At 75.1% G+C, this 55202-nt stretch carries 54 protein-coding genes and 1 riboswitch (2 of these 55 running past the window's edge); of the genes, 25 read left to right on the plus strand and 29 right to left on the minus strand.

The window, feature by feature from the left end; genetic code table 11:
- The 4 genes from ABZW10_RS16840 to ABZW10_RS16855 all read left to right on the plus strand — a co-directional run.
- On the plus strand, positions 1-171 hold the 3' end of the coding sequence (locus ABZW10_RS16840) for an EI24 domain-containing protein (protein WP_355365488.1). It extends 717 nt beyond the left edge of the window; the window shows 171 of its 888 coding nt (coding positions 718-888); the start codon falls outside the window, past its left edge; the stop codon is at positions 169-171.
- Positions 172-781: 610 nt separating this feature from the next.
- The gene (locus ABZW10_RS16845; protein WP_355365491.1) at positions 782-1474 is read left to right on the plus strand and encodes a transglycosylase SLT domain-containing protein; all 693 of its coding nucleotides are present in this window, start codon (positions 782-784) and stop codon (positions 1472-1474) included.
- Between the two features lie 110 nt (positions 1475-1584).
- Positions 1585-2142, plus strand: coding sequence for a GNAT family N-acetyltransferase (locus tag ABZW10_RS16850; RefSeq protein WP_355365494.1), 558 nt, complete (start codon positions 1585-1587; stop codon positions 2140-2142).
- A gap of 253 nt (positions 2143-2395) precedes the next feature.
- Positions 2396-3409, plus strand: coding sequence for a glycosyltransferase (locus tag ABZW10_RS16855; protein ID WP_355365497.1), 1014 nt, complete (start codon positions 2396-2398; stop codon positions 3407-3409).
- A 13-nt stretch (positions 3410-3422) separates the two neighbouring features.
- Here ABZW10_RS16855 and ABZW10_RS16860 read toward each other — a convergent pair whose 3' ends face one another.
- Together ABZW10_RS16860 and ABZW10_RS16865 are read right to left on the minus strand one after the other, a co-directional pair.
- On the minus strand, positions 3423-3992 hold the full coding sequence (locus ABZW10_RS16860; RefSeq protein ID WP_355365500.1) for a hypothetical protein: 570 nt from the start codon (positions 3990-3992) through the stop codon (positions 3423-3425).
- A gap of 49 nt (positions 3993-4041) precedes the next feature.
- Positions 4042-4668 carry a hypothetical protein gene (locus tag ABZW10_RS16865; protein WP_355365503.1) on the minus strand — a complete coding sequence of 209 codons (627 nt, stop codon included), beginning with the start codon at positions 4666-4668 and terminating at the stop codon, positions 4042-4044.
- Positions 4669-4839: 171 nt separating this feature from the next.
- On the opposite strand from ABZW10_RS16865, the gene ABZW10_RS16870 reads away from it, so the two are divergent.
- On the plus strand, positions 4840-7782 hold the full coding sequence (locus ABZW10_RS16870) for an FAD-binding and (Fe-S)-binding domain-containing protein (protein WP_355365506.1): 2943 nt from the start codon (positions 4840-4842) through the stop codon (positions 7780-7782).
- A 178-nt stretch (positions 7783-7960) separates the two neighbouring features.
- Here the strand turns inward: ABZW10_RS16870 and ABZW10_RS16875 are convergent, their stop codons facing one another.
- Together ABZW10_RS16875 and ABZW10_RS16880 are read right to left on the minus strand one after the other, a co-directional pair.
- On the minus strand, positions 7961-8428 hold the full coding sequence (locus ABZW10_RS16875) for a CBS domain-containing protein (protein WP_355365509.1): 468 nt from the start codon (positions 8426-8428) through the stop codon (positions 7961-7963).
- A gap of 76 nt (positions 8429-8504) precedes the next feature.
- On the minus strand, positions 8505-9491 hold the full coding sequence (locus tag ABZW10_RS16880) for a slipin family protein (RefSeq protein ID WP_355365512.1): 987 nt from the start codon (positions 9489-9491) through the stop codon (positions 8505-8507).
- A gap of 139 nt (positions 9492-9630) precedes the next feature.
- Here ABZW10_RS16880 and ABZW10_RS16885 point away from each other — a divergent pair, with 139 nt between their 5' ends.
- Positions 9631-10482 (plus strand): uracil-DNA glycosylase, encoded by an 852-nt coding sequence (locus ABZW10_RS16885; RefSeq protein ID WP_355365515.1) that lies wholly within the window; start codon positions 9631-9633, stop codon positions 10480-10482.
- 9 nt (positions 10483-10491) lie between these two features.
- Here the strand turns inward: ABZW10_RS16885 and ABZW10_RS16890 are convergent, their stop codons facing one another.
- The 3 genes from ABZW10_RS16890 to ABZW10_RS16900 all read right to left on the minus strand — a co-directional run bounded on the left by ABZW10_RS16890 (position 10492) and on the right by ABZW10_RS16900 (position 12582).
- Positions 10492-11367: a CHAD domain-containing protein gene (locus ABZW10_RS16890; protein ID WP_355365518.1), complete on the minus strand. Its 876-nt coding sequence runs from the start codon at positions 11365-11367 to the stop codon at positions 10492-10494.
- A 553-nt stretch (positions 11368-11920) separates the two neighbouring features.
- The gene (locus tag ABZW10_RS16895) at positions 11921-12307 is read right to left on the minus strand and encodes a hypothetical protein (protein WP_355365521.1); all 387 of its coding nucleotides are present in this window, start codon (positions 12305-12307) and stop codon (positions 11921-11923) included.
- Positions 12304-12582, minus strand: a complete 279-nt coding sequence (locus ABZW10_RS16900) for a hypothetical protein (RefSeq protein WP_355365524.1) — start codon at positions 12580-12582, stop codon at positions 12304-12306. The genes ABZW10_RS16895 and ABZW10_RS16900 overlap by 4 nt, the downstream gene beginning before the upstream one ends.
- Positions 12583-12718: 136 nt before the next feature.
- On the opposite strand from ABZW10_RS16900, the gene ABZW10_RS16905 reads away from it, so the two are divergent.
- The 6 genes from ABZW10_RS16905 (at position 12719) to ABZW10_RS16930 (ending at position 19685) form a co-directional block, all read left to right on the plus strand.
- Positions 12719-12925, plus strand: coding sequence for a hypothetical protein (locus ABZW10_RS16905; RefSeq protein WP_355365526.1), 207 nt, complete (start codon positions 12719-12721; stop codon positions 12923-12925).
- A 216-nt stretch (positions 12926-13141) separates the two neighbouring features.
- Positions 13142-13819 (plus strand): hypothetical protein, encoded by a 678-nt coding sequence (locus ABZW10_RS16910; RefSeq protein WP_355365529.1) that lies wholly within the window; start codon positions 13142-13144, stop codon positions 13817-13819.
- 208 nt (positions 13820-14027) lie between these two features.
- Entirely contained in the window at positions 14028-14861 is an 834-nt protein-coding gene (locus ABZW10_RS16915; protein ID WP_355365532.1) for a thioredoxin domain-containing protein, read from the plus strand.
- Positions 14862-14925: 64 nt separating this feature from the next.
- Positions 14926-15597: a vitamin K epoxide reductase family protein gene (locus ABZW10_RS16920; RefSeq protein ID WP_355365535.1), complete on the plus strand. Its 672-nt coding sequence runs from the start codon at positions 14926-14928 to the stop codon at positions 15595-15597.
- Positions 15598-16111: 514 nt separating this feature from the next.
- Positions 16112-17392, plus strand: coding sequence for a hypothetical protein (locus ABZW10_RS16925; protein ID WP_355365538.1), 1281 nt, complete (start codon positions 16112-16114; stop codon positions 17390-17392).
- A 97-nt stretch (positions 17393-17489) separates the two neighbouring features.
- On the plus strand, positions 17490-19685 hold the full coding sequence (locus ABZW10_RS16930) for a tetratricopeptide repeat protein (RefSeq protein ID WP_355365541.1): 2196 nt from the start codon (positions 17490-17492) through the stop codon (positions 19683-19685).
- A 20-nt stretch (positions 19686-19705) separates the two neighbouring features.
- Here the strand turns inward: ABZW10_RS16930 and ABZW10_RS16935 are convergent, their stop codons facing one another.
- The 4 genes from ABZW10_RS16935 to ABZW10_RS16950 form a co-directional block, all read right to left on the minus strand.
- Positions 19706-20194 carry a helix-turn-helix domain-containing protein gene (locus ABZW10_RS16935; RefSeq protein ID WP_355365544.1) on the minus strand — a complete coding sequence of 163 codons (489 nt, stop codon included), beginning with the start codon at positions 20192-20194 and terminating at the stop codon, positions 19706-19708.
- Between the two features lie 420 nt (positions 20195-20614).
- Complete coding sequence (locus tag ABZW10_RS16940; RefSeq protein WP_355365547.1) at positions 20615-21691, minus strand: serine hydrolase domain-containing protein; 1077 nt, start codon at positions 21689-21691, stop codon at positions 20615-20617.
- Between the two features lie 79 nt (positions 21692-21770).
- Positions 21771-22313: a GNAT family N-acetyltransferase gene (locus ABZW10_RS16945; RefSeq protein WP_355365550.1), complete on the minus strand. Its 543-nt coding sequence runs from the start codon at positions 22311-22313 to the stop codon at positions 21771-21773.
- Positions 22314-22337: 24 nt separating this feature from the next.
- Entirely contained in the window at positions 22338-22742 is a 405-nt protein-coding gene (locus ABZW10_RS16950) for an ankyrin repeat domain-containing protein (RefSeq protein ID WP_355365553.1), read from the minus strand.
- 248 nt (positions 22743-22990) lie between these two features.
- Here ABZW10_RS16950 and ABZW10_RS16955 point away from each other — a divergent pair, with 248 nt between their 5' ends.
- The 3 genes from ABZW10_RS16955 to ABZW10_RS16965 all read left to right on the plus strand — a co-directional run bounded on the left by ABZW10_RS16955 (position 22991) and on the right by ABZW10_RS16965 (position 25542).
- Complete coding sequence (locus ABZW10_RS16955) at positions 22991-23185, plus strand: hypothetical protein (protein WP_355365556.1); 195 nt, start codon at positions 22991-22993, stop codon at positions 23183-23185.
- 109 nt (positions 23186-23294) lie between these two features.
- Complete coding sequence (locus ABZW10_RS16960) at positions 23295-24878, plus strand: hypothetical protein (protein WP_355365559.1); 1584 nt, start codon at positions 23295-23297, stop codon at positions 24876-24878.
- A 289-nt stretch (positions 24879-25167) separates the two neighbouring features.
- The gene (locus ABZW10_RS16965) at positions 25168-25542 is read left to right on the plus strand and encodes an RNA polymerase-binding protein RbpA (RefSeq protein ID WP_355365562.1); all 375 of its coding nucleotides are present in this window, start codon (positions 25168-25170) and stop codon (positions 25540-25542) included.
- A 107-nt stretch (positions 25543-25649) separates the two neighbouring features.
- Here the strand turns inward: ABZW10_RS16965 and fxsA are convergent, their stop codons facing one another.
- The 4 genes from fxsA to ABZW10_RS16985 all read right to left on the minus strand — a co-directional run bounded on the left by fxsA (position 25650) and on the right by ABZW10_RS16985 (position 30219).
- Positions 25650-26231: an FxsA family membrane protein gene (fxsA, locus tag ABZW10_RS16970; protein ID WP_355365565.1), complete on the minus strand. Its 582-nt coding sequence runs from the start codon at positions 26229-26231 to the stop codon at positions 25650-25652.
- A 79-nt stretch (positions 26232-26310) separates the two neighbouring features.
- Positions 26311-27948, minus strand: a complete 1638-nt coding sequence (gene lnt, locus ABZW10_RS16975) for an apolipoprotein N-acyltransferase (RefSeq protein ID WP_355365569.1) — start codon at positions 27946-27948, stop codon at positions 26311-26313.
- Positions 27949-28121: 173 nt separating this feature from the next.
- Complete coding sequence (locus ABZW10_RS16980; RefSeq protein WP_355365572.1) at positions 28122-29747, minus strand: amidohydrolase family protein; 1626 nt, start codon at positions 29745-29747, stop codon at positions 28122-28124.
- A gap of 31 nt (positions 29748-29778) precedes the next feature.
- Positions 29779-30219 (minus strand): Lrp/AsnC family transcriptional regulator, encoded by a 441-nt coding sequence (locus ABZW10_RS16985; protein ID WP_355365574.1) that lies wholly within the window; start codon positions 30217-30219, stop codon positions 29779-29781.
- A gap of 275 nt (positions 30220-30494) precedes the next feature.
- Between ABZW10_RS16985 and ABZW10_RS16990 the strand changes: the two genes are divergently transcribed.
- Positions 30495-30947 carry a hypothetical protein gene (locus tag ABZW10_RS16990; RefSeq protein ID WP_355365577.1) on the plus strand — a complete coding sequence of 151 codons (453 nt, stop codon included), beginning with the start codon at positions 30495-30497 and terminating at the stop codon, positions 30945-30947.
- A 153-nt stretch (positions 30948-31100) separates the two neighbouring features.
- Here the strand turns inward: ABZW10_RS16990 and ABZW10_RS16995 are convergent, their stop codons facing one another.
- Complete coding sequence (locus ABZW10_RS16995) at positions 31101-32261, minus strand: acyl-CoA dehydrogenase family protein (RefSeq protein WP_355365580.1); 1161 nt, start codon at positions 32259-32261, stop codon at positions 31101-31103.
- A gap of 247 nt (positions 32262-32508) precedes the next feature.
- On the opposite strand from ABZW10_RS16995, the gene ABZW10_RS17000 reads away from it, so the two are divergent.
- A complete protein-coding gene (locus tag ABZW10_RS17000) occupies positions 32509-33162 on the plus strand; it encodes a hypothetical protein (RefSeq protein ID WP_355365658.1) in 654 nt (217 codons plus the stop codon).
- Between the two features lie 371 nt (positions 33163-33533).
- Positions 33534-35603, plus strand: a complete 2070-nt coding sequence (locus ABZW10_RS17005; RefSeq protein ID WP_355365661.1) for an AAA family ATPase — start codon at positions 33534-33536, stop codon at positions 35601-35603.
- 37 nt (positions 35604-35640) lie between these two features.
- Here ABZW10_RS17005 and ABZW10_RS17010 read toward each other — a convergent pair whose 3' ends face one another.
- From ABZW10_RS17010 to ABZW10_RS17055, 10 genes are all read right to left on the minus strand, one after another.
- A complete protein-coding gene (locus ABZW10_RS17010) occupies positions 35641-36624 on the minus strand; it encodes an NAD-dependent epimerase/dehydratase family protein (RefSeq protein WP_355365583.1) in 984 nt (327 codons plus the stop codon).
- A gap of 100 nt (positions 36625-36724) precedes the next feature.
- The gene (locus tag ABZW10_RS17015; protein WP_355365586.1) at positions 36725-37771 is read right to left on the minus strand and encodes a hemolysin family protein; all 1047 of its coding nucleotides are present in this window, start codon (positions 37769-37771) and stop codon (positions 36725-36727) included.
- Positions 37768-39111, minus strand: a complete 1344-nt coding sequence (locus tag ABZW10_RS17020; protein WP_355365589.1) for a hemolysin family protein — start codon at positions 39109-39111, stop codon at positions 37768-37770. The genes ABZW10_RS17015 and ABZW10_RS17020 overlap by 4 nt, the downstream gene beginning before the upstream one ends.
- A gap of 197 nt (positions 39112-39308) precedes the next feature.
- A complete protein-coding gene (locus tag ABZW10_RS17025) occupies positions 39309-39743 on the minus strand; it encodes a PH domain-containing protein (protein ID WP_355365592.1) in 435 nt (144 codons plus the stop codon).
- Positions 39744-39856: 113 nt separating this feature from the next.
- A complete protein-coding gene (hisG, locus tag ABZW10_RS17030; protein ID WP_355365595.1) occupies positions 39857-40705 on the minus strand; it encodes an ATP phosphoribosyltransferase in 849 nt (282 codons plus the stop codon).
- An 85-nt stretch (positions 40706-40790) separates the two neighbouring features.
- Positions 40791-41063, minus strand: coding sequence for a phosphoribosyl-ATP diphosphatase (locus tag ABZW10_RS17035; RefSeq protein WP_030306151.1), 273 nt, complete (start codon positions 41061-41063; stop codon positions 40791-40793).
- Positions 41064-41169: 106 nt separating this feature from the next.
- Positions 41170-41640, minus strand: a complete 471-nt coding sequence (gene ribH / locus ABZW10_RS17040; protein ID WP_355365599.1) for a 6,7-dimethyl-8-ribityllumazine synthase — start codon at positions 41638-41640, stop codon at positions 41170-41172.
- Positions 41641-41718: 78 nt separating this feature from the next.
- Positions 41719-42972 carry a bifunctional 3,4-dihydroxy-2-butanone-4-phosphate synthase/GTP cyclohydrolase II gene (locus ABZW10_RS17045; protein WP_355365602.1) on the minus strand — a complete coding sequence of 418 codons (1254 nt, stop codon included), beginning with the start codon at positions 42970-42972 and terminating at the stop codon, positions 41719-41721.
- Positions 42969-43619: a nicotinamide mononucleotide transporter family protein gene (locus ABZW10_RS17050; protein WP_355365605.1), complete on the minus strand. Its 651-nt coding sequence runs from the start codon at positions 43617-43619 to the stop codon at positions 42969-42971. Before ABZW10_RS17050 ends, ABZW10_RS17045 begins: the two co-directional genes overlap by 4 nt.
- Entirely contained in the window at positions 43616-44368 is a 753-nt protein-coding gene (locus tag ABZW10_RS17055; RefSeq protein WP_355365608.1) for a riboflavin synthase, read from the minus strand. Before ABZW10_RS17055 ends, ABZW10_RS17050 begins: the two co-directional genes overlap by 4 nt.
- A 212-nt stretch (positions 44369-44580) precedes the next feature.
- A riboswitch (FMN riboswitch) is annotated at positions 44581-44708 on the minus strand.
- Between the two features lie 182 nt (positions 44709-44890).
- Here ABZW10_RS17055 and ABZW10_RS17060 point away from each other — a divergent pair.
- Positions 44891-45139 carry an SCO4226 family nickel-binding protein gene (locus ABZW10_RS17060; RefSeq protein ID WP_355365611.1) on the plus strand — a complete coding sequence of 83 codons (249 nt, stop codon included), beginning with the start codon at positions 44891-44893 and terminating at the stop codon, positions 45137-45139.
- Positions 45140-45162: 23 nt separating this feature from the next.
- Positions 45163-45849 (plus strand): MSMEG_1061 family FMN-dependent PPOX-type flavoprotein, encoded by a 687-nt coding sequence (locus tag ABZW10_RS17065; RefSeq protein WP_355365614.1) that lies wholly within the window; start codon positions 45163-45165, stop codon positions 45847-45849.
- Positions 45850-45915: 66 nt separating this feature from the next.
- On the opposite strand, the gene ABZW10_RS17070 is transcribed toward ABZW10_RS17065, so the two are convergent.
- The gene (locus tag ABZW10_RS17070; RefSeq protein ID WP_355365617.1) at positions 45916-46110 is read right to left on the minus strand and encodes a DUF1508 domain-containing protein; all 195 of its coding nucleotides are present in this window, start codon (positions 46108-46110) and stop codon (positions 45916-45918) included.
- A 160-nt stretch (positions 46111-46270) separates the two neighbouring features.
- Here ABZW10_RS17070 and ABZW10_RS17075 point away from each other — a divergent pair, with 160 nt between their 5' ends.
- Positions 46271-46687, plus strand: a complete 417-nt coding sequence (locus ABZW10_RS17075) for an HIT family protein (protein ID WP_355365619.1) — start codon at positions 46271-46273, stop codon at positions 46685-46687.
- A 90-nt stretch (positions 46688-46777) separates the two neighbouring features.
- On the opposite strand, the gene ABZW10_RS17080 is transcribed toward ABZW10_RS17075, so the two are convergent.
- The gene (locus tag ABZW10_RS17080) at positions 46778-47551 is read right to left on the minus strand and encodes a GntR family transcriptional regulator (protein WP_355365622.1); all 774 of its coding nucleotides are present in this window, start codon (positions 47549-47551) and stop codon (positions 46778-46780) included.
- Between the two features lie 277 nt (positions 47552-47828).
- Between ABZW10_RS17080 and ABZW10_RS17085 the strand changes: the two genes are divergently transcribed.
- The 3 genes from ABZW10_RS17085 to ABZW10_RS17095 all read left to right on the plus strand — a co-directional run bounded on the left by ABZW10_RS17085 (position 47829) and on the right by ABZW10_RS17095 (position 53797).
- Positions 47829-48770 carry a glycoside hydrolase family 19 protein gene (locus ABZW10_RS17085; protein ID WP_355365625.1) on the plus strand — a complete coding sequence of 314 codons (942 nt, stop codon included), beginning with the start codon at positions 47829-47831 and terminating at the stop codon, positions 48768-48770.
- A 125-nt stretch (positions 48771-48895) separates the two neighbouring features.
- Positions 48896-49984, plus strand: coding sequence for a serine hydrolase domain-containing protein (locus ABZW10_RS17090; RefSeq protein ID WP_355365628.1), 1089 nt, complete (start codon positions 48896-48898; stop codon positions 49982-49984).
- Positions 49985-50107: 123 nt separating this feature from the next.
- Positions 50108-53797 (plus strand): SpoIIE family protein phosphatase, encoded by a 3690-nt coding sequence (locus ABZW10_RS17095; RefSeq protein WP_355365631.1) that lies wholly within the window; start codon positions 50108-50110, stop codon positions 53795-53797.
- 8 nt (positions 53798-53805) lie between these two features.
- On the opposite strand, the gene ABZW10_RS17100 is transcribed toward ABZW10_RS17095, so the two are convergent.
- A complete protein-coding gene (locus ABZW10_RS17100) occupies positions 53806-54774 on the minus strand; it encodes a pseudouridine synthase (protein ID WP_355365634.1) in 969 nt (322 codons plus the stop codon).
- Between the two features lie 339 nt (positions 54775-55113).
- Between ABZW10_RS17100 and ABZW10_RS17105 the strand changes: the two genes are divergently transcribed.
- A protein-coding gene (locus ABZW10_RS17105; protein ID WP_355365637.1) for a PP2C family protein-serine/threonine phosphatase crosses the window boundary here: on the plus strand, positions 55114-55202 show its start. Its footprint extends 1012 nt past the window's final position; the window shows 89 of its 1101 coding nt (coding positions 1-89); it begins with the start codon at positions 55114-55116; the stop codon falls past the right edge of the window.

Below are 55202 nucleotides of genomic sequence, written 5' to 3' on the forward strand. Positions count from 1 at the left end.
CGCGACCTGGTGCCGGTGGAGGCCGGGCCGGCGGGCGAGGACGACGAGCAGGGGCCGGAGGCGGAGGCCGTCCCGGAGCTGCCGGAGTACCACGCGTTGCGGCCCGTGGCGGGCAACCCGTACGCCGGCGCCCCGCGGCCGGTGGAGCCCAACCCGTACCGGGGCGCGTGAGCGGACCGTCACCCTGCGTCGGGCCCGGCCCCGTCCGCGTGTGAGGCCCCCCACAGGGGCCGGGCGGTCTACTGCCGCCGATAGTGGACGCCTGCGCGGCGGGGCGCCGCCGGGGGTCCGCGGGGCACCCTCCGCCAGGTGGCGGTGCGGCCGGCCGGGCGGCGGCGGGCCGGAAGAACGCAGGCGGCGGGCCGGTTCGGGCCGCCCGTTCGCCGACGATCGCCGCGATCCGCCCCGCCATCCCTAAAAACGGACATATCCCTACGAAGCGCCCGCCCTCGGCCGGGCGCTTCGCCGTTCCGGCCGCTCGCTCCACTACCGCCCGTCGTAGCGGACGGCTTTGCCGCCCGTGCCGGGCTCTGCCAAGAATGGCCCGTCGCCAGGCAGCGCGGCCGGTTCCCCCGCCGCGTTTCCCGTCCCGCCCCGCCCTCCGTACCGGGGCACGCACCACGGCCGTCCCGTACGCCGCCGCGGGCCGCTCCCCCGAGCCGGCCCCGCACGATGCCCGGCGCCCGTGCCACCGCCCCGCCCGGGGCCGGCACGCCCCGACGGCCGGAGGGGCTCCGACGGAGCCCCGACGGCACCCCGACGGAAAAGGATCGTCCGCTCCATGCAGCTCAGCCATGCCCGCCGCAACTCGCTGATCACCGGCATCACCACGCTGGTGGTGGCGAGCGCGGCCACCGCCGCCCTCGCCATCCCGGACAGCGGGACCGCGGTCGCCGAGGCCCCCGCCGCCGCGGTGGTCGGCACCGCCGGCGACACCTCGGCGGACGCGCAGGCCGCCGCGGCGCAGGCACAGGCGGACGCCCAGGCCCAGGCCGACGCCCAGGCCGCCGCCGCTGCCGCGCAGGCCCAGGCCGAGGCGGACGCCGCCGCCCAGGCACAGGCCGCCGCGCAGGCGCAGGCCGAGGCCCAGGCGAAGGCCCAGGCGGACGCGAAGGCCAGGGCCGACGCCGAGGCCGCCGCCTCCCGCTCGCAGGAGCGCTCCGCCCTGAACAGCAAGCCGTCCTACTCCGGCAGCCCGCGCGAGATCGCCGCCCAGATCGTGCCGGCCGGCCAGCTCCAGTGCTTCAACAACATCGTGTCCCGCGAGAGCAGCTGGAACGTCACCGCCACCAACCCCTCCTCGGGCGCGTACGGCCTGGTCCAGGCGCTGCCCGGCTCCAAGATGGCCTCGGCCGGCGCCGACTGGCGCACCAACCCGGTCACCCAGATCAAGTGGGGCCTGAACTACATGAACTCCCGCTACGGCAGCCCGTGCGGCGCCTGGGCGTTCTGGCAGTCGCACCACTGGTACTGATCCGCCCTTCCACTCCCCCGGGCCCGCAGGCCACCGGCCTGCGGGCCGGCGGCGTTCCTGGCCGAAATCCTGATGGCCCCGGACGCCTCCCGGGCGGAAGAGTGGAGCCCATGGATCATGTGAGGCTCTCCGACGGGGTCGTCACGCTCACGCCGTTCGGGCCGGCGGACATCGACGCGCACCTGGCCGGCGAGGACGCGCTGCTGGTGCGGTGGCTGAACGGCGGGCCGAGCACCCGCGCGGGCGTCGAGGAGTACGTGCGGCGGTGCACCGCGCAGTGGGTGTACCGGGGGCCGGCCCGGGTGTTCGGGATCAGGACCGGGCCGGAGCCGGTGCTGGCGGGCACGATAGACCTGCGCTTCGCGATGCCGTGCCTCGGCCCGGGGCAGGTCAACATCGCGTACGGCCTCTACCCGGCCTGGCGCGGGCGGGGACTGGTGACCAGGGCGGTGCGCCTGGTGTGCGGGTACGCCGCGCAGGAGGGCGCGCGCGAGGGCGTGATCCGGGTCGACCCGGAGAACCTCGCCTCGGCGGCCGTGGCCCGGCGGGCCGGCTTCCGGTACGTCGGACACCTGCCGGAGCCACCCGGGATCCCGCTCGACCGGTACGTCCGCGAGCTGGCCGAGATACCCGCCGGGGCCAGGACGGCGGCTGCCCACGCGGTCTGAACGACCCCCGGCCGCGCCGACTGTTCCAAGGCCTGCCTCCGTCCGCGTCCCGCCGTGGTGACGCCTCCTGCCTGCCCGCCCGCCGGGCGCGGCGCGCGCCGGGGCGTGCGTCGGAACGGACGTCGTGACGTGGACGCACCCGGGGCAGCCGGTGAAGATATGGCGTACGTCCGTACGATTTGATGGGTATTGCCCGACCTATGGACCGTCAGGGCTTTGCGACCGTCCGCAGGTGCTCCTACGCTCCCGCGTCATGCCCTCACCCCTGATCAGCGTCGTGATCCCCGCCTATGACCAGCAGAAACAGCTGGCGGACTGCCTGGACTCGCTGCTCGCCCAGTCCTTCCGCGACTTCGAGGTGCTGGTGGTCGTCGACCGCTCCCCCGAGTGCCCGGCGCAGCTCGCCGAGCGCTACGCCGCCCGCCACCCCCAGGTCTCCGTGCTGCGCCTGGACGCGGCCGTCGGCGTCGGCGTCAGCCGCAACGCGGGCGCCGGCCACGCCCGGGGCGAGTACCTGCTCTTCCTCGACGCCGACCACCTGCTCGCCCGCGACGCCCTGCGGTCCTTCGCCGACCGGCTGGCCGTGACCGGCCCGGTCGACCTGCTGCTCTTCGGCCACACCCGGCAGCACGCCGGGCGGGACTGGCCCGGCGCCGCCGAGCCGCTGCTCGCCGAGGCCGGACCCGAGGTGTTCGGCCCGCTGGAGCGCCCGGAGCTGCTGGGCGCGCCCGCGCTGATCTGGGACCGCCTGGTCGGCCGCGCGCACTGGCACCAGCAGGGCCTCACCTTCCCCGACGGCCGCTACGAGGAGATCCCGCCGGTGCACCGGGCGATGCTGACGGCCGGCCGGATCGCCGTCCTGCCGCGCGCCTGCGTGCAACTGCGCCGTCGGGAGACCGTCCACCCGACCGGCTCCCCGGGCGACAGCAGCTTCGACGTCTTCGACCAGTACGAGCGGACCTTCGCGCTGCTGGACGTCCTGGGCTCCCCGGACGCCGTCCGGGAGGCGCTGTTCACCCGGATGATCCGCCACTACCTGTTCGTCTTCGAGCTGGCCGGCTGCGTCGCCCGCGCCGAGCGCCCGCAGTTCTTCCACCGGGCGGCCGAGCACCACCGCCGCTTCCAGCCCCCCGGCCACCGCCGCCCGGCCGGCCGCGAGGGCGTCAAGTTCTCCCTGCTGGCGGGCGGCGCCTACCCGGCGTTCGAGGTCGCCAAGCTCTCCCACATCGCCGCCGGCACCCTCACCGGAGCCGCCCGCCGCCGCTGACGCCGGCTCGGCGTCAGCGCGGCCCGCGGTACTCCAGGCGGACGGCGTCGAGGTCCACCGGCCGCTCGTAGTACGCCTCGGCCCAGTCGCGGAAGGCCTCCGGGGTGCCGTCGACCAGCAGCTGGAACAGGTGGTCGGCGCCGTCGGGGTCCTCGCCGTCGGCGGGGTCGAAGCGGACGTCCCCGGTGCGCCACCGATCGTCGCCGGCCTCCCGCCACAGACAGACCGTCACATCGGGCACGTCGTCGCCGGCCGCCTCCCCGGGCAGGGGTCGGAACACCTCCGGCACCGCGTCGAGCACGCCCGGCCACACCGTGCCGTCGCCCGCGTGCGGGCTCAGCGGCGACTCGTGGTCGAAGCCCAGGGCCATCGCGCCGTCGGCCGTGAAGACGATCGCGTAGGAGTCCCCGGCGCCGTTGTCCATCCAGGCCACGTCGCGGCCCGGCGCCTCGTCGGCGGCGAAGCCGTGCCGGCGGTACGGGTCGTCCGGCGCGAGAAGGGCCTCCGCCGCGGCCAACGCGCGGCAGAGCTCGCGCAGGGCGGGGACGGCCGGCAGCCGTCGGGCGACATCGTGCACACTCATGGCCGCATTCCAGCGGACGCCTCTGACAACGGCGCCGGTGACCGGGCGGTCAGCGGTGCGCGGTGCCGCCGTCGGCGGCGAGGGCGGCGGCGATCCGGCGCAGGCTGTCGGCGCGGACGTCGTCCGGCAGCGGCGGCAGGAGGTCCATCCACAGCGGCAGGGTGGAGCCGAGCAGCTGCCGCTGGCCCTCGGGACGGGCGATCAGCCACAGGTGGAGGTGGGCCGCGCCGTCGCCCCAGCGGCTCACGTGGACCCTGCCTATGCCGCCGAGCCCGAGGATCGCCCGCTCCGTGCGCTGGAGCACCGGGCCGAGCTCGGCGGCCCGGGCCGGCGGGAGGTCGAGCAGGTCGTGGTGGCCGCGCGGGTTGAGCAGCAGCACGGCGGGCAGGCCGTGCGGCTCGCCGTAGGCGCGCAGGCGCCAGTGCTCGTCGGTCCAGACGTAGTCCTCGTCCGGGCGACCGCACTCCCCGCACTCGGCCGGGCCCGCCTCGCCGTGCCGGGGAGGTTCGGGCAGCTCGGGGGCGTCCAGCGTCCGCACCCGCAGCCCGCCGCCCTCGGAGGGCTCGTACGGGAAGATCGACCAGGACGGCGCGGCGTCCTCGGGGATCGGGAGCCGCTCGCCGACCGGCAGGTGGGCGAGGAAGGGGCGGGGGGCGTCGTGAGGGTCGGTGATCATGGGAAGGACACTGCCAGACGCCCCGGGTACCCGGCCAGCCCTTTCCCGGTACCGCCCGCCGGTCGCGGCTGCGATGATCGGCACAGCCGCACAGCCGCCCCCCTGCACAGCCGCGTCTTCGCGCCGCCGCACCCCCGCACCGCTCCGCGTCCCGCCCGGGAGGACCCGCCCGTGAGCCGCCCCGACACCGCGCCCGGCACCGACCTGGCCCGCGAGCTGTCCGCCGTGCTGCGCGGCGACGTCCGCTTCGGCGCCGCCGAGCGCACCGTCTACAGCCACGACGCCTCCAACTACCGCCAGCCGCCGCTCGGCGTGGTCAAGCCCGCCGACCTGGACGACGTGCGCACCGCGCTCGCGCTGTGCCGCCGTTACGAGGTGCCGGTGGTGGCGCGCGGCGCCGGGACGAGCATCGGCGGGCAGGCGATCGGCCCCGGCGCGGTGGTGCTCGACTTCCACCGCCACCTCGGTGCCGTCCTCGCCGTGGACCCGGAGCGCCGCACCGCACGGGTCGAGCCCGGCACCGTGCTGGACGACCTGCAGCGCGCCGCGCGACCGTACGGGCTGCGGTTCGGGCCGGACCCGTCCACGCACAGCCGCTGCACCCTCGGCGGCATGATCGGCAACGACTCCTGCGGCGCGCACTCGGTGGCCTGGGGCCGGACCGCCGACAACGTCGAGTCGCTGGACCTGCTGCTCGCCGACGGCACCGAGCTGACCGTCGGCGGCCCGCTCGGCCCGGAGGAACGCGCCGCGCTCGCCGCCCTGCCCGGACGTGTCGGCCAACTCCACCACCGACTCCAGGAGTTCACCGACCGGAACCTGTCCGTCATCCGCCGGGGCATGCCCGCGCTGCCGCGCCGGGTCTCCGGCTACCCGCTGGACGCGCTGCTCCCCGAACGCGGCCACCACCTGGCCCGGGCGCTCACCGGCACCGAGGGCACCTGCGCGCTGCTGCTCGGCGCCACCGTCAAGCTGGTCGAGGACCCGCCCGCGCGCGCCCTGGTGGTGGCCGGCTACCCGGACGAGACGGCCGCCGCCGACGCCGTCCCCGCCCTGCTGCCGCTCGGCCCGCTCACCGTCGAGGGCATGGCCGCCGACCTGCTCGTCGCGCTGCTCGCCGCCGGTCCGCGCCCGCCCGTCCTGGACCGGCTGCCCGACGGCGCCTGCTGGCTGTTCCTGGAGACCGGCGGCGCCACCCCCGCCGAGGCGCTGGACGCGGCCCGCCGGCTCGCCGACGCCGTCCGGCGCGAACGCACCGCCACCGCCACCGTGGTGACCGACCCGGCCGAGCAGCGCCGGCTGTGGGGCGTGCGGGAGGCGGGCGCCGGCACCGTCACCCGGCTGCCCGGGGGCGGTGAGGCGTGGCCCGGCTGGGAGGACTCCGCCGTCCCGCCGGAACGGCTCGGCGACTACCTGCGCGAACTGCGCGTGCTGCTGCGCCGGCACAGCCTGCGGGGCGTCCCGTACGGGCACTTCGGCGAGGGCTGCGTCCACCTGCGGATCGACTTCCCGCTCGCCCAGCCCCACGGGGTGCTGGTGTTCCGGGAGTTCCTGGAGCAGGCCGCCGATCTGGTGGTCTCGCACGGGGGTTCGCTCTCCGGCGAGCACGGCGACGGCCAGGCCCGCGCCGAACTGCTGCCGCGCATGTACCCGCCCGAAGTCATCGACCTGTTCGGGGAGTTCAAGCGGATCTGGGACCCGGAGCGACTGCTCAACCCCGGCAACCTGGTCGACCCGCGCTCGCTCGACGCCGACCTGCGGTTCACCGGCCCCGCGCCGACGCTGCCACTCGCCCTGCCGTACGAGCAGGACGACGGCAGCCTCGCCAAGGCGGTGCGCCGCTGCGTGGGCGTCGCCAAGTGCATCGATACGAGCACTGGGGTGATGTGCCCCAGTTACATGGCCACCGGCGAGGAACGGCACTCCACCCGCGGCCGGGCCCGGCTGCTCGCCGAAATGCTGCGCGGCGGCGGCCCGTTCGGCGGCGCGATCGCGGACGGCTGGCGCTCGGCGGAGGTCCGCGAGGCACTGGACCTCTGCCTCGGCTGCAAGGGCTGCGCGAGCGACTGCCCGGTCCACGTCGACATGGCCACCTACCGGACCGAGTTCCTGTACCAGCACTACCGGCACCGGCCGCGGCCCGCCGCGCACTACGCGCTGGGCCGGCTGCCGCTCTGGCTGCGCGGCACGGCCCTGGCGCCCGCACTGGCGCCCGCCCTGGCCAACACCCTCGCCCGCTCACCGGCCGCCGGGGCGCTCAAGCGGCTCGCCGGGATCGACCCGCGCCGGGTGCTGCCGGTCCTGCCGCCGGAGACCTTCACCCGCTGGTACCGGCGCCGCCGCGCCGCCGCCGGCCCCGCCCCGGCGGGTGCGCCGCCCGTGCTGCTCTGGCCGGACACCTTCGCCAACCACCTGCAGCCGGAGGTGCTGCGCGCCGCCGTCGAGGTGCTGGAGCACCTGGGCTTCGACGTCCGGCTGCCGGCCGGCCCGGTCTGCTGCGGCCTGACCTGGTACTCCACCGGCCAACTCCCCGGCGCCCGCCGGGTGATGCGGCGCAGCCTGGCCGCGCTCGCCGCCACCGGGCTGCCCGCCGGCACACCGGTCGTCGGGCTCGACCCGAGCTGCACCGCGACGCTGCGCGAGGAGGTGCCGCGCCTGCTCGGCGCCGAGGGCCGCCCGCTGGCCGAACGGACCCTTACGTTCGCCGAGTTCATCGACGCGTACGCGCCCGACGCGCCGCTGCCGCAGCTGCCGGTGGACGCCGTCACCCAGACCCACTGCCACCAGCACGCGGTGCTCGGCAGCGCGGCGGACCGCCGGGTGGAGCGGCGGATGGGCGTCAACAACCGGGTGCTGGACTCGGGATGCTGCGGGCTGGCGGGCAACTTCGGCTTCGAGCGCGGCCATTACGAGGTCTCGGTGGCGATCGCCGAGCGCGTCCTGCTGCCCGAGCTGCGCGCCGCCGGGCCGGACACCGTGGTCCTCGCGGACGGCTTCAGCTGCCGCACCCAGATCGCCCAGCTCGCCGAGGGCCGCCGGGCCCTGCACCTGGCGGAGCTGATGCGGCGGGCACTGCACGCCCAGACGTCCGGCGACCGGCGGCCCCCTCGGTGACGGCGAAGCCCTGACACCGTGCGGCGCAGCCGTCACACTGACGGCACGACCACGCTCAGCATCGGCCTGAGCACAGAGCGCGGAGGGCGGAGGGCGGAGGGCGAGCAGGGCGAGGCGGCCCACGCCACCGCGGTCCACGCGCCGGCCTGAGCCTCCTCATTCGGTCCCCGGACGGTCCTCACACGGTCTGCGGCGTCTCCAGCACCTCCTTCGAGCGCGGCGAGTCCTCGGCGCAGACCGCCGTCACGAACTCCGCCACCCGGGCCTGGGGCATGCCGCGCGCGATGTCCGCCTCGCTGATCATGCCGACCAGCTCGTGCTCGGGGTGGTTGATCACCGGCAGCCGGCGCACCCGGTACTGCTCCATCACCCGCAGCACCTGCTCGACGTCCTCGTCCGCCTCCACCGTCATCGGCCGCCCCTGGGCCACGTCCCCGGCCGTCACCCGCTCCGCGTCGAGGCCCTCGGCCACGCACTTGAGCACGATGTCCCGGTCGGTGAGGATGCCCAGGAGCTTCTGCCGCTCTCCGCAGATCGGCAGTGCCCCGACTCCGCGTTCCTTCATGATCCGGGCCGCGGCGGCGAGCGTCTCGTGCTCGCCCACGCATTCGGCGCCCCGGTGCATGATGTCGCCCGCATTGGTCATGATCGGCCTCCTGACGTGCCTGCCACTGCCACTTCTCCATCGTGGTCCGGCGCCGGGAGCCCCGCCACCGGGCCCGCTACGTCCTTCCGTCGCTCTTCTCGCCGTCGTTCTTGCCGCCGTTCCTGCCGTCTCCGGCGTACCGTTCCGGCGGGTCCAGCGGCGAGCTGTCCAACACCTCCTCCAGCGGAGGCAGTTCGAGCTGCTCCATGCCGGGCAGCGGCGGGGCCTCGACCTTCCCGGGCTGCACCGGTTCCACCCCGTCCACGCCCGAGCCGCCCTGCTCCGCACCGCGCCGGTGCGTCTCGGTGGCGCTGTCCAGGAACCGCAGCAGCTCCACCGGGAACGGCAGCACCAGCGTCGAGTTCTTCTCCGCCGCGACCTCCACCACCGTCTGCAGCAGCCGCAGTTGCAGCGCCGCCGGGGTCGCGCTCATCACCTCGGCCGCCTCCGACAGCCGCGCGGACGCCTGGTACTCGCCGTCCGCCGTGATGATCCGCGCCCGCCGCTCCCGCTCGGCCTCCGCCTGCCGCGACATCGAGCGCTTCATCGCCTCCGGCAGGGCGACGTCCTTGATCTCCACCCGGTCGATCTCGATCCCCCAGCCCAGTGCCGGACTGTCGATCATCAACTCCAGGCCCTGGTTGATCGGTTCGCGGTTGGCCAGCAGGTCGTCCAGCTCGCTCTTGCCGATGATCGACCGCAGCGAGGTCTGCGCCACCTGGGAGATCGCGAAGTTGTAGTCCTGCACGTTGACGATCGCCTTCACCGGGTCCTCCACCCGGAAGTACACCACCGCGTCCACCCGGACGGTCACGTTGTCCCGGGTGATGCCCTCCTGCGCCGGGATCGGCAGCGTCACGATCTGCACGTTCACCCGGCGCAGCCGGTCCGCGACCGGCACCAGCGCGACCAGCCCCGGATCGCGCACCTCGTCGCGCACCCGGCCGAAGCGGAACACCACACCCCGCTGGAACTGCTGCACGACCCGCAGGCTCATCCCTCCCACCACGGCCGCCAGCAACAGCACCGCGACTATGACCCCGACCACCACATCGACGACCATGACGGCCTCCTCGCGCAGCAGCGAGCCCCGGCCGTCGCCGACCCGCTCCGGCCGACGGCCACCGGAACCACTGGTTCCACGCTACGCCTGCCCGGCCGGCGCCAGAACGAACCCGATTCACGGGCCTAGGATCGTCGCCATGCCGCAGTCCCCCGCCGGCCCGGCGCGCTCCTCAGGCCCGGCGCGCTCCTCAGGCCCGTCGGACCCCGCCGGCCCGCCGGACCCCGCCGACGACCCGGGCCACCCGCGCCACCCCGCCGAGGCGGCCGTCCGCGCCGTGGACCTGGCCGCCCTCGACCGGGTCGTCACCGGCTGCCGGGCCTGCCCGCGGCTGGTCGAGTGGCGCGAGGAGACCGCCCGCACCAAACGCCGCGCCTACCTGGACTGGGACTACTGGGCCCGCCCCGTCCCCGGCTTCGGCCCGCCCGACGCCCCGCTCCTCCTGGTCGGCCTCGCCCCCGCCGCGCACGGCGCCAACCGCACCGGCCGGATCTTCACCGGTGACCCCTCCGGCGACCTGCTCTACGCCGCCCTGCACCGGCTGGGCCTCGCCAACCGCGCCGAGTCCGTCCGCCACGGCGACGGCCTGGCCCTGCACGGCGTGCGGATCACCGACCCGGTCCGCTGCGCCCCGCCCGACAACAAGCCCAGCACCGCCGAACGCGACACCTGCCGCCCCTGGATCACCCGCGAACTCGAACTCTGCCGCCCCACCGTGCGCAGCGTCGTCGCCCTCGGCGGCTTCGCCTGGCAGGCCCTGCTCCCCGCACTCGACGCGGCCGGCTGGACGCTCCCCCGGCCCCGGCCGCGGTTCGGCCACGGCGCCCACGTCACCCTGCCGGCCCGCGACGGCGGCCCGCCGCTGGAGCTGTTCGGCTGCTACCACGTGAGCCCGCGCAACACCAACACCGGCCGCCTCAGCACCGCCATGCTGCGCGATCTGCTCCGCACCGCCGCCCGCACCGCCGGCCTCGACCCGGCCGAGGAGTAGCCCCCGCCCTCACCCGAACCGCGCCAGCTTCGGCCGGGCGGCCCGCGCCCACACCTCCGGCAGCGCGAGCCGGGCCCGCTCCGCCTCGGCCAGCTGCTGCCCGTAGAGCACGCCGTAGGCGAACGGCTCCCCGGTCGCGCCCGCCCGGTCCCGCAGCGCGGCCGACGCCACCACCGCGTCCTGGTGCTCCCCCAGCACCTCCTGGACGGCCCTCATCCGCTCCACGTACCGCTCCGCCGCCCGGCCCGCCACCGGCACCGCGGTCTCGCCCGCGTACCGGGCGCGCTTGGCCGCCTTCCGGGCCTCGTGCAGGGCCGCGTCCGGTGCCGAGGCGTCCGTGAGCGCCGACCGCACCCGCTCCGCGGTCCGCCGCTGCTCGCGCCCGGCCACCCGGGCCAGCTCCGGACCGGCCGCCCGGTCCGCCCGTCGGCGCAGCGGCGGGTCGGCCAGCAGCGCCGCCAGGCCGGCCGCCAGGGCGCGGCGGCGCGGGCTGTCCAGCGCGGCCACCACCTCCGGCCGGACCCGCCGGTACTCGGCCCGCCCCCAGTGCTCCAACTCCGCCGCGATCCGCTCGGGCCCGCACTCCGCGGGCAGCTCCCGCGCCCGGGCCGCCAGCCGCTCGCCCAGCACCTCGCGGTCCCGGGCCCGCCCCAGCGCCGCCGCGAGCCACCGCAACTCGGCCACCAACTCGTCCGCGGCCCCGGGCGCGAGCAGCCGCCGGTAGGTGCGGAAGGCGCTGCGCAACCGCCGGCACGCGACCCGCATCCGGTGCACCGCGTCCGGCTCGTCCGCCCGTACCGCCTCGTCCAGCCCGGCCAGCACCTCGGCCTGCGCCCGGATCCGCCCGAGCACCACCTCACCCACGGTGACCACGTCACTCACCATCCGCCCGTACCCCCTCCCGGGGCCGTCCAGAACCCCTCCAGGCTAGGCCGGCCACCCCACCCGCCACCAAGCCGCAGCGGCTCGAACTGACAGGAGCAAGCGGCGCAGGAGGTCGATCCGGCCGACCTTTGGCGCCAGAACCGCGGACCGCATCACCGGATCGAGAAGTCGGCGCGGCTGACTCTCCGGGCCGCGCCGGGCCGCTGTCGCCTTGGCAGGGTCGCGGGGACGGTGGGTGAGGGAGCGGATCCGCGCTCGGACGGACGCCGGGTCGGACTTCCCCCGTGTGGGCCCGGGCGGGCTATGGGTACAGTGCCGGGGCACCTACCGGGTCGGTGCTGCCGGTCACGGGGCCACCGACACCGGAAGTCGGCCAGGCCGACTTCCGGTGCCATCCCCCCCCGGCTTCCGCACCCCCGCCCTGTCAGGAAACCGCAGCGCCCGATCCGGCACCTGCCCGCCGACACCTGGCGCCGGAGCCCCGCACAGCGGCGCCGGATCGAGAAGTCGGCGCAGCTGACTCTCCGGGCCGCGCCGGGCCGCTGGGAGCGGGTCAGGGGCGGAGTTGGACGGCGAGGGACATGGTGTAGCCGACGAGGGCGGCGAAGAAGACGACCGCGGTGGTGTAGCGGGTGGTGAAGGGGAGGCTGGCGAGGGCGGGGTAGAGGAGGACGGCGGTGCCGGCGGCGAGGTCGGCGAGGTAGAGGCCCCGGGGTGGGACGGTGCCGGTGGTGCGGGCGGCCCAGCCGGTGGCGACCAGGAAGCCGGTGAGCAGGATGAAGCCGGACAGCAGACCGGAGCCGATGCTGGAGAGCACGGGGTGGGGTTCGGGCGGGAGTTCGCCCTCGGGAACGGCCGGGCGCACCCGGTGGGCGATGGCGAGGGCGCCGACGGCGACGGTCACGCACGCGGCGGCGCTCAGCAGGGGGGCGGGGTTCATCGGCGGCTCCGGGAGGTCGTGCGGTGGTGGCCCAGGGCCGCCGCGAGGGCGGCCGGGAGGAGGACGGTGAGGACGAGCACGGCCGTCCAGGCGGTCGGGTCGAGCTCGCCGGCGGGCGGTGCGGCGGGCGGCGGGGGCGCCGCGGCGACCACCGCGACGGTGGCCGTCGGGCCGGGGGCGGGCGGCGGCGCCGGGGGCGGGGGTTGCGCCGTCCAGCTCGGCGAGGCCTGCACCGGGGCGGGGGCCGGTGGCCGGACGGGCGGGACCGCTTCCACGGTGATCGGGGCGCGCGGTGGGGGCGGGGGCGGTTTCACCGCGTGCGGCGGGGGCGGGGGCGGTGAGGGGGCCAGGGCGGCCGGGGAGGTCGGGGAGGTCGGGGAGGTCGGCACCGCCGGCGAAGGCGGAGCGGGTGTGGACAGCGGCGAGGGCGAGGGGGCCGGCGAGGGGTCCGGGGATGGAGTCGGCGCGGCGGTCGACACAACAGGCGACGTCGACGTCGGCGAGGGCGAGGGCGGCGGGGCCGACGGCGACGGCGACGGGCAGTGCCACGGCCAGGGCCAAGGCGGCCACGGCGGCCACGGCCGCGGCGGCGCCGTCGGCCCCGGGCCAAGGGCGTAGTCCATCGCCCGATTGTCGGACCGTCCCACCACCCCCGTCAGGGCCTGACGGCCCTTCACCCGACCCGCGCCCCGTCAAACCCATCGCCGCGGTGAACTCCCCACCCCCGATCCCCGAACACACGACCGCTGCGGGACAACCTGTGCCCGGATCCGGCCGTACCCGGGGACGCACCCTCGTGCCCGATGTAAACGCCGTGACATACTCCCGAACGTGATGACGACCTCCACCCACGCGACGAGGGCCCTGCGGGCCGCGGTGTTCACCGCGCTCGCCGTGCCGCTGTCCGCGCTGGGCCAGGTCCTCATCACCGGCCGTCCGCTGCCGCTCGCACTGGTCGGGATGGCCACCGCCGTCGTCTTCCTGGTGTCGGCCGCGCTGGCCGGCGGGGAACGGCGGCTGTCGCAGATCGCGGCCGTGATGGTCCCGGTCGAACTGCTGCTCAACACGACCTTCAACCTGGGCCAGACCAGCTGTGGTCCGGTCCTCGGCGGCGACCTGCCGGCCCGCGGCATGAACCTGCTGGTCTGCGGTGGCGGCTCGGTGGACGGATCGTCGCTGTTCTACGGCCAGTTGGGCCATTCCGGACGGCTGGCACCCGCCGCCACCCAGGTACTGCTCCTGCTGGTGCACCTGGTGATCGCGCTGGCCGCCGCCGCCTGGCTGCGGCTCGGGGACGCCGCCCTGTCGAGCCTCGGGCGGGCGCTGCGCGCGCTGCGCCAGGCCGTCGCCGCGCCGCTGCGGGCGCTGGTCCTGCTGCTCGTCCCGGCGCCGGCCCGGCCGGTGCTGCGGGTGCCGCTGCCGGTCTCGGACCGCCGCCGCCCGCGCCGCGAGGACGTGGTGCTGAGCCCGGCGCCGCGCCGCGGCCCGCCGCTGCTCGCGCCTGCCTGCTGACGAGCCCCTGAAACCCGGCCCCTCGCCCGAAGTCCGAAGAAGCGACGGCCGGTCCTCCGTGGGCCCGCGGCGGGCGGCGCACGACTCCGCCTCCCGTCCAGTCACCCCTCCGACCCCGCGCGCCCGTGCCGAGCACGCCGTGCCGCGCGCCGGAGCGGGACACCCCCGTGCGCCCTGTTGCGCGCCCCCAATACGGAGTTGACCGAGCATGGCTCAGCCCACCCAGAAGCCCTCCCAGAAGCCCTCCCGCAAGCAGGCCCAGAAGATCAGCGCCCGCGAGCGCATCCAGGAGGCCCAGCGCCAGGAGAAGCAGGCCGCCAAGCGCCGCCAGCGGATCGTCGTCGGCGTCTCGGCCGTCGTCGCGCTCGCCCTGGTCGGCGGCACCGCGCTCGCGATCAGCATGGCCGGCGACAACAAGTCCTCCTCGACCGCGGCCGAGCCGACCGCGCTGGTGGTGCCGGCCAACACCTCCGGCCCGGACGGCACCGTGATCACCTACGGCAAGCCCGACGCCGCACACACCCTCCAGGTGTTCGAGGACTTCCGCTGCCCGGTCTGCAAGACCTTCGAGGCCACCAACGGCGACACCATCAAGAAGCTGGCGGACGACGGCACCGTCAAGGTCGAGTACCACCTGGCCGCGTTCCTGGACAAGAACCTCGGTGGGAAGGGCTCGCGCACCGCGCTGGCCGCGATCGGCGCGGCGGTGAACGAGGGCGTGGACAAGTTCAAGGCCTACCACGACGTGCTGTACGCCAACCAGCCGGACGAGCGCGAGGACGGTTTCGGCGACGTCAACCACCTGCTGCAGCTGGCCGACCAGGTGCCGGGGCTGAAGTCGGACGCGTTCGTCAAGGCGGTCACCGACCGGACGTACGCGCCGTGGGCGAAGAAGGTCGCGGACGCGTTCAACGACAGCGGGGTGACCGGGACCCCGACGGTGAAGGTGGACGGCAAGCCGCTCACCCTATTCAGCGGCAACCGCGCGATGACGCCGGAGCAGTTCACCGCCCAGGTGAAGCAGGCCGCGGGCTTGCAGTGAGCACCACCGGCCCGGCCGATTCCCGGCCGGGCCGGCCCCTTCCTCACCCACGGAGTGCTCTGCCATGACCGCATCGACCGCTCTGCCCCCCTCCTCCCCGTCCTCCCGCCCCGCCTCCCCCGCGCCGGCCGCGCCCGGTTCGGCGCCGATCGGCGCGGGCCGCGCGTTCTCGGTCTTCCTCCTGATCGCCGCCCTGATCGGGCTGGCCGCCTCGGCCGTGCTGACCTTCGACAAGCTCCGCATCCTGGAGGACCCCTCCTACATCCCGAGCTGCAACCTCAACCCGGTGATCAGCTGCGGGTCGGTGATGCGCACCGACCAGGCCGAGGTGTTCGGCTTCCCCAACCCGCTGCTCGGGCTGGCCGCGTTCGGCGCGCTGGCGGCGGTCGGTGCCGGGCTGCTGGCGGGGGCCGCGTACCGCCGGTGGTTCTGGCTCGGTCTGCAGGCGGGGACGCTGTTCGGGGTGGGCTTCGTGCACTGGCTGATCGACCAGGCGCTGTACGACATCGGCGCGCTCTGCCCGTACTGCATGGTGGTCTGGGCGACGGTGGTGGCGCTGTTCTGGTACACCACGCTGCACAACCTGCGCTCCGGGGTGATCCCGGTCGGGCCGCGGCTGCGGCCGGTGGTCCGGGAGGCGGCCCGCTACCACTGGGCACTGCCGGTGCTGTGGGCGGCGGTGATCGCGCTGCTGGTCCTCAACCGGTTCTGGTCGTACTGGTCCACGCTGATCTGACGCCGCGCCACCCGGACGGTCCGCCGGTTCGCCGATCCGTACGGCGTTCGCGACCCCGTACGCGACCAGTTCTCGTCCTGGACCCGAAGTGTTCGCGAGGCATCGAGTACAGGCCTCCTCCCCTGCTAGAGATGACGTGTCCCCGACGGATCCGGGTCGGCCGCAGCTGCGGCGGCCGGGTCCGGTCCGGGGGCACCGTCGTCCCTACACCCGGTGAGAGGAGGTGACCTTCATGAAGAAGATCGCCATTCGCAAGGCGGGCTCCGTCCGTCTGACCAGCGGCGCCTCGCTCTACGGCGGCGGGCCCTGTGGCCCGACCTGGCCGCCCGTGGTGCTCCCGGCCTAGTCCCGAGCGCTACGACCCCGGCGGCGGGCGTTCCAGATCCCCGCCCGCCGCCGGTGGCCCGCGCCCACCGGCCGAGCCCACCGGCCATGCCCGCGAACCGCACCCGCGAACCGCGCCGAGGACCAGGCGCGCCGACGACCCGTGCCCGGCGATCCGCTTGGAGGAGCGATGCCAGACCGGCCTGCCACCGCACCGCCGCCCGGACCGGCGAGCGACGACCACCCCGCCTCCGAACAGCCGCACGGAGCAAGCCCGTTGGCCTTCCACCCGCTGGTCTTCCAGTCGGAGGGCGACGAAGTGACGGTCGGCCGGCTCGACGAGGGCACCTTCGTCGTACTGCCCGCCGACGGCGCCGCCCTGCTGCGGCGGCTGGTCGACGGCGCCGAACCCGCCGAGGCGGCCCGGTGGTACGCCCGGAGCTACGGCGAGACGGTCGACATCGCGGAGTTCGTCACCGACCTCGGCGAGCTGGGCTTCCTGCGCGACCCCGACCAGGCGCCCGCGCCACCGCCCGCGCCGGTGCGCTGGCAGCGGCTGGGCCGTGCGGTGTTCTCCCCCGTCGGCGCCGCGCTCTACCTGGCGCTGCTGGCCGGTTCGGTGGTCGTCCTGGCCCGCTCGCCCGAACTGGTCCCCGGCTACCGGCACCTGTTCTTCACCCCGTACCTGTCGGTGCTGGTCATCGTGATGTTCGTGGCCCAGGCGCCGCTGATCCTGGTGCACGAGGCCGCGCACGCGCTGGCCGGCCGCCGGCTGGGCCTGCCGTCCCGGCTGTCGGTGGGCCGGCGGCTCTACTTCGTGGTGGTGCAGACCGAGCTCGACGGCCTGGTCACGGTGGACCGCCGGCGCCGGATCCTGCCGATGCTCGCCGGGGTGCTCGCCGATCTGGGCGTCCTGGCCGTGCTGACGCTGGTCGCGGCCGGCACCCGGCACTCCGACGGCGCACTGTCGGCGGCCGGCGGCGTCGCACTGGGCCTGGCCTACTCCACCGTGCTGCGGGTGATCTGGCAGGCCCTCTTCTTCCTGCGCACCGACGGGTACTACCTCGTCGTCACCGTCCTCGGCTGCGTGGACCTGCACACCACCGCCAAGCAACTGCTCGCCGACCGCTGGGCGCGGCTGCGCGGCCGCCCGGCCCCCTACGACCCGGAGGGCTGGCACCCCCGGGACCGCGCGGTGGCGCGCTGGTACTCGGTGCTGATGGCGCTCGGCTACGCGACTGCCCTGGCGACGCTGGCGGTCAACCTGCCCCCGATCGTGACCAGGGCGTCCCGGTCGGTGCTCGACCAGCTGTCCGCGGGCGGCGGCCACCGCTGGGCCGGGCTGGCCGACAGCATCGTCTTCCTCTTCCTGACCGTCGGTGAACTCGCCGTCTCCACCGCGCTGTACCTGCGCGAGCGGCGGGCCCGGCGCGCGGCGGCCGTCCCCGACGCGCTCCCGGCGGCCCCGTGATCCCGCGCCGCCCTCCGCCCCGCGATCCAGCCCCCTCCCGCCCCGCTCCCGCCCCTCCCGTCCCGCCCGCTCCCGTCCCGCCGCCCCTGGAGGTCCGATGTCCACACCGCCCACCGGATCCGGCCACCACGTCCTGGTGACCGGGAGCCTGCGCCGCGACCGCGCCGCCGCCCGCGCCGCGCTGGCACTGCCGGCGCCGCTGCTGCCCGGGCTGCCCGAGGTCTCCGCGCACCGCCGGCTGCGCGGGCCGTACACGGCGGCCGGTACGGTGCTGCGCGCCGTGGTGCCCGCGGCGGCGGAGCGCTGGCCGGAGCTGGTCGCCGCGCACCAGGTGGAGCTGCTGACCGCCGCGCCGGAGCTGCGCGAGCGGGTGCCGGCCGACCGGGAGACGCTGACCTCGCTGGCCGTCCCGCAGGAGCGGACCAGGTTCTACTCGCGCTGGCGGACGCTGCGCATCGCCCACGGCCTCCAGGAGTTCCTGACCGAGCTGCTGACCCGGCGGGCCGACGGACCGCACGCCCTGGTCCTCGAGGACCTCGACCACGCCGACCCGACCGACCTGGAGTTCCTCTCCGTCCTGCTCCGCCGCACCGACCCGGCGCTGCTGACCGTGGTCGCGGGCGGGACCGCCGCGCTGCTCGACCCGCTGCCCGTGGACCGGGCGGTGGAGGCCGGCACGCCGCTCGGCGAGAACCTGCCCGAGGTGCTGACCCGGTACTGCGCCCTGGTCGAGGCCCCGGCCGCCCCGAACGACGAACCGCAGGACGAGCCGCAGGACGAGCCGCAGCGCGGGACCGACCCAGGCGCCCTCGCCGCCCGCTACGTGGCCGCGGACGGCACCGACGACGACCCGGCCGTCCTGGCCGGCTACCGGGCGCTGCCCGTACGGGAGCGCCGCGAGCTGCACGACCGGCGGGCCGCGGAGCTGGCCGCGCTCGGCGAGCCCTCGCTCGACCTCGGCGCCCTCCCCTACCACCTGGAGCACGGCACCGACGTGGGCGGCGCCGGCCTGCCGGCCCTCGCCAAGGCGATGGACGCCTGCATGCTGCTCGGCTTCTACCACGCCAGCCTGGAGTTCTGCCGCCGCGGCCGCTCCCACCTCGACCCGGTCGCGTTCCCGCAGGCCTGGTGGCACTTCACCGGCAAGATGCCCACCTCGCTGTCCGCCCTCGGGCGCGCCGACGAGGCCGAGGCGGTCTGCCAGGAGGTCCGGGTCCACTCCGTCGACCCGACCGCCCACCTGCAGTGCGCGTACGCGACCGCGATGCTCTACACCCGGCACCGCTCCCCGGACCGCCGCGACCACGAGCGGGCGGTCGCCTGGATCAACCAGGCCATCGCCATCGCCTCACTGCTGCCGGACCCGCGCCAACGCGCCTTCAACACCGTCTTCCACAACAACGGCCTGGCCCTCATCGAGGCGCACCGCGGCCGCCCGCAGGCCGCGCTCGACCTGGTCACCGCCGGGCTGGCGGAGCTCGACCGGGACCTCGGCGCGGACGAGCACGGCCTGCACCGCTCGGTGCTGCGGCACAACCGCTCCACCGTGCTGACCGGCCTCGGCCGGCTCGACGAGGCGCTCGCCGACCTGCGGTCCGTCATCGACAGCGACCCGAACTACCCCGAGTACCACTTCGACCTCGGCAACCTGCTGCGCCGGCGCGGCGACGAGGAGGGCGCCCTGGCCGCGTACGAGACGGCGCTGCGGCTCGGCCCGCCGTTCCCCGAGGTGTACTACAACCGCGGCGACGTGCGCTGCTCGCTCGGCGACGTCGAGGGCGCGCTCGACGACTTCGGCTACGTCCTGGTGCTGGACCCGAGCTTCGTCGACGCCTACGTCAACCGGGCCGGGCTGCTGCTGGACGAGGGCGATGTGGCGGGGGCCGAGCGCGACGCCCTGGCCGGCCTGGCGCTGGCCCCCGGGAACGCCCACCTGCTGGCGGTGCTGGGCCGGGTGCACGCCGAGCAGGACGACCAGCGCTCGGCGATCGAGGCCTTCGACCGGGCGCTGAGCACCGATCCGGACCTGCTGCCCGCGCTCTGCGGGCGCGCCGGGGCCGCCTACCGGGCGGGCGAGCCGGAGGCCGCACTGGCGGACCTCCAGCACGCCGTCAGCCTCGCGCCCGGGGATCCGCTGGTGCGCTACAACCGCGCCTACGTACTGCTGCGCACGGACCGCTGGGAGGCGGCGCTGGCCGACCTGGACATCGCCGCCGCGCTGCTCCCGGACGACGAGGACGTGCTCGCCGCCCGCGCCGAGTGCCTGGCCCGGCGCGCCGCGACCACCGGCTGACGGCGAGCCCGTCGCGTTCCTCACCCGCGCCAGCGGTCGACCACGACGCGGGTGCGGGAGAGGACCGCGACGGCGAGCCGGGCGGCGGCGTCCAGCACCGAGTCGGGCGCGGCCGGCCGGTGCGGACCGCCGCCGGGGACCGTCCGGGCGGGCTCCGGCGGCACGGGCGGGGACGGCGGGGCCGGTGCCGACGGCGCTGCGGCGACCGCCGGGCGGTCGGTCAGCCGGCGGGCCCGGTCGGCCAGGGCGCGCCGGCGCAGCGGCAGCAGCGTGCCCGGCGGCAGGCCGAAGCACTCCTCGTAGGAGCCGGTCAGCGACTCTGAGGGGATCCGGCGGCCGGCCTCGATGTCGGAGAAGACGCTGTGCGCGCTGTAGCCGAGCCGCTGGGCGAGCGCCCGCATCGACAGTCCGCGCTCCAGCCGCAGCCGCCGCAGCGCCGTTCCGAACTCCTCGCCCGCCAATTCCGCGCGGGCCGCTTCCGAATCCGGCCGAGCGGCCTTGTCGGACACTCCCGCAAATAACTCCCGACCGCCACCCGGGAAGGTCCGGCGCCGGTCGCCGGCGGAGTTCTGGACCACCATGGAATCACCGCATTCCTGAAATCGTGCGCTGCCCTGGAAACTCACGGTCGCCGCCGCCCGGGCCGTGTTCCTCCGGGCAGAACGGCGCTGACCTCGGCCGATCCCGGCCGAGGCGGAGCGGCCGACACCCCCCGAGAGGCCGGAGCGGATTCACCCCCCAGAAATCTGGGGGTCTTCCGGCCCTGTTTCCGGCGCCCTTCCCCCGGGGCGTCGGAAATATCGGTGACAGCCTTGCGCAATAGTCCCGCAACAGGGATCAGCATGCCCCTCGGCGCCGCCCCCGTCAATGGCGTGAAGCATCGTCCGAAAGGCCCACGGAATTCCCGGCGGACGCCTTTCGCCGCAGGCCTAACCGAAGACCGCCCGGCGGAAGGCGTTGCGCAGGTCGGTGAGCGGCCGGAAGTCCCGGTCGTAGTGCACCTTGTTGGTGAGCAGCAGCGCCCAGCGGCCGCGGCGGCGGGAGACCCAGACGCCGGTGCCGGTGAAGCCGTAGTGGACGAACGTGCCCTCGGCGGGGTCGGTTCCGGCGGCGCAGAGCCAGGACAGGCCGCGGGCGGGCGCCAGCCCACCGGTCTGCACCCGCAGCGATTCGGCGATCCACGGCTCGCCCCACGGTGGCGCCGCCCCGGCGGGCGGGGCGAGCAGCGCGGCGAGGAAGCGTTCCAGGTCACGGGCGGTGGAGAAGGCGCCGGCGTTGCCGGAGACGCCGCCGAGCAGCCGGGCCGAGGGGTCGTGGACGACGCCGCGCAGCACCGCGCCGACCGTCGCCTCGTACGCGGTGGGGGCGGTGCGGTCGGCGGGTTCCGGGCCGAGCGGGCCGTAGCGGGTGTCCGTCATGCCGAGCGGTCGCCAGGTCTGCCGGGCGGCGAGTTCGTCGAGCGGCGCGCCGGCCAGGGACTCGACCAGGTGGCCGAGCAGCACGGCGGCCCGGTCGGTGTACTCGACGGCGGCGCCGGGCGGACGGTGCAGCGGGGCGGCGAGCACCCCGGACAGGATCGCCGCCGGGTCGGTCCCGTAGAGTTCGGCGAACCGGGTGCGCAGCGGCAGTCCCGCGGTATGGGTCAGGAGTTGACGGGCCGTCAGCATTCCGGCGGGGCGGCCCCCGGCCGGCGGCCAGTACTCGCCGACGGGCCGGTCCAGCGGAAGGCGGCCGGCCTGCCACAGGGCGCCGGCGCACGGCCAGAGCGCGACGATCTTGGTGACGCTGGCCAGGTCGAAGACCGTGTCGTGGTCCATGAGCCGCTCACCGCACGGGCCTCGGCCGAGAACGCCGACCCGGCCGCGGCCCCGGACGCCGTCCGCGTCGCCGACCGACCAGACGCCGCCGGTCCCGGCGGTCCGCAGCCCGGTCGCGACCAGTCGTTCCAACGGACCGCCGGGGGCCGCGAGTTCGGCGAGCGGGGCGGGTCGCACCGATCCGGTCATGCGTGCCGCCCCCTGTCCCGCGGTCCCTCCCGAGCGGGCCCCTCGGACCCGTCGGGAGGCTACCCGTCCGGAGCCCGGGTCAGACGGCGGGCGCGCCGCCGAACTCCTTGCCGAGGCAGATGCTCTGCTCGTGCTCGCGGTAGAGGCCGAACTTCTCGATCGCCGTGTAGCCCTCGGAGGTGTACAGGGCGACGGCCTCCGGCTGCTCGGTGCCGGTCTCCAGGATGAACCGGGTGCGCCCGGCCTCGGCGGCGGTCCGCTCCAGGTGGCGCAGCACCACCCGGGCCAGCCCCCGGCCGCGGGCCACCGGCCGGACGAACATCCGCTTCAGCTCGGCGTCGGTGGCGCGGATGCCGAACGGCTCGGCCTGCTTGGCCCGCCAGCCGCCGCAGGCGACCGGCTCGCCGTCCAGGTAGGCGACCAGGAAGAGCCCGGCCGGCGGGTCGAAGTGCTCGGGGTGCAGCTCGGTGAGGTCGGCCTCGCCGTACCGACGCACGTACTCCTGCTGCACCTCGGCCGCGAGGAGCTGGGCGTCGGGGTGGCCGAAGCCGGTGATCCGGATCTCTGTGCTGCCGCCCTTCGCGTCGCGCACGAAGGTTCCGCCGTTGGTGGTGCTCTCCATGGTGGTCAAGCGTACGGCCCGGGCTCAGCCCGCCTCGGGGCGGCCCTCGAAGCGGGCGACCAGCGCCTCCTTGCCGAACATCCGGGCGGTGTCGACGGCGGACGGAGTGCCCGCGGCGGGGTCGGCGCCGGCGGCGAGCAGGGCGTCGAGCACGTCGTCACCGCCCTTGAAGACGGCCCCGGCGAGCGGGGTCTGGCCGCGGTCGTTGGCCCGGTTCGGGTCGGCGCCGCGCTCCACCAGGGCGGTGACGGTGGCGGCGTGGCCGTGGTAGGCGGCGAGCATCAGCAGGGTGTCGCCGCGGTCGTTGGTGAGGTTGGCCGGGGCGCCGGCGTCGACGTACGCGGCGAGGGTGGCGGTGTCGCCGGCCCGGGCGGCGTCGAACAGCTTGCCGGCCAGGGCGATCACATCGGCGTCGGGGGTGTCGGTCATCTCGGGGCCTTTCTCCGGGGACGCGCCCGCGCGGGGGCCCGTCGGGGGTGGTCGGTGTCGCGCCGGACGCACGCTAGCGCACGCCGCGCGGGCGCGAGGGCCGCGCGGCCGTTCGGAGGAACTTTCCGGACGGGAGCGGCAAGTCCGGTAAACCACCCATTTGCCCCGTTCCATCCTCTATTACCTTTTGTCACGATTGTGGCACTTTCCGTGGCACCGTCCCCGCACCCTCCCCCGAGGAGCAGCTCGTGATCCTCTCGATTTCCGGCATCGTCCTGTTCGGCACCATCGCCTTCCTCTTCTTCCGCAGGGACGGACTCAAGGTCTCCCATGCCCTCGTCTGCGCCCTCTTCGGCTTCTACGTCGCCGGCTCCTCGATCGCACCGAGCATCACCGCCGGCGGCGCCAGCCTCGCCGGCCTGCTCGGCGGCATCAAGTTCTAGCGCGTTCTCCGAGACACCCCCCGGGCCCGGGCGCGGATCCCACCGCCCGGGCCCGGCCGTTGCCGCAAGCCCTTCCCACCGACCGTCCCACTCGCCCGGGGAGCCAGGAATGCCGCTCAACCGCCACCACCTCAGCAAGGGCCGCGACCTCGTCCGCACGGCCGGCGACCACGCCTCCGACATGTTCGCGCCGCTCACCGTGATCGGCCGCGGGCTGCGCCACCACACCGCCTGGGCCAAGGAGCGCTGGCGGAGCACCCCCAAGGACCGGCGCGGCCCGACGCTCTTCCTGACCGCCGCGATGCTGACCGGGATCTACCTGCTGCCGCACGGCCTGCTGTTCGCGCTGATCGCCCTGATGGCCAGCGCCGCCTGGACGGGCCGCGCGCCCAAGGCCCCGCCCGCCGCGCCCGAGCCGGACGTCGCCGACGTCAAGCTCACCGCGCTGTACGCCGCACTCACCCCGTACCTGGCCGGGCCGGAGGGGTTCGGCCCGCTCTACCACCACGAGGGCGGCTACCGGGACGTCTTCTCCGGGTGGGAGTTCGACGCCGAGGGCCGGCTGGCCCGGCTGGAGATCGCCTACCCGCCCTACTTCACCGACACCGAGCCGGCCGCCCGCGCCCGGATCGAGCAGGTCGTCCAGGGCAAGGCCGGCCGGGCCCGGGAGTACCGCTTCGACTGGGACGAGGAGTCCAACAAGCTGCGGATCGCCGCCCTGGCGCCGCTGCCGACGGACATCGCCGCCCAGCGGTTCGTGGCGGCCCCGGGCGAGATCGTGCTCGGCTTCACCGACGAGAACGGCAGCGCCCGCACCATCCCGGTGCACCAGGGCGGGGCGCTCGCCCAGCAGCCGCCGGTGGTCTGGCGCACCGGCCCGCGCTCGGCCGAGCCGCACCTGCTGGCGCTCGGCGTCAGCGGCTACGGCACCTCCAGCCTGATCCGCTCGGTGGCACTGCAGGCCCTGCCGTTCGCCGACCTGGTGGTGATCGACGGCGCCGGGACCGGCGAGCACGCCTGCCTGGTCAACCGGCCCGGGGTGCACACGGTGGAGACCAGCCTGCACGGCGCGCTGGCCGCGCTGCAGTGGGCGGCCGGCGAGACCGAGCGCCGGCTCACCGTGCTGAACGCCGCCCGGCACGCCGGCACCGCCCCGCCGGAGGACGTCTCCCGGCCGCTGTGGCTGCTGCTCGACCACCCCACCGAGCTGAGCGAGCTGGCCCACGCCGAGGGCCGCCCGGACCCGCAGGACCTGCTGGAGCTGCCGCTGCGGCACGGCCGGGCCGCCCGGGTGACCGTGGTGGTCGCCGACGACGTCGAGGCCCGGGACCGGATCTCCCCCAGCGTGCGGGCCACCACCCGGGCCCGGGTGGTGCTCGGCCCGGCCGGCCCCGAGGAGGGCCACGCGGCGCTCGGCGTGCCGCTGGACATCGTGCCCGCCGCCCAGGCCCCCGCCGGGCGCGGCTACGCCCGGATCGGCACCGGCGCCCCGGTCCGCCTCCAGGTCCCGGCCACCGTCGATCCGCTGGACGAGGACGCCCCGGCGGCGCTGCGGGACGCGGTGATCGCCCTGCTGCCGCACCGCGACACCCGCACCGAGGCGCCCGCCCCGGCCGAGCCCGCCGCCGGGCCGCACGCCGGGGTGGACCTCGCCAAGGGCCCGGGCGCGCTACGCTTCCGCCCGCTCGCCTGATCGCCCGGCCGGCACCCGGACGGGGAGGGGCGGCGCACACCGCCACCCCCCGTCCCGGTAGGCTCGTCCAGGAACGGCCGATCGATCACCAGATGTGAAATAGGTGACACCTGGGGTGATATCACCGGCCAGATGTGACAAATCGGGCGCCGGTGGGTACAAACAGGGGCGGCACGACAGACGACGCATGTCCCGGGACGGGAATCTTCGTCGGAAGCCGAGCGTTAACCGAACGACGAAGAACAGCGACCACTAGTCCTGTGGGCCATAAGCCCGGGAGGCACGATTCATGAGCGAGCGAGCTCTCCGCGGCACGCGACTCGGGGCCACTAGCTACGAGACCGACCGCGGTATCGACCTGGCTCCCCGCCAGACCGTCGAGTACGCATGTCAGAACGGACACCGATTCGAGGTTCCCTTCTCGGTCGAGGCGGAGATCCCCGCGACCTGGGAATGCCGTTTCTGTGGCCAGGAGGCGGCACTTCTCGACGGCGACGAGCCGGAGGAGAAGAAGGTGAAGCCGACGCGCACCCATTGGGACATGCTGATGGAGCGTCGGACGCGCGAGGAGCTGGAGGAGGTGCTGGCCGAGCGGCTGGCCGTTCTCCGGTCCGGTGGGATGAACCTCGCGGTGCACCCGCGGGACACCCGCAAGAGCGCCTGACCCCGCTCCCGCCCGCCGGCGGGAGCACGCGAAAAGGGACCCTGGTCACCAGGGTCCCTTTCGCGTTGCCGGGCCGGGCCACCCGGTTCGGGCGGCCCGGCCCGCGGTCAGCCGTTGATCGGCGGGCGGTAGGTGGTGTCCAGACCCTGCGGGCCGGCCTGCGGGCCATCGCCCGGCTCGACCACCTCGCCCTGGATCACCTTGCCGTCCGGGCGGTGGATGCGCAGCTGCTCCTGCAGCCGCATCGCGTCCGCGAGCGGGTCGGTGCCGACGCCCGCGGTGGAGCGCAGCGCCTTGTCGGCCACCCGGCGCCCGGCCGCCCGCCACAGCACGCGGGTCGGCGGGAACAGCAGGGTCAGTGCCAGGGCGTCCGAGAGGAAGCCGGGCAGGATCAGCAGCAGGCCGGCCAGCACGGTCAGGCTGGTCCCGGTCTGCGGCTGCTTGGACTTCGGGTCGCGGGTCTGCTCGAAGGCCGCCGACAGCGCCCGCGCGCCGGCCCGCTTGATCAGCGAGCCGCCGATCACCGCGCCGGCGATCAGCAGCAGCACCACGGTCAGGCCGCCCAGCCACGAGCCGACCTGGACCAGCAGCCAGATCTCCAGCACCAGCCAGGCGGTCAGCAGCAGCGGCAGCACCCGCCGCAGCTTCGAGCGCGGTGCCGGACGGGCGGGGGAAGCTTGCTGGGTCACGGTACGAATCCACTCCAGGCGGTGCTCTGCGCGCCGCACGGGAGGTCCGGGCCGGCTACGGCACCACCTGGTCCAACGGTCAGCCGGCGGCCGGTGTTCCATCCGGGGTGCCGGCCGCGTCGCTCCGCCGCCTGCGGGCGAGCAGGACGCCGCCGGCGCAGGCGAGCAGGCCGGCCACGGCGAGGGTCCACTCGGGGACGGCGCCGACCCGGTCGGCGACGGTGGTGCCGTCGCGCAGCGGAACGGTCGCGGACAGCTCGGCCGCGGTCAGCTCCTCGGTGCGCTGGACGACGGTGCCGTCCGGGGCGATCACCGCGCTGATGCCGCTGGTCGCGGCGATCAGCACCGCGCGGCCGTGCTCGACGGCGCGCAGCCGGCTCATCGCGAGCTGCTGCTCCGGCTGGCCGGTCTTGGCGTAGGTGGCGTTGTTGGTCTGCACGACGAGCACCCGGGCGCCCTGGTCGACGGTGTCGCGGACGATCTCGTCGTAGGCGACCTCGAAGCAGATGACGTCGCCGATCCGGGCCGGGCCGAGCTGCATGACGCCGTTGTGGTCGCCGGGGTAGAAGTCCCGGGCGACCCGCTGGAGCCGGGTGATGACCTTGGACAGCTGGTCGCGGAAGGGCACGTACTCGCCGAACGGCACCGGGTGCTGCTTGGTGTAGGAGGCGCCGGGGCCGGTCGTCGGGTCCCAGACGATGCCCTCGTTCTGCACGTGCTGCTCGTCGGGGCCGTCCACCAGGGTGCCGACCAGGGTGGGCACCCCGATCGCCCGCACCGCCTCGTCGATCCGCGCGTAGGCCAGCGGGTCGCTGAACGGGTCGAGGTCGGAGGAGTTCTCCGGCCAGATCACGATGTCCGGCTTCTCGGCGCGGCCGGCCTTGATGTCGGTGGCGAGCTTCTCGGTGGCGGCGGCGTGGTTGTTGAGCACCATCATCGGGCGGCCGAGGAAGTCCATGCCGGGGTTGGGCACGTTGCCCTGGACGATGGCGACCTTGACGGTGTCGGCGGGCGCGGTGGGCACCGGCACCAGGTAGCCGGCGAGCAGCGCGGCGACGGCGCCGAGCCCGGCCGCCGCGGCCTGCACGGGGCGGCGCGCGGTGCCGCGGCCGGCCGCCCGCACGGCGGCCCAGGCCAGCAGGGTGCCGGAGAGGGCGACCGCGAAGGTCACCAGCGGGGCGCCGCCGAGCGCGGCCAGCGGGGTGTACGGGGTGGCGGTGTTGGCGAACGCGAGCCGGCCCCAGGGGAAGCCGCCGAGCGGCAGCCGGTCGCGGGCCCACTCCTGGGTGATCCACAGGCAGGCGCCCCAGAGCGGCCAGGCGGGCAGCCGGGACGTGACCGCGAGGCCGGCGCCGAGGGCGGCCAGGAAGAGCGCCTCGACGACCGAGAGGCCGACGGTGGCGTCCCAGCCGATCACCCGCAGCCAGCTGAGCAGCATCAGGAAGAACGGCAGGCCGAAGGCGAAGCCGGTCCAGGCGGCCTGCCGGGCGGTGCGGCCCCGGGTGAGCAGCGAGAGCGCGGTGACACCGAGGACCGAGAACGGCCACAGGTCGAAGGGCGGGAAGGCCAGCGCGAGCAGCAGCCCGGCGAGCGCGGCCAGCCCGGTGCGGGGAAGGCCGGCCCGCAGTCTGGCGAGGGCGCGGGCGCCGCGGCCCGGGCCTGATGCCTCGTCGGGGGTCTCGGGTGCGGTCCCGGACCGCTCCTGGGTGACGGGCATGGCCACCGTCGCACCATCTCTCTCGCCGCCGCCCCGCGGGGGGTACGGGGACGGCTGTTCGGACGCTGTCCGAAGAAGGTACCCCGGAACGACACCCGGCCGTGAGCTGAGGGCCGTAGCGGAGGCGGGCGGGTGGTCCGGGGATCTCCCGCCCGCCTCCGTGGCGCCCGGTGCTACTCGGCGGCGGCCAGGTGCACGGTGCGGCCGCGGACCACGGTGCGCAGGCAGGTGGGCAGCGGCTCGCCGGGGGTGAGGTCGGGCAGGCCCGGGGTGCCGGAGCGCGGGTCGGTGGACCAGCCGGCCACCCGGTCGTCCGGGGCCTGGACGACCAGATCGCCCGCGGCCCAGACGGCGAAGCTGGCGACCGCGCCGGGGACGAGCACGCCGTCCTGGTCGCGGCCGATCGCGCGCCAGCCGCCGCGGGTGTGGGCGGTGAACGCGGCCCGCACCGAGATCCGGTGCCCGGGGGTGCGGTGGAAGGCGGCGGCCCGGACGGTGCCCCAGGGGTCGAGCGCGGTGACCGGGGCGTCCGAGCCGAAGGCCAGCGGGACGCCGGAGCGCAGCAGCGCGGCGAAGGGGTTGAGCGCGGCGGCCCGCTCGGCGCCCAGGCGCTGGACGTACATGCCGTTCGGGCCGCCCCAGGCGGCGTCGAAGGCGGGCTGCACGGAGGCGGTCAGGCCGAGTTCGGCGAAGGCGGCGACGGTCTTGTCGTCCAGCGCCTCGGCGTGCTCGACGCGGTGGCGCAGCGCCCGGACGCGGTCGGCGCCGACCCGGTCGCCGGCGGCCCGGACGCCCTCGACGACGGCGGCGATCGCGGCGTCGCCGATCGCGTGGAACCCGGCCTGGAGGCCGGCCTCGGTGCAGGCGGCGACGTGGTCGGCGACCTGGGCGGCGGTGAGGTAGGCGGCGCCGGTGTGCGCGGCGTCGCTGTAGTCGCGGTGCAGGCAGGCGGTGTGCGAGCCGAGCGCGCCGTCGACGAAGAGGTCGCCGCCGGCGCCGACCGCGCCGAGCCGGCGGGCGGTCTCGACGCCGCCGCGCTCGCTCAGCTCGCCCCAGTAGCCGAACACCTCGGGGCCCTCGCCCTCGGCGGCCAGCTCCAGCAGGGCGGCGAGGTCCTGCTCGGAGGAGACCTCGGGGCCGGCGCACTCGTGCAGGGCGCCGATGCCGAGTTCGGCGGCGCGGGCCAGGGCGGCGCGCTGGGCGCGGCGGCGCTGCTCGGGGGTGAGGCGGCCGAGCGCGGTCTGCCGCACGGCGTGGTGGGCGTCGCGGGTGAGCGGGCCGTCGGCGTCGTGGCCGGGCCGCTCGGCGAGGCCCTCGGTCAGCGCGCGCAGGGCGCTGGTGGCGAGGCCGGAGTGCACGTCGGTGCGGGAGAGGTAGACAGCGGCGCCCGCGGCGGCGGCGTCCAGCTCGGCGAGGGTGGGCGGGCGGCCCTCCGGCCAGCCGGTCTCGTCCCAGCCGTGGCCGATCAGCACGCCGCCGGGCTGCTGCTCGGCGGCGGCGAAGGCGCTGATCGCGGCCAGGGCGGCGGCCAGCGAGGGGACGCCGGTGAGGTCGAGGCCGGTGAGCGCGAGGCCCGCGGAGGTGGTGTGCACATGGGCGTCCACGAAGGCGGGGGTGACCAGCGCTCCGTCCAGTTCGACGATCTCGTCGGCGGTCTGCGCGTACGCCTCGGCGGCGCCGTCGCTGCCGACCCAGGCGACGTGCTCGCCCTCGACGAGCATGGCGGTGGCGAAGGGGTCGGCGGGGCTGTAGACGGCGCCGCCGCGCAGCAGGACGGTCCGGAGGGTGCGTTCGGTCATGCGGCCTAGTCTGCACCCCCGCGCGGACCGGTCAGAGCTTCGGGGGTCGGGCCTCGTAGGGGGTGGACAGGACGACGGTGGTGCGGGTGGAGACGCCGGCGGCGCTGCGGATGCGGGCCAGCAGGTCCTCCAGGTCGCCGGGGGCGCCGACGCGGACCTTGAGGATGTAGTTCTCGTCACCGGCGACGCTGTGGCAGGCCTCGATCTCGGGCAGACCGGCCAGCCGCTCGGGCGTGTCGTCCGGGGCGCTGGGGTCGAAGGGTTTGACCGAGATGAAGGCGGTGAGCGCCAGGTCGACGGCGTCCGGGTCGACGATCGCGGTGTAACCGCGGATCACCCCGCGCTGTTCGAGCCGGCGCACCCGCTGGTGCACCGCCGAGGTGGACAGGCCGGTGGCCTTGCCCAGGTCCGTGTAGCTCATCCGGCCGTCCTGGAGGAGCAGCTGGACGATGCGTTGGTCGAGATCCTCCACAAGGCGCAAACCTACCCCCTCGGGGGCGCGCGGATCGCGGCACGGGGGGCGCACGGCCTCCGGCCTCGGAGGGCGCGTGCGGCGGCAGGGAGGGGGCGCGCGATGTCACCCTGCGCGCCCCGGGGTGCCGCGGGGCACATGCCGGACGAATGTGGCGAAGGACACACCCGGTGCATCACAGTGCGACGGACCGCAGGGTTATGAGTCCGTTTCGGCGGGAAGTGCTGGTTGTGGCCCCGGGCGACCACGCCGGGCCCGATCCGAGGGGGATCACCATGCGCGTTACCGACCAGCGCCCGACGGGCGCGGACGACGCCCACGATACGACCGACCGCGCGGACCTCGCGGTCCCCAACGAGACCGCGCCGGAGGTGGATCCGGGCGAGGTCGACGGCTGGGAGATCGTCCGGGTGCACTGCCCGTCGTGCCGGCGCCCGATCGCCCTCGTGGGCGACGAGGAGCGGCTGCCGCAGCACGCCGTCCTGCCGCGGCCCTGGCACCCCTTCTCGCCCACCCTCTGCCCCGGTTCGGGCGCGCCGACGGACGACCTCTTCGAGGCGGACAGCGAGGAGGAGGCCGGGTCCGCGGGCCCGGACGCGCTGCTCACGCCGCCGGGCGAACTCGACTGGCGCACCCAGCCGTTCTCCCACGCGGCGGTGCACCGCCCGGTCCGCTCGGCCGTCGCGCCGGCCATCCCGGAGCAGCGCGGCCGGTTCTCGCGGCGCTGAACCCCCGCCCGCCGCGCGGTCGCCGACGGTACGTCAGAACGGCCCCCGGGCGTCACTCCGCACCCTGGAGTGACGCCCGGGGGCCGTTCCGGGCCGCCCCGCCCGGCGTCCGCGCGGGGCGGGCGCCGGGGGCGGCCGGTCAGGGGGCCGGGACTACTTGGTGAGGTGGCGGCCGATCACCAGGCGCTGGATCTGGTTGGTGCCCTCGACGATCTGCAGCACCTTGGCCTCGCGCATGAAGCGCTCGGCCGGGAAGTCCTGGGTGTAGCCGTAGCCGCCGAGCACCTGGACGGCGTCGGTGGTCACCCGCATCACGGTGTCGGTGCAGAACAGCTTGGCCATCGCCGCCTCCTTGGAGAACGCCAGACCGGCGTCCCGGCGGCGGGCCGCGGACAGGTAGAGCGCGCGGCCGGCCTCGACCTGGGTGGCCATGTCGGCGAGCATGAACGACAGGCCCTGGAAGTCGGCGATCGGACGGCCGAACTGGCGGCGGGTGCGCGCGTAGTCGACGGCGACGTCGAGCGCGGCCTGGGCGACCCCGATCGCGCAGGCGGCGATGCCGAGCCGGCCGGAGTCCAGCGCGGCGAGCGCGATCTGGAAGCCCTGGCCCTCGGCGCCCACCAGCCGCTCGCGGGGGACCCGGGCGCCGTCGAAGTGCAGCTGGGCGGTCGGCGAGGACTTCATGCCCATCTTGTGCTCCGGCGGGGCCGCCGAGAGGCCGGGCTGGGTGCCGGGCACCAGCAGGCAGCTGATCCCGCGCGCCCCCTCCTCGCCGGTGCGCACCAGCGCGCTGTAGAAGTCGGCCTGGCCGCCGTGGGTGATCCAGGCCTTGGTGCCGTTCACCACGTACTCGTCGCCGTCCAGGTCGGCGCGGGTGCGCAGGGCGGCGGCGTCGGAGCCGGACTGCGGCTCGGAGAGGCAGTAGGCGCCGAGCTGCTCGCCGGAGAGCATGCCGGGCAGCCAGCGCTCGCGCTGCTCGTCGGTGCCGAAGGTGGCCAGGGCGTGGCAGGAGAGGGTGTGCACGCTGACGCCGAGGCCGACGGCCAGCCAGCCGGCCGCCAGCTCCTCCAGGACCTGGAGGTAGACCTCGTAGGGCTGCTCGCCGCCGCCGTACCGCTCCTCGTAGGGCAGCGAGAGCAGGCCGGCCTCGCCGAGCGTGCGGAAGACCTCGCGCGGGAACCGGCCGGCGGCCTCGTCCTCCGCGGCGCGCGGCTGCAGCTCGCGCTGGACGAGGTCCCGCGTCAGGTGGAGGAGCTCGCGGGCCTCCTCGCTGGGCAGCTGGCGGTCGACGGCCTTCGCGGGGGAGGTGGTCATGGTGGCTGGTTCGCCTCCTCGGTCGTGCGCCGGGCCGCCCGGATGTGGTCGGGCCCGCGCGGGGTGTGGCAGCTCGGCGCGGCCGGCACCGGGTCGCGGTGAACGGCCGTTCACATGCTCGGCGATGCGAGTATGCCCGATCGCGGCCCCGCCGTCACGACCTGCACCGGATCACTGTCCGTATCGGCACACCGGTCCCCGTAGGGTTGCCGATGTGGCTTCTTCCGAGACTTCCGCCGCCCCGGTAATGGGGACACGCACCGCCGACGCGCCCGACGCGCTCGACCCGCGCGCCGAACTCGACGCGCTCGCGGCCGAGCTGCGGGCGCTGCCGCCGTCCTGCGGCCCGGTGCGGCTGGTCGCGGTGGACGGGCACGCGGGCTCGGGCAAGACGACCTTCGCCGGCCGGCTGTCGGCCGCGCTGGGCGGCGCCCCGGTGGTGCACTTGGACGACCTCGCGACGCACGCCGAGCCGTTCGAGTGGTGCGGGCGGCTGCGCGCCCAGGTGCTGGAGCCGCTGGCCGTCGGCCGGGGCGCGCGGTACGCGGTGTACGACTGGACGCTGCGCCGGTTCGCGGGGACGGCCGCGGTGCCGCTCGCGCCGGTGGTACTGGTCGAGGGGGTGGGCGCCGGGCGGCGCGCCGTGCGCCCGTGGCTGAGCCGGCTGGTGTGGATGGAGCTGGACGCGGCGACGGCCCGGCGGCGCGGCGAGCAGCGCGACGGCCCCCGGCTGGCGGAGTTCTGGGCCGGCTGGGCCGTCGCCGAATCGGCGCATTTCGCCGCGGACCCGAGCCGTCCGTACGCCGCAACGGTGGTCGACGGGGTGACCGGCCGAATCGCGCCGAGCACCGTCGGTGAACCTTCAACAATCCCCTTGACCTGCGGCGTCGCCAGGAAATAGGTTCACACCTGTTGCCGGAATGACGCATTCCGCAACCTCGGACCCGGTATTCCCGGCTTGTTCCCCCGTGAGCCGGGGATACCGTCCGACCTCCCCGCGCCGGATTCGGCCATCCGTCAACGGCCGTCCGCCGGATCGCTTTTGACATCGTGCGGCACCCTTCCGGATCAGCTCCGCGCCGGTACGATTCCTGGCAGGCGCATGTGCGCCCCGGGGGCAGACGACCACCGGCGGGGTCCGCAACGCCACCGCACCAGCCGGGCCCCGAGCCACACCGCGGGGGGCGTTGAGTGACGACGGACAGTTCCCAGAGCAGCAACGCGGGCGGCCCGGCACCGAACCGGCTCGCCGACCGCGCCTGGCTGCGTGCCATGGACGCCTACACGGCCGGGGCGTACAGCCGCGCCGAGGAGGAGTTCCGCGCGGCCGTGCGGCTCGACCCCGGCATGGCCGACGCCTGGCTCGGCCTGCACGCGCTGCGCAGCGACACCTCCGGCGCGCTGCTCGCGATGTACCGCCACCGCACACGGTTCGGCGAGCAGCGCCGTCGGCACGCCCGGCCGCTCAGCTCCTGGTACTGGCTGGGCTGGTGGGTGCAGCCGGTGCTGGAGAGCCCCCGCGACCTCGCCCTCGCGCACGCCTCGCACTGGCTGGACGGTCGTCATCTCGCCGAGCTGGACCAGGCGTTGCAGCAGTGCCCGACCCCCGCCGAGGACCCTTCGGCGCGTTTCCTGAACGCCTGCCGCTCCTATCTGCTCAAGGACTGGGAGCAGTTGATCCGGGACACCGACCGGCTGCTCGACGACCCGCTGCTCGGCATCGAGGCCGGGCTGTTCGCCGGCATGGCGAGGGTCCGGCTGGACATGTGCGCCCAGGCCCAGACCCCGCTCGCCGCCTCGCTCGCCCGCTGCCGCTCCGAGCAGCCGCAGCGCAAGGAGCTGCGGTACTGGCTGGGCCGCGCCTACGAGGGCGCCGGGCGCAGCGCCGCCGCGTTACCGCTCTACCGGGCGGTGCACCGGGCCGATCCGGCGTTCATGGACACCGCGGCCCGGCTCGCGGCGATCTCGGCCGAGGACGCCGTCGCCGACACCCTGCTGGACACCGTCGTGGGCGGTGGCCGGGAGGCCGGCCGCACGGGCGGGCCGGAGGAGGACGCGCTGGACGCCGCGCTGCTGGACCAGCCGGACTTCGAGGCGTTCGGCATCGACCCGCTCGGGACGGACGGCGCGCCGGCCTCCCCCGGCGTCCCGGACCCCTTCGGCGGGCCGGTCCTCGGCGGGCCGGACCTCGACGATCCGCTTCTGGACGGGGCCGGCGGGGCCGACGGCGCGGGCGGGCCGGAGCCGGACGGCGCCGCGCCGGACGACGACGGCTTCCCGGTCGTCCCGACCGGCGCCGGACCGGGCGGCGCGGGCACCGACAACCGGTCCGGCGGCACCGGCGCACCTCCCCCGCTGGCCACCGGCGGGCGCACCGGCTCCACCGCGCCGCAGCCCGCCGCCGGCTCCACCGCGGCGCCGGCGCGCGGCGAGGCCGCGCTCCACCGGGTCGCCAACGCCTATCCGGCCCTCGAACGCGAGGGCGACCAGGCCGAGTTGGACGCCGCGCTGGCCGAACTCTCCCGGATGGTCGGCCTGGAGCCGGTCAAGCGGCAGGTCCGGGCGCTGTCCGCGCAGCTGCGGATGGCCCGGCTGCGCGCCGAACAGGGCCTGCCGGTCCAGCCGCCCAAACGCCACTTCGTCTTCTCCGGCCCCTCCGGCACCGGCAAGACCACCGTCGCCCGGATCCTCGGCCGGGTCTTCCACGCCCTCGGCCTGCTCTCCGGCGACCATCTGGTGGAGGCCCAACGGGCGGACCTGGTGGGCGAATTCCTCGGCCAGACCGCCGTCAAGGCGAACGAGCTGATCGACTCCGCGCTGGACGGCGTGCTCTTCATCGACGAGGCCTACAGCCTCTCCAACTCCGGCTACAGCAAGGGCGACGCCTACGGCGACGAGGCGCTCCAGGTGCTGCTCAAGCGCGCCGAGGACAACCGGGACCGGCTGGTGGTGATCCTGGCCGGCTACCCCGAGGGCATGAACCGGCTGCTGGCCGCCAACCCCGGCCTCAACTCCCGCTTCACCACCCGGGTCGACTTCCCCAGCTACCGCCCCGGCGAGCTGACCGCGATCGGCGCGGCGCTCGCCGGGCAGGACGGCGACGGCTGGGACGAGGACGCCGCCGAGGAACTGGCCTCGATCTGCACCCATGTGGTCCGCGAGGGCTGGATCGACGAGCTCGGCAACGGCCGCTTCATCCGCACCCTGTACGAGAAGTCCTGCGCCTACCGGGACCTGCGGCTGACCCTGCTGCGCGAGCCGCCCGGCCGGGAGGACCTCGCGACGCTGCGGCTGCCGGACCTGGTGCAGGCCTACGGCGAGCTGATCGACGGCCGGGGCTGAGACCGCGCGCACGGCCCGGCCCCGGGCGTCCGCCGACTCAGCCGGCCAGGGCCGCCGCCTCGGTCCGCGGGTCCAGCCCCACCGCCGGCCGGTCCGGGCGCCGCGGCGCGACGCCGCCGATCGACCGCAGCCAGGCCCAGGTGTCGGCGACCGTCTCGGCCGTCGGCCGGCAGCGCAGCCCGGCGGCCAGCGCCTTGGTGACGGCCGCACCGTGCATGCTGTCGTGGAACTCGCCCGGCGGCACCCAGAACGGCAGCTGGGTCCACGGCTCGATGCCGGCGGCGGCGATCGCCTCCGGGGCCGTCCAGCGCAGCTCGGCGTCCGAGCCGGTGACCGCCGCACAGGCCTCCAGCAGCTCGCCCATGCTGCTGTGGCCGGGCGGGGCGACCAGGTCGTACGGGCCGCCGAGGCCGGCCGCGAGGGCGTCCAGGGTCCAGCCGGCGAGGTCGCGGACGTCGATGAACTGGAGGGCGAGGTCGCGCGGGCCGGGCGCGAGCACCGGGCCGCCCCGGGCGATCCGGTTCAGCCACCAGGGCAGCCGGCCGATGTTCTCGTAGCGGCCGACGATCAGCCCGGCGCGGACCAGCAGCGCCCGGTCGCCGAAGGCGTCCAGTGCCGCCAGCTCGCCGCCGCGCTTGGACTCGGCGTAGGGCACCTCGCCGTCGTCCGGCGAGCCCGCCACCGGCGGGGCGCTCTCGTCGGCCCCGACGGGGGTCGGGTACCCGTACACCGAGCGGCTGGACACGTACGCGTAGCGGCCGGCCCGGCCGGCCAGCAGACGGGCGCTGTCGCGCACCGCCGACGGGGCGGCCGACCAGGTGTCGACCACCGCGTCCCACTCCCCCTCGGCCAGCGCGGCGAGCCCGCCCTCGGCCGTGCGGTCCCCGTGCAGGACCCGCGCCCCGGGCGGCGCGGCGTGCGTCCCCCGGTGGAAGACCGTGACCTCCCATCCCCGTTCCAGCGCCGCCTCGGCGACGGCCCGCCCCACGAACTCCGTACCACCCAGCAGGAGAAGTCTCATGCCGACCACCCTGCAGTCAGGGTGGCCGGCATGGGAACGGGCGCACGCTCAGAGCGGAATCGCCGAGAGCGAAGCGTCGACGGCAGCCCGGCGTCCGGCCCTACGCGGCGGAGCGGTGGTCCGGGTCGTGCACCTCGCCGACCAGCTCCTCCAGGACGTCCTCCAGCATCACCACGCCGAGCGTCCGCCCGTCCTGGTCGAGGACGGCCGCGAGGTGGCAGGCGGCCCGGCGCATGGCGCCCAGCGCGTCGTCCAGCGGCATGGTGCCGCGCAGCACGGTGATCGGCCGCCACAGGCGGGCCGGGACGGGCGTGGTCGGGTCCTCGACGTCCAGGATGTCCTTGAGGTGCAGGTACCCGAGGTAACCGTGGCCCGCCGGGTCACCGTCGGTGACCGGGAAGCGCGAGAAGCCGGTGCGCAGCGCCAGTTCCTCGATCTGCGCGGCGGTCACCTTGGTGTCGACGGTGACCAGCTGCTCGGGGGTGAGCAGGACGTCGGTGAGCGGGCGGCGGCCCAGCTCCAGGGCGTCCTCCAGGCGCTCCTGGCGGTCCTTCTCCAGCAGCCCGGCGTCCCCGGAGTCGGCGAGCAGGTAGATCAGCTGCTCGGTGGTGAACACCGACTCGACCTCGTCCTTGGCCTCCACCTTGAACAGCTTGAGCACGCCGTTGGCGAAGGTGTTGAGGAAGGAGATCACCGGGGCCAGCCAGCGGGCCAGGCGGTCCAGCGGCGGGCCGAGCCAGAGCGCGGCCTTCTCGGGACCGGCCAGTGCCATGTTCTTCGGCACCATCTCGCCCATCACCATGTGCAGGTAGACCACGACGGCCAGTGCGATGCCGTACGCCAGCGGGTGCTGCAGGCCGGCCGGGATGCCGATCGCGTCGAACGGCCCCTCCAGCAGGTGGGCGATGGTCGGCTCGGCGAGCGCACCCAGGCCCAGCGAGCAGACGGTGATGCCGAGCTGGGCGGCGGCGAGCATCGCGGAGACGTTGGACAGGGCGTGCAGCACGGTGCGGGCACGCTTGTTGCCGGCCTCGGCGAGGGGTTCGATCTGGCTGCGCCGGACCGAGACGACGGCGAACTCGGCGCCGACGAAGAAGGCGTTGCCGAGCAGCAGCAGGACGGCGACGGCCAGTTGGAGCGCGGTCATCGGGTTCCGTCCTCGTCGTCGCCCAGGAAGTGGTGGTGAGCGGTGCGTTCCACCCGGACCCGGCTGGTGCGGTGCCGGTCCACGGCCTCGACGGTGAACCGCCAGCCGGGCAGCTCGGCCTGCTCACCGGGGACCGGCAGCTTGCCGAGCAGGTCGGCGACCAGGCCGGCCAGCGTCTCGTACGGCCCCTCCGGGGCGTGCAGGCCGATGGCCTCCAGCTGGTCGAGCCGGGCGCGGCCGTCGGCCGCCCAGACGGGCTGCCCCTCGACCGGCGGCAGCGACAGCAGCTCGGGGGTGTCGGCCGGGTCGTGCTCGTCCTGCACCGCGCCGACGATCTCCTCGACGATGTCCTCGACGGTGACGACGCCGGCGGTGCCGCCGTACTCGTCGACCACGATGGCCATCGGCTGCAGGCGGCGCAGCTGGTCGAGCAGCCGCTCGGCGGGGAGCGTCTCGGGCACCAGCAGCGGCGGGACGGCGAGGTCAGCGACCCGCACGGTGGCGCGCCGCTCGGCCGGGACGGCCAGCGCGTCCTTGAGCGTGACGGTGCCGGTGACCTCGTCCAGGCTGTCGGTGTAGACCGGGAAGCGGGACAGGCCGGTGGCCCGGGTCAGGTTGAGGACGTCGGCGGCGCTGGCGTCGCGCTGGAGCGCGGAGACGTCGACGCGCGGGGTCATCACGGACTGCGCGGTGAGCTCGCCGAGGCCGAGGGTCCGCACGAACAGGGTGGCCGACTCCTCGTCTATGGCGCCCGCCTTGGCGGAGTGCCGGGCGAGCGAGACCAGTTCGGCGGGGGTGCGGGCGTGGCCCAGCTCCTCCTGCGGCTCGATGCCGAAGGCACGCACGGTGCGGTCGGCGGAGCCGTTGAGCACGCTGATCAGCGGGCGGCAGGCCCGGGAGAACGCCATGTGCGGGGCGGCGACCGCGCGGGCCACCTGGAGCGGGTGGGAGATCGCCCAGTTCTTCGGGACCAGCTCGCCGATCACCATCTGGACGACGGTGGCGGCCAGCATGCCGATGACCACGGCCGCGCCGCGGGCGGCGCCGGCGGGCAGGCCGATACCGGTGAACACCGGCTTCAGCAGGGTCGACAGCGCCGGCTCGGCGAGCATGCCGACCACCAGCGAGGTCACGGTGATGCCGAGTTGGGCGCCGGACAGTTCGAAGGAGAGGTGGCGCAGGGCCTTGGAGACCCGGCCGGACTTGGCGTCCCCGGTCTCGGCGGCGCGCTCGACGGCGCCGCGCTCCACGGTCACGAAGGCGAACTCGGCGGCCACGAAGAGGCCGTTGGCGAGGATGAGCAGGAGGGCTGCGAAGAGCAGCAGCCAGGCGGTGATCACAGTGCCGCCTGCCTTCCGTCGGCCGGAAGGAGGGCGGCGCAGGTACTACCGGACGGATCGTCCATGGACGGGGAGTGTCACTCCTCAGGTCGATTTCGGGCAGGGCAATGCCTTTGCCCCGCTTTTACCAGCGTAGACCATACCCGTGCGGACGTCGGATCCGCGTTCGGACCCGCCCGGCGACCGACCGTCGTGGTTCAGGCGCCGTGGTGGACGACCAGGTCGCGCAGGGCGCGGGCGTCCGCGATGGCCTGCGCCTTGCCCACGCCGGACTGGATGCCGACGGCGGCCAGCGAGGTGCCGTCGGCGAGGTCGAGGGTGGCCCACGGGTCGCCCTGGCGGAAGTTCACGCCGACGATCTCGGCCCAGGCCAGCCGGCGGCTGCGGACGAAGTTGACCACGGTGACGCCCTCGGCGTCGGCCCTGACCCGCGGCCGGGCCAGCATCAGGCCGACGGCGGCGAACAGCACGCCGCTGACCGCCATCATGATCCGGTCGTTGAGCTGCCAGTTCGCCGGCAGGGCGACCGCCATCGCGGCGAACAGCACCACCAGCAGCGCGCAGACCGGCAGCAGCACGGCACGGGTGCGGCGCGGGGCCCAGGTGACGGGGAACTCGGCGGGGGTGGACACGAGGGGCTCCGGGGTGGTTCGTGGGTCGGGCAGCGGAAAGGGTGGGGACGCCTGTCGGCGACCCCACCCTATTCAACCGGTGCTTACCCCCGCGGCCGGGGGCCGGTGGGTGTTCAGAGGCGGCAGGCGTGGATGTTGGTCACCAGGATGGCCCGGGCGCCGATGCCCCACAGGTCGTCCATGATCTGCTGGGCCTCCTTGCGGAGCACCATCGAGCGCACCGCCACCCAGCCCTCGGTGTGCAGCGGGGAGACGGTCGGCGACTCCAGGCCGGGGGTCAGCGCGACGGCGGCGCCGACCTGCTCGGCGCGGATGTCGTAGTCCATCAGCACGTAGCGGCGGGCCACCAGCACGCCCTGCAGACGGCGCAGGAACTGGTCGACGGCCGGGTCCTCACCGGCGCCCTTGGGCCGGATGACCACGGCGTCGGAGATCAGGATCGGCTCGCCGAAGACCTCCAGGCCGGCGTTGCGCAGGCTGGTGCCGGTCTCCACCACGTCGGCGATCACGTCGGCGACGCCCAGCTGCACCGCGGTCTCCACCGCGCCGTCCAGCTTGGTGACGGTGGCCTTCACCCCGTGGTCGGCGAGGTGCTGCTCGACCAGGCCGGTGTAGGAGGTGGCGATCCGCAGCCCCTCCAGGCCCTTGACGTCCTCGACGTCCACGCCGACCGGGCGGGCGAAGCGGAAGGTCGAGCCGGCGAAGCCGAGCGCGAGCACCTCCTCGGCGTTGGAGTGCGAGTCCAGCAGCAGGTCGCGGCCGGTGATGCCGACGTCGAGGCGGCCGGAGCCGACGTACACCGCGATGTCGCGCGGGCGCAGGAAGAAGAACTCGACCTGGTTGCCCGGGTCGACCAGGACCAGCTCCTTGGCGTCCTTGCGCTGCCGGTAGCCGGCCTCATGGAGCATCTCCGCCGCAGGACCCGAGAGCGAACCCTTGTTGGGGACGGCGATGCGCAGCATGGAGGTGAGTTCCTTACCTGTTCGGTGTGGGTGTAGGGGGGTTCCGGGCCGGGGCCCTGAGGTATCGGGGCCCGGAGGTGCTGGCCTAGAGGTACTTGTAGACGTCGTCGAGCGTCAGCCCGCGGGCGACCATCATCACCTGAAGGTGGTAGAGGAGCTGCGAGATCTCCTCGGCGGTCTGCTCGTCGGACTGGAACTCGGCGGCCATCCAGACCTCGGCGGCCTCCTCGACGACCTTCTTGCCGATCGCATGGACGCCCTGCTGGACGAGCTGCGCGGTACGGGAGGACGAGGGGTCGCCGGTGGCGGCCTTCTGCTGGAGCTCGGTGAAGAGCTCCTCGAATGTCTTCGAAGCCATGATGGGACTCACCTTACGGCGTGCGGAGGGACGGACGGTAAACGGTTCCGGACCGTGGACAGTCCGGTGGACGTCCACGGTCCGGAGCGCGGCCCGGCCGGCCGCCTCAGAGCGCGCGCAGGGCGGCGGCGGTGGCGACGGCCGCGGTGACCGCCTCGTGGCCCTTGTCCTCGGCGGAGCCCGGCAGGCCCGCGCGGTCGATCGCCTGCTCCTCGTTGTCGCAGGTCAGTACGCCGAAGCCGACCGGGACTCCGGTGTCCACGGCGACCTGGGTGAGGCCGACGGTGGCGGCCTGGCAGACGTAGTCGAAGTGCGGGGTGCCGCCGCGGATCACCACGCCGAGGGCGATCACGGCGTCGTAGCCGCGCTCGGCGAGGCGCTTGGCGGCGACCGGCAGCTCGAAGGTGCCGGGGACGCGCAGGACGGTCGGCTCGGCGACGCCCAGCTCCTTGAGGGCGCGGTGGGCGCCGTCGAGCAGGCCGTTCATCACCTGGTCGTGCCACTGGGCGGCGATCACGGCGACCTTGAGGCCGGCGGCGTTGTCGATGGTCAGCTCGGGGGCTCCGTGGCCGCTCATGTGCGGGTGCCTTTCGGTGGTTCGGGATCGGTGCTTCGGAATCGGTGCTTCGGGACCGGTGGCAGGCGGTGGTGGTGCTCAGCCGCCGAGGCCGGGCAGGTCGTGGCCCATCCGGTCGCGCTTGGTGCGCAGGTAGCGCGCGTTGTGCTCGCCCGCCGGGATCTCGACCGGCTCGCGGCCCTTGACCTTGAGCCCGTGCTCGGTGAGCGCGGTGAGCTTCTGCGGGTTGTTGGTCAGCAGGGTCAGCGAGCGCACGCCGAGGTCGCAGAGCATCTGGGCGCCGATGCTGTAGTCGCGGGCGTCGGCGGGCAGGCCGAGGTCGAGGTTGGCGTCGACGGTGTCGCGGCCCTGCTCCTGGAGTTCGTAGGCGCGCAGCTTGTGCGCCAGGCCGATGCCCCGGCCCTCGTGGCCGCGCAGGTAGAGCACCACGCCGCGGCCGGTCTCGGCGACCCGGCGCAGCGAGGACTGCAGCTGGGGGCCGCAGTCGCAGCGCAGCGAGGCGAGCACGTCCCCGGTCAGGCACTCGGAGTGGACCCGGACCAGCACGTCCTCGCCGTCGGGCAGCCGGCCGTCCGCGTCCAGGCCGCCGGCGACCAGCGCGATGTGCTCGACGCCGTCGAGGGTGCCCCGGTAGCCGACGGCGGTGAACTCGCCGTAGGCGGTGGGCAGCGCGGTGACGGCGGCGCGCTCGACGTGCAGTTCGGTGCGGCGGCGGTAGGCGATGAGGTCCTCGATGGAGATGATCGCCAGGTTGTGCGCACGGGCGAAGGCGACCAGCTCGGGCAGCCGCGCCATGGTGCCGTCGTCGTTGACCACCTCGGCGATGGCGCCGGCCGGTGCCAGTCCGGCGAGCCGGGCCAGGTCGACGGCGGCCTCGGTGTGGCCGGGGCGGACCAGCACGCCGCCCTCGACGGCGCGCAGCGGGAAGACGTGCCCGGGGCGGGCGAGGTCCTCGGGCCCGGTGCCGGGCGAGGAGAGCAGCCGCACGGTGCGGGCCCGGTCGGCGGCCGAGATGCCGGTGTCGACCCCCTCGCGGGCGTCCACCGAGACGGTGTAGGCGGTGCCCTTGCGGTCCTCGTTGACCTGGGTCATCGGGGGGAGCTTGAGCCGGTCCAGTTCGGCGCCGGTCATCGGGGCGCAGATCACGCCGGAGCTGTAGCGGATGGTGAAGGCCATCAGTTCGGGGGTGGCGGCGGAGGCCGCGAAGACGATGTCGCCCTCGTTCTCGCGGTCCTCGTCGTCGACGACGATCACCGCGCGGCCGAGCGCGATGTCGGTGATGGCCCGCTCGACCGGGTCGAGGACGAGTTCGTCGGACTGGTTCTCGGTCATGCCGTTGCTCCCTGCGGGACGGTGGGGGACGTGGGACGCGGCGCGCGGGTGCGCAACCACCACGAGCGCAGCCCGAGCAGGACCAGGACGAAGTAGACGGAGTAGGTGAGGCCGGAGAAGGTGTAGCCGGTGTTGAAGGCGAGCGGCACGCCGACCGCGTCGACCGCGATCCAGGCGAACCAGAACTCCACCCAGCCGCGGGCCTGGGCGACCATGGCGGCCAGGGTGCCGACGAAGATGTAGGCGTCCGCCCACGGGCTCCACGAGCCGAGCGCGGGGATCGTCAGGAAGGCCCAGGCCAGCAGGCCGGTGCCGGCCGCCGTACCGGCGACCAGGGCGGCCCGTTCGGGCCAGGTCGCGAAGCGGACGGCGATCTCCCCGCCGCTCTGCCGGCCGTTGCGCCAGCGCGTCCAGCCCCAGGCGGCGGTGACGATGACGATCAGCTGCTTGCCGACCAGGCCCGGCACGTCCCCGGCCAGGTAGGCGGCGATCAGGACCGCTCCGGAGAGCAGCTGGACCGGCCAGCTCCAGACCGAGCGGCGCCAGCCGAGGGCGAGACCGGCCAGGCCGAACAGGTTGCCGATCATGTCCGACCACTTCACGGTCTGGCCGAGGACCGTGAAGGCGTCCGAGTTGAGCCAGTTCACCGCTCCTCCCCCGTGACCGTCGGGTCCGTCGGGTTCGTCGCGTCCGTCGCGTCCGTCGTGCTCGTCGCGTCCGTCGCGTCCGTCGCGTCCGTCGTGCTCGTCGTGTTCGTCGGGGGCAGCGTGCGGGACTCCAGCAGCCGCTCCACGTACTTGGCGAGGACGTCGACCTCCAGGTTGACGCTCTCGCCGACGGCCCTGGTGCCGAGCGTGGTCAGCGCCAGGGTGGCCGGGATGAGGCTGACGGTGAAGCTGTCGCGGGCGGCCTCGACCACGGTGAGGCTGACGCCGTCGACGGTGATCGAGCCCTTCTCCACCAGGTAGCGGGTGATGGACTCCGGCAGCGAGAAGCGCAGCACCTCCCAGCGGAGGTTCCCGGCGGCGTCGCGCTCCCCCGGCTCACGGCTCAGCAGCCGCCCGGTGGCGTCGACATGACCCTGCACCAGGTGGCCGCCGAGCCGGGCGCCGAGCGCCATGGCGCGCTCCAGGTTGACCGTCGAGCCGGGCTTCAACTCGCCCAGGCTGGAACGGTGGAGGGTCTCGGCCATCACGTCGGCGCTGAACTCGCCGGTGCCGGCGGCCAGTTCGTCGGGGGTGTCGACCACGGTCAGGCAGACGCCGTTGACCGCGATGGAGTCTCCGTGGCGCGCGCCCTCACAGACCACCGGGCCGCGCAGGCGGATCCGCGAGGAATCGCCGATCTCCTCGATCGACACGACCTCGCCGAGCTCTTCGATGATGCCGGTGAACACCCGGGTTCTCCTCGCGCTTGGGGCGCGGACTCCGGGGTGCGGCATGGGAGATGACGCGGACGGGCGCGCTGCCGCACGGGTCGCCGGACGGCCACGGGACCCGTCGTCGGGCCGGGGCCGCACCGGACACCGGAGGAGGGGAACCCTCGACCGCCGCCGTGCGCCGTCCCCGCGGTCCACCGGGGGACCACAGGTGTCGCTCACTCGTCCGCCGCGCACGCCTCCCATCCGGACTTTAACCGTCGGTCCAGGAATTTCACCTGGTCAACCGGCCGCTGGCTGCGGACGGGTCGCGGACTGTAACCGCCGGTTCGGATTTTCACCGACCCCGGAGTGCGCTGAACGTCACTGCTACTTCTGCGGTCATTGTGCCACGGCCGGAGCGGGCTCAGGGAGAGGCTCCGGCTGTGGGCTGTTTCACGACCGCCGCGGGAATGCGCGCCGGTGCGCGGGGGCGCAGGCTGGTGGGAGGGGGGGATTTCGGGCCGGGCGCGGGCCCGGCCCCCAGGAGGTGCGAGCGTGATGGCCAAGTTCATGGACGTCCACCGAGGGATGGCCGGCATCACCGAGGAGCAGTTGCGGATGGCGCACCGGGCCGATCTGGAGATCCAGGGCACCGAGGGCGTGCAGTTCGAGCAGGCGTGGGCCGACCCGGAGGCGGGCGTCGTCTACTGCCTCTCCGAGGCGCCGTCGAAGGAGGCCGTGCAGCGGGTCCACGAGCGCGCCGGGCATCCGGCGGACGAGGTGCACCCCGTCGCGTTCACCGTCTGAGCCGAGCGCGCTACGTTTCCGGTATGACCAGCACACCGGAGATCACCCTTCCGTCAACTCCCGGCCCGTCCGGCCTGTTCGCCGCTCTCAGCGCGGAGGCCGTGCGCGACGCCGCGCGGTTGCGGGACGTCTACGAGCAGCCCGGCGACCACGCCCGCCGCAAGCAGGTGGACCGCATCCACGACGTCGCCCGGCAGTTGATCGCCTGCTCCTCGCTGGTGCTGGTGGCCAGCGCGGACGCCGCCGGGCGCTGCGACGTGTCGCCGCGCGGCGGGCCGCCCGGACTGGTCTCGGTGCTCGACGACTTCACCCTGGCGATCCCGGACGCGACCGGCAACAAGCGGCTGGACACCCTGCACAACGTCGTCGAGACCGGCCGGGTCGGGCTGATCTTCGTCGTCCCGGGCCGGGACACCACGCTGCGGGTCAACGGGCGGGCCTGCGTCTCCACCGACCCGCGGCTGCTGGAGCAACTGACGGCGGTCGGCAAGCCGCCGCGCAGCGCGATCGTGGTCGCGGTGGAGGAGGTCTTCGCGCACTGCCCGAAGGCCTTCCTGCGCTCCTCGGCGTGGAAGCCGGAGAACTGGCTCGCCGCGGACGCCCAGCCGAGTTCGGCCGAGGTCACCCTCTCCCACCTGGCGGACCCGGCGCTGACCATCGAGGCGATCGAGCGCAACGAGCGGGAGGCCCTGCTGTACCGCTACGAGTAGCGGGTGAGGGCGGACGCGGGGAGCGGGCGCCCGAGGTCCGGGCGCCCGCTCCCCGTGACCCGGCCCTCAGGCCGCGGCCTTGGACTTCACGTCCACCACGCTCGCGCCGTCCGCCGCCCGCTGGACGGCCTCGACGCCCTTGTGCGCGGCATCCTTGCTCGCGTAACCCTGGCCGGTCGCGACGATCTCGCCGTTGCCCGCCTTGAGCCGGAACCGGTACTTGCCTCCGGCGTCCTCGTACACCTCGAACTTGCCCGCCATCCGGGCCACCTCCTCGTCGACGGGACGCGCCGCGCGCCCCACCTGCACGGTGCGCCCCGGCCGCCGGGACCCGCACCCGCTCGGGGTCCGCTCGGGTGACCTCCCGGCGCCCTCGCGCCGAGCGGATGCCGGGACCTCGGGCGGCCGGTTGAATGGACGGATGGACTGCGTCTTCTGTGCGGTGGTGGCGGGCACCGAGCCCGCGCACCGGGTGCTGGACGACGAGGCGGCGGTGGCCTTCCTGGACCGCCGGCCGCTCTTCCCGGGCCATGTGCTGGTGGTGCCGCGCGCCCACCACCACACCCTGGCGGACCTGCCGGCGGCGCAGGTGGGCCCGTTCTTCCTGCGGGTGCAGCGGGTGGCGGCGGCGATGGAACAGGGGCTGGGCGCGGCGGGCAGCTTCGTCGCGACAAACAACCGGATCAGCCAGTCGGTGCCGCACCTGCATGTGCACGTGGTGCCGCGCAATCCCAGGGACGGGCTGCGCGGCTTCTTCTGGCCGCGCCGGGCGTACCCGGACGAGGCGGGCGCGGCGCTGGTCGCCGGGCGGCTGCGGGCCGCGCTCGCCCCGTCCTAGCCCGGGCTCTGGCGCGGTCGGCCGACCCGGACGATCGCCAGGCCGGCGCGGAAGGCGCCGGAGGGGCGGACCAGTCCGCTTCGAGGCAGGTCAGTCCGCTTCGAGACGGGTGGTGAAGCTGAACCGGTCGCCCCGGTAGAGCGAGCGCACCCGCTCCACCGGCCGGTCCTCGGCGTCCCGGGTCAGCCGGTGCAGCAGCAGCATCGGCAGCGCCGGCGGGGTGCCGATCAGCAGGGCCTCGCGCGGGGTGGCCAGCACGGTCTCGATCCGCTCGTCGGCGGCGCCGAAGCCGATGCCCGCCCGCTCGGCGAGGTAGGCGTACAGCGAGGAGGCGGGGTCGAACTCCACGTCCAGCACTGGGACCCGACCGACCGCCAGATAGGCGCTCTCCAGGCCCACCCGCTCGCCGTCCGCGAGCAGGACGCGCTCCAGGTGCCAGACCGGCTCGCCCGGGGCGATCCGCAGCTGGCCCGCCAGCTGGGGGTCCGCGCCGAGCCGTTCCAGCCCGATCAGCGTCCGGCCGGGGACCCGGCCCTGGCGGCGCACGCCCTCGGTGTAACTGGCCAGCGAGAGCGGCTGCTCCAGCTTGGGGCCGGCCACCACCGTGCTGCGCCCGCGCCGCCGGATCCGGCCCTGGATCAGCAGGTCGCGCAGGGCCTGCCGGAGCGTCTCGCGGGCCACCTCGAAGCGGGCCGCGAGCTCGCGCTCGGTCGGCAGCACGCCGTCCTCGCCGAGTTCGCCGATCAGGGCCTCCAACTGGCCCTTGACGGCGTAGTACTTGGGCACCCTGCCGTGCTCCGGGATGCCCGAGCGGATCGGCGCGCCCGGGCCGGACCGGGCGGCGGGGTCGGAGGTCTCGTCCACCCCGCCATCCTTCCAGATGGACGGACCGGGCCATGACAGTACCGCCGCGCGGGCCCGGTCGCGGCCGTTCACACCTCCCCCACCGCGCGCGTTTTACCCGGAACCCCTTGACAGGTCTAGACCATTCCGCTTGAGTCTGGGTCAGCCCCGCACCGGCCCGCACCCCGGTCGGCCCGTCCCCCACGACGTGCCCCCACCCCGCGGGGCCCCGGCTCCCCTGCCCCGACGTCCCTACCTCCACGACCGTGCGGCCCCACACCGCACAAGGGGTGATCAAGTGTCCACGAAACGCCTGCTCGCACTGCTCTCCGCCGTCGCCACGGCGCTGGCGGTGGTCCTGCTGCTGCCCGCGGCCAACGCCAGCGCCGCCGTCTGCGGCACGCCCTGGAACTCCTCGGCCGTCTACACCGGCGGCGCCGCCGTCTCCTACAACGGCCACAACTGGCTCGCCAAGTGGTGGACCCAGAACGAGCCGCCGAGCACCGGCGGCTCCGGCGTCTGGTCCGACCAGGGCGTCTGCGGCACCGGCCCGACGACGACCCCGACCCCGACCGTCACGCCGACCGTCACGCCGACCTCCACCGGCAACCCCAACCCCGGCGGATTCCCGGTCAGCCAGGCCCAGTTCGACCAGATGTTCCCGAACCGGAACCCCTTCTACACCTACCAGGGCCTGATCGACGCCCTCGCCGCCTACCCCGCCTTCGCGGCCACCGGCACCGACACCGTCCGCCGGCAGGAGGCCGCGGCCTTCCTCGCCAACGTCAACCACGAGACCGGCGCGCTGGTGTACGTGGTCGAGCAGAACACCGCCAACTACCCGCACTACTGCGACGCTTCGCAGTCGTACGGCTGCCCGGCCGGCCAGGCCGCGTACTACGGGCGCGGGCCGATCCAGCTGAGCTGGAACTACAACTACAAGGCCGCCGGCGACGCCCTCGGCATCGACCTGCTGCGCAACCCCAACCTGGTGCAGACCGACCCGGCCGTCGCCTGGAAGACCGCGCTCTGGTACTGGAACACCCAGAACGGGCCGGGCACCATGACCCCGCACAACGCGATCGTCAACGGCTACGGCTTCGGCGAGACCATCCGCAGCATCAACGGCTCGCTGGAGTGCAACGGCGGCAACCCCGCCCAGGTGCAGAGCCGGATCAACGCCTACCAGCGCTTCACCCAGCTGATCGGCACCGTGCCGGGCAACAACCTGAGCTGCTGAGCCGGGACGCGCCTCGCCCGGGACCCCGCCCGTCCTCCCGTACCTCCCGGGAACGAGCGGGGTCCCGGTGAAAATCGTCGCCCCGGTGGACGACGCGGCCCGGCGCCGCTCCTAGGCTCGGGGCCATGAACGATCTCGGCAGCCTCGTCCAGCAGACCGCCGACCGCCTCGCCGGCCAGCAGGTCGGCGTGGTGGTCGCCGGCCTCGCCCGCGGCACGGTGGAGATCCGCGGCGCCGGACGCACCGGCCCCGGACCCGCCGGCGGGCGGCCCGGTCCGGACACGCTGTTCGAAATCGGCTCCGTCACCAAGGTGTTCACCTCCCTCGTACTCGCCCGGCTGACCCTGGCGGGCACCGTCGCGCTGGACGAGCCGCTCGCGGACCTGTTCGCCGACGCGCTCCCGGCCGGCGCGGCCTTCCCCGGCAAGGGCCCCGCGCCGATCACCCTGCACCACCTGGCGACCCACAGCTCCGGCCTGCCCCGGCTGCCCGCCGGGATGCTGCTGTCCTCCCTGCTCACCCCCAACAAGCCCGACCCCTACGCACACTGCACCCCCGCGTGGCTGCTCGACAGCCTCGGCCGGACCAAGGCGCGGACCGCGCCCGGGCGCGGCTTCCGCTACTCCAACCTCGGCGCCGGACTGCTCGGCCTCGCCCTCGCGCACCGGGCCGGCGTCGGCTACGGGGAGCTGGTCCGGCGGGAGGTCTGCGAGCCGCTCGGGCTCACCGACACCGTGCTCGCGCCCGACCCGGCGCAGACGGCCAGGCTCGCCCCCGGCCACACGGCGGGCGGGCGCCCGGTGCCGGGCTGGGACCTCGCCGGCCTCGCGGGGGCGGGCGCGCTCAAGTCCACCGCCGCCGACCTCGCCGTCCTCCTGCGGGCCCAGCTGGCGGCCGGCGGCGAGGGCACCGACGGCCGGGACGGCACCGACGGCGGCTCGCCGCTCGCCCCGGCGATCGCGCTGACCCGCGAGGTGCGGCACCGGGTCAACCCCTTCGCCTGGACGCACCTCGGCTGGCTGGGCCACCGCCTGCACGCCCGGCAGGGCGGCCACCTGCAGATCTGGCACAACGGCGGCACCGGCGGCTACCGCTCCTTCACGGCCTTCGACCCGGAGCGGCAGGTCGGGGTGATCGTGCTGGCCAACACCCGCCGCTCGGTCGACACCCCCGGCGTCCAGCTGCTGCGCACCCTGCAGACCACCCAGGCGTAGCCCGCCGACCACCCGGGGGTGACCGGCCGCGGCCGTGCGCCGAGCGCGGGTGGCGGGGCCCGTGGGAAGATGGCAGGGCTGGTGGCGACGATCTCCGGGCGGTTCCGGCCATGGTGACCGAGCATGGTGAACAGACGGCATGAGCGGCACGAGGCCGCCGGGCCCGGACGTCCCGACGGCCCGGAGGCCCTGCTGATGGTGCCGATCGCCACCGCCCTGATCGAGGCCGACGGCCGGATCCTGCACTGGAGCGGCGACGCCGAGGCGCTGCTCGGCTACTCCGCCGAGGAGGCGATCGGCGCGCGGGCCGCGCAGCTGCTGGTCGCCGACGAGCGGCGGCCGGAGGTGCTGGGGCTGTTCCAGGAGATCCTGGACGGCCGCGTCTGGTCCGGTGTCTTCCCGGTCCGGCACCGCGACGGGCACCACGTCAACCTGGAGTTCCGCACCCATCCGATCGCCGGGCCGGGTGGCCGCCCGCTGGTACTGGCGGTGGCCTCGGACGTGACCACGCTGCGCCGGATCCAGTCCGACCTGGCCGTGCTGGACGGCTTCTTCACCCAGGCCCCGGTCGGCATGAGCGTGTACGACACCGGCCTCGCCTTCGTCCGGCTCAACGAGGCGCTGGCGAGGATCAACGGGCTGTCGGTGGAGCAGCACCTCGGCCGCCGGCTGACCGAGCTGCTGCCCGGCATCAACGGCGCGGAGAGCGAGGAGGTGATGCGCCGGGTGCTGGAGACCGGCGAACCGGTGGTGGACGCCCGTTCGTACGGCCGCACCCCGGGCGACCCGATGCACGACCACGCCTGGTCGGCCTCCTACTTCCGGCTGGAGGACAAGGGCGGACGCGTCCTCGGGGTGAGCTCGACGGTCGTCGACGTCACCGAGCGCTTCCAGGCCGAGACCAGGGCCGCCCGGGCGCAGCGGCGGCTGACCCTGCTGGTCGAGGCCACCGCCTCGATCGGCACCACGCTGGACCTGCGGCAGACCGCCCGGGAGCTGGCCGACGCGATGGTGCCCGAGGTGGCCGACATCAGCGGCGTCTTCGCCCTGGAGGCGCTGGCCGCCGGCCGGGACGTCGAGCCGCTGGACCCCACCGCCCCGCTGCAGGTGCGCCGGCTGGCGCTGGCCACCGCCGACCCGCTCTACCCGGCGGAGGCGCTGCCGGTGGACGCGGTCTACGAGGTGGCGCCGGACTCCCCGTACGCGCGGGCGCTGGTCTCCGGGCGGACGGTGGTCGTGCCGTCCTGGGAGTTGCCGCCGCTGAGCGAGGCGATCACCGAGAGCGGCCGGCAGGCGTACCTCGGCGACCGGCCGCGCTCGGTGCGGATCACCCCGCTGGTGGCGCGCGGCACCACGCTCGGCATGATCGTCTTCTCCCGGCGCGGCGCGCGGGAGTCCTTCGCCGAGGCGGACATCACGCTCGGTGACGAACTGGCCTCCCGGGCCGCGGTGGCCATCGACAACGCCCGGCTGTACCTGCGCCAGCACCAGACGGTGCTCGACCGGCAGCAGGCGCTGCGCGAGGCGAAGGCCGCGCAGGAGCGCCTGGCGGTGGTGAACACGGCCTCCGCCCGGATCGGCACCACGCTCGACCTCGCCCAGACCGCCCAGGAGCTGGCCGAGGTGGCGACGCCCCGGCTGGCCGACACGGTGGTCGTCGAGGTGCTGGACGACCTGGTGCGCGGCGAGCCCGAGGCCCGGACGTCCGAGGACGGTTCTGCGCTGCTGCGGCGGATGGCCTTCCACGCGGCGCCGCACTCGACCCTGCGCCCGATCGACCGGACCGGCGGGGTGCACCGCTTCGTCGCCACCACCCCCTACGCCTGGGCGCTCGCGCACCGCGCCCCGGTGCTGGTACCGCGGATGGACGAGGCCGGGCTGGCCTGGTTCCGGGACGACCCGGTGCGCGCGGCGGCGGTGCACGAGCAGAACGTCCGGTCGTTGATGGTGGTGCCGCTGATCGCGCGCGGCTCGCCGGTCGGCCTGGCCGCCTTCTACCGGACCGTGGTGGACCGCCCCTACGAGGAGGACGACCTGACACTGGCCGGGGAGCTGGCGGTGCGGGCGGCCGTGTCGATCGACAACGCGCTGCTGTTCACCCGGGAACGGGACGCGGCCGCCGCCCGGCAGCAGGCGCTCGACGAGGCGCGGTCCGCGCAGCAGCGGCTGTCGCTGCTCAACGAGGCGTCGGGAAGGATCGGCACCACCCTCGACCTGTACCGCACCGCCCGGGAGCTGGTCGACGTGGTGATCCCGCGCTTCGCCGACTTCGTCACCGTCGACCTGCGCGAGGCGGTGCTCGACGGCGAGGACCCGGCGCCCGTGCCGGCCGACGGCTCGGTGCTGATGCGGGCGGTGGCGGTCGGCGAGCTGGACGAGCACGGTGCCATGGCGGACGCCGCCGACGCGATCGGGGAGACCTCGCAGTCGGCGCAGATGTACGCGCAGAGCCTGCGCACCGGCCGGTCGATCCTGGTCCCGGAGGTGGACGCGGCGGCGCTGCGCGGGATCGTGGCCTCGCCGGACCGGGTGCAGCCGAGCCTGGAGGCCGGGGTGCACTCGTACCTGATGGTGCCGCTGCTGGCGCGCGGACTGGTGCTCGGCGGCGCGGAGTTCGTCCGCAGCCGCAATCCGCTGCCGTTCGGCCCGGCGGACCGCGCGCTGGCCGAGGAGCTGGTCGCCCGCACCGCGCTGGCCATCGACAACGGCCGGCTCTACCGGCGCGAGCGGGAGACCGCGCTCACCCTGCAGCGCAGCCTGCTGCCGCAGGAGATCCACCGCACGCTGGGGCTCGATCTCGCCTACCGGTACCTGCCGAGCAGTGTGGTCAGCGAGGTCGGCGGCGACTGGTTCGACGTGGTGCCGCTCTCCGCCGGCCGGGTCGCGCTGGTGGTCGGCGACGTGATGGGCCACGGCATCCGGGCCGCCGCAACGATGGGCCAACTGCGCACCGTGGCACGGACGCTGATCACCCTGGAGATCGCCCCCGACCGGGTGCTGCAGCGCCTGGACGAGGCCACCACGGCGCTCGGCGAGGGCCAGTTCGCCACCTGCATCTGCGTGGTGTACGACCCCGTCGGCCGGCACTGCACCGCCGCCTGCGCGGGCCACCTGCCCCCGGTGGTGTCCGACACCGAGGGCAACGCCCACCTGGTCGAGCTGCCGCCCGGCGCGCCGCTCGGGGTCGGCGGAGTCCCGTTCGAGAGCGTCGAGTTCACCCTCCCCGAGGAGGGCATCCTGACCGTCTACACCGACGGCCTGGTCGAGCGGCGCGGCCGTGACCTCGACGAGGGGCTGCGGCTGCTCTGCCGCACCGTCGCCGACCGCCGCCCCTCGCTGGAGCAGACCTGCGACGCGGTGCTCACCGAACTCACCGGCCGCACCAGCGAGGACGACATCGCCGTCATCATGGCGCAGGCCCGGCCGGCCGGTTCGGACCGGATCGCCACCCTGGCGCTCGGCGGCGACCACGCGATGGTCGCCCACTCGCGCCGCTTCACCCGGGAGACGCTCACCGACTGGGGGCTGTCCGCGCTCGCCGACTGCGCCGAGCTGCTCACCAGCGAACTGATCACCAACGCCCTGGTGCACGCCGGATCGCCCACCCAGCTACGGCTGTTCTGCAACCGCACGCTCACCGTCGAGGTGGCCGACCGGGACATCACCACCCCGCGGATCGGGCGCGCCCACGAGGAGGACGAGGGCGGACGCGGCATCCACCTGGTGAACGAGCTCGCCCACCGCTGGGGCAGCCGGCGCACACCGGAGGGGAAGGTGGTCTGGTTCGAGCTGGAGCTGCCGCCGGGGCGGTAGCCGGCGGGTTACGCGTCCCCGCTGATCGGCAGGTGTTGCTCCCACGGGCCATCCGCCCAGGCCGCCAGCGTCCGGCGGCTCTCGAAGCGGCGCGGACGGCCGGTCAGCGGGTCGGTGAACTCCATCACCGCGGAGAGCAGTTGCAGCGGACGGCGGAAGTCGTCCGGGGCCGGCTCCGGCAGCACCACCGGGTACACCGGGTCGCCCAGGATCGGCAGGCCCAGCCCGCTCATGTGCAGCCGGAGCTGGTGGGTGCGGCCCGTCGACGGCCGCAGCAGGTAGCGGCCCAGCCCGTCGCGCTGCTCCAGCAGCTCGATCCGGCTCTCGCTGTTCGGCGCCTCGTCGAGTTCGCGCGCGGCGATCTCCCCGCGCTCCTTCACGATGTGGCTGCGCACCGTGCGCGGCAGCTCCACCGCCGGGTCGTACGCCGCCACCGCCCGGTACTCCTTGCGGACCAGCCGGTCGCGGAACAGCGTCTGGTAGGCGCCCCGGTCCTGCGGCCGGACCACGAACATCGCCAGCCCCGCCGTCAGCCGGTCCAGCCGGTGCGCCGGGCTCAGCGCGGGCAGCTCCAGCGCGTGCCGCAGCCGGGAGAGCGCCGTCTCCACGACGTGCCGTCCGCGCGGGGTGGTGGCCAGGAAGTGCGGCTTGTCGACGACCACCAGGTGCTCGTCCCGGTGCAGCACCTCCAGCTCGAACGGGACCGGTACCTCCGGCGGCAGCTCCCGGTAGAACCACAGGTGCGTCCCCGGCCGGAACGGCTCGGCCGCGTGGACGGCCCGCCCGTCCTCCCCGACCACCCCGCCGGCCCGCAGCAGCGCGTCCACCCGCTCGGCCGCCACCGCGGGCAGCCGCTCCGCCAGGTACGCCCCCACCGTCGCCCACGGCCCGCCCGTCACGGGCAGCCGCAGATGCACCGGATCCACCCCGAACCGCTGGGGAAGCGGCGAGGCCGGCGCCGTACTCCTGCGTCTCATCTCGCCCGCCACCCTACGTCCTCCGCACACCGCCCTGTCGGCGGCGTCCGGCAGACTGCGGGCCATGGCACCCGTGGATCACGACGTCCCCGCCCTGTCCGCCCGCATCACGGCCTGGCTCCCCGCGCACACGGCGTAGGGGTCCACCTTCGGACCCCCGTCGTCCGCCCGGAGGACGGGTCGGACGCCCCCCGCGGACCGCGAACCGGACCGCGAACCGGACTGGGAACCGGCCGGGGCCTGACCGTCCCGGCGGGTGCCGGGATGCCGGTGGGGTGGGGGGCGGTGGAGAGTGGACGAAGGGGTTCCGGAGCGGGCGAACGGGCAGGAGGCGAGGGCGTGGCCGTGGGCGCCGGCGGGTCCGAGGACGGCGAGATGCCGCTGCCGCCGCTGCCCCGGCGGACCAGACGGCTGCTGCTCGGCGCCTT

Origin of the sequence: Kitasatospora sp. NPDC004723 (genome assembly GCF_040609255.1) — a bacterium.
In the GTDB taxonomy this organism is placed as follows: Bacteria; Actinomycetota; Actinomycetes; order Streptomycetales; family Streptomycetaceae; genus Kitasatospora.

What these genes read in the sequence shown, in the direction of transcription:
- hisG (WP_355365595.1), bottom strand. Translation starts at nt 40,705, where the DNA reads ATGCTGCGCATCGCCGTCCCCAACAAGGGTTCGCTCTCGGGTCCTGCG.
- ABZW10_RS16915 (WP_355365532.1), top strand. Translation starts at nt 14,028, where the DNA reads ATGGCTCAGCCCACCCAGAAGCCCTCCCAGAAGCCCTCCCGCAAGCAG.
- ABZW10_RS16890 (WP_355365518.1), bottom strand. Translation starts at nt 11,367, where the DNA reads ATGGTGAGTGACGTGGTCACCGTGGGTGAGGTGGTGCTCGGGCGGATC.
- ABZW10_RS17075 (WP_355365619.1), top strand. Translation starts at nt 46,271, where the DNA reads ATGGACTGCGTCTTCTGTGCGGTGGTGGCGGGCACCGAGCCCGCGCAC.
- ABZW10_RS16880 (WP_355365512.1), bottom strand. Translation starts at nt 9,491, where the DNA reads ATGGTCGTCGATGTGGTGGTCGGGGTCATAGTCGCGGTGCTGTTGCTG.
- ABZW10_RS17090 (WP_355365628.1), top strand. Translation starts at nt 48,896, where the DNA reads ATGAACGATCTCGGCAGCCTCGTCCAGCAGACCGCCGACCGCCTCGCC.
- ABZW10_RS16980 (WP_355365572.1), bottom strand. Translation starts at nt 29,747, where the DNA reads ATGACCGAACGCACCCTCCGGACCGTCCTGCTGCGCGGCGGCGCCGTC.
- ABZW10_RS16965 (WP_355365562.1), top strand. Translation starts at nt 25,168, where the DNA reads ATGAGCGAGCGAGCTCTCCGCGGCACGCGACTCGGGGCCACTAGCTAC.
- ABZW10_RS16875 (WP_355365509.1), bottom strand. Translation starts at nt 8,428, where the DNA reads ATGACCAATGCGGGCGACATCATGCACCGGGGCGCCGAATGCGTGGGC.
- ABZW10_RS16910 (WP_355365529.1), top strand. Translation starts at nt 13,142, where the DNA reads ATGACGACCTCCACCCACGCGACGAGGGCCCTGCGGGCCGCGGTGTTC.
- ABZW10_RS16850 (WP_355365494.1), top strand. Translation starts at nt 1,585, where the DNA reads ATGGATCATGTGAGGCTCTCCGACGGGGTCGTCACGCTCACGCCGTTC.
- ABZW10_RS16860 (WP_355365500.1), bottom strand. Translation starts at nt 3,992, where the DNA reads ATGAGTGTGCACGATGTCGCCCGACGGCTGCCGGCCGTCCCCGCCCTG.
- ABZW10_RS16960 (WP_355365559.1), top strand. Translation starts at nt 23,295, where the DNA reads ATGCCGCTCAACCGCCACCACCTCAGCAAGGGCCGCGACCTCGTCCGC.
- ABZW10_RS17045 (WP_355365602.1), bottom strand. Translation starts at nt 42,972, where the DNA reads ATGACCGAGAACCAGTCCGACGAACTCGTCCTCGACCCGGTCGAGCGG.
- ABZW10_RS17005 (WP_355365661.1), top strand. Translation starts at nt 33,534, where the DNA reads ATGGACGCCTACACGGCCGGGGCGTACAGCCGCGCCGAGGAGGAGTTC.
- ABZW10_RS16990 (WP_355365577.1), top strand. Translation starts at nt 30,495, where the DNA reads ATGCGCGTTACCGACCAGCGCCCGACGGGCGCGGACGACGCCCACGAT.
- ABZW10_RS17010 (WP_355365583.1), bottom strand. Translation starts at nt 36,624, where the DNA reads ATGAGACTTCTCCTGCTGGGTGGTACGGAGTTCGTGGGGCGGGCCGTC.
- ABZW10_RS17060 (WP_355365611.1), top strand. Translation starts at nt 44,891, where the DNA reads ATGGCCAAGTTCATGGACGTCCACCGAGGGATGGCCGGCATCACCGAG.
- ribH (WP_355365599.1), bottom strand. Translation starts at nt 41,640, where the DNA reads ATGAGCGGCCACGGAGCCCCCGAGCTGACCATCGACAACGCCGCCGGC.
- ABZW10_RS16925 (WP_355365538.1), top strand. Translation starts at nt 16,112, where the DNA reads ATGCCAGACCGGCCTGCCACCGCACCGCCGCCCGGACCGGCGAGCGAC.
- ABZW10_RS17070 (WP_355365617.1), bottom strand. Translation starts at nt 46,110, where the DNA reads ATGGCGGGCAAGTTCGAGGTGTACGAGGACGCCGGAGGCAAGTACCGG.
- ABZW10_RS16855 (WP_355365497.1), top strand. Translation starts at nt 2,396, where the DNA reads ATGCCCTCACCCCTGATCAGCGTCGTGATCCCCGCCTATGACCAGCAG.
- ABZW10_RS17000 (WP_355365658.1), top strand. Translation starts at nt 32,509, where the DNA reads ATGGGGACACGCACCGCCGACGCGCCCGACGCGCTCGACCCGCGCGCC.
- ABZW10_RS16940 (WP_355365547.1), bottom strand. Translation starts at nt 21,691, where the DNA reads ATGACCGGATCGGTGCGACCCGCCCCGCTCGCCGAACTCGCGGCCCCC.
- ABZW10_RS16845 (WP_355365491.1), top strand. Translation starts at nt 782, where the DNA reads ATGCAGCTCAGCCATGCCCGCCGCAACTCGCTGATCACCGGCATCACC.
- lnt (WP_355365569.1), bottom strand. Translation starts at nt 27,948, where the DNA reads ATGCCCGTCACCCAGGAGCGGTCCGGGACCGCACCCGAGACCCCCGAC.
- ABZW10_RS17065 (WP_355365614.1), top strand. Translation starts at nt 45,163, where the DNA reads ATGACCAGCACACCGGAGATCACCCTTCCGTCAACTCCCGGCCCGTCC.
- ABZW10_RS17095 (WP_355365631.1), top strand. Translation starts at nt 50,108, where the DNA reads ATGGTGAACAGACGGCATGAGCGGCACGAGGCCGCCGGGCCCGGACGT.
- ABZW10_RS16895 (WP_355365521.1), bottom strand. Translation starts at nt 12,307, where the DNA reads ATGAACCCCGCCCCCCTGCTGAGCGCCGCCGCGTGCGTGACCGTCGCC.
- ABZW10_RS16920 (WP_355365535.1), top strand. Translation starts at nt 14,926, where the DNA reads ATGACCGCATCGACCGCTCTGCCCCCCTCCTCCCCGTCCTCCCGCCCC.
- ABZW10_RS16885 (WP_355365515.1), top strand. Translation starts at nt 9,631, where the DNA reads ATGCCGCAGTCCCCCGCCGGCCCGGCGCGCTCCTCAGGCCCGGCGCGC.
- ABZW10_RS16995 (WP_355365580.1), bottom strand. Translation starts at nt 32,261, where the DNA reads ATGACCACCTCCCCCGCGAAGGCCGTCGACCGCCAGCTGCCCAGCGAG.
- ABZW10_RS16865 (WP_355365503.1), bottom strand. Translation starts at nt 4,668, where the DNA reads ATGATCACCGACCCTCACGACGCCCCCCGCCCCTTCCTCGCCCACCTG.
- ABZW10_RS17015 (WP_355365586.1), bottom strand. Translation starts at nt 37,771, where the DNA reads ATGACCGCGCTCCAACTGGCCGTCGCCGTCCTGCTGCTGCTCGGCAAC.
- ABZW10_RS17100 (WP_355365634.1), bottom strand. Translation starts at nt 54,774, where the DNA reads ATGAGACGCAGGAGTACGGCGCCGGCCTCGCCGCTTCCCCAGCGGTTC.
- ABZW10_RS16930 (WP_355365541.1), top strand. Translation starts at nt 17,490, where the DNA reads ATGTCCACACCGCCCACCGGATCCGGCCACCACGTCCTGGTGACCGGG.
- ABZW10_RS16945 (WP_355365550.1), bottom strand. Translation starts at nt 22,313, where the DNA reads ATGGAGAGCACCACCAACGGCGGAACCTTCGTGCGCGACGCGAAGGGC.
- ABZW10_RS17035 (WP_030306151.1), bottom strand. Translation starts at nt 41,063, where the DNA reads ATGGCTTCGAAGACATTCGAGGAGCTCTTCACCGAGCTCCAGCAGAAG.
- ABZW10_RS16950 (WP_355365553.1), bottom strand. Translation starts at nt 22,742, where the DNA reads ATGACCGACACCCCCGACGCCGATGTGATCGCCCTGGCCGGCAAGCTG.